The 55,316-nt window shown below is 67.4% G+C and carries 52 protein-coding genes and 4 riboswitches (2 of these 56 only partly in view); of the genes, 35 read left to right on the forward strand and 17 right to left on the reverse strand.

What is annotated here, in order from left to right; genetic code table 11:
- Both BME24068_RS06475 and BME24068_RS06480 read left to right on the forward strand, forming a co-directional pair.
- Window positions 1-773 carry the 3' portion of an endonuclease/exonuclease/phosphatase family protein gene (locus BME24068_RS06475; RefSeq protein ID WP_174925506.1) on the forward strand. The gene continues 58 nt to the left of window position 1, outside the view, so only the last 773 of its 831 coding nucleotides appear in the window; the start codon falls outside the window, past its left edge; the stop codon is at window positions 771-773.
- 65 nt (window positions 774-838) lie between these two features.
- Window positions 839-2,095, forward strand: coding sequence for an MFS transporter (locus BME24068_RS06480; RefSeq protein WP_174925507.1), 1,257 nt, complete (start codon window positions 839-841; stop codon window positions 2,093-2,095).
- A 96-nt stretch (window positions 2,096-2,191) separates the two neighbouring features.
- Here the strand turns inward: BME24068_RS06480 and cfa are convergent, their stop codons facing one another.
- Complete coding sequence (gene cfa / locus BME24068_RS06485) at window positions 2,192-3,391, reverse strand: cyclopropane fatty acyl phospholipid synthase (protein ID WP_174925508.1); 1,200 nt, start codon at window positions 3,389-3,391, stop codon at window positions 2,192-2,194.
- A gap of 219 nt (window positions 3,392-3,610) precedes the next feature.
- Window positions 3,611-4,003: a fluoride efflux transporter CrcB gene (gene crcB, locus BME24068_RS06490; RefSeq protein WP_096502587.1), complete on the reverse strand. Its 393-nt coding sequence runs from the start codon at window positions 4,001-4,003 to the stop codon at window positions 3,611-3,613.
- 63 nt (window positions 4,004-4,066) lie between these two features.
- A riboswitch (Fluoride riboswitch) is annotated at window positions 4,067-4,133 on the reverse strand.
- 170 nt (window positions 4,134-4,303) lie between these two features.
- Window positions 4,304-4,367, forward strand: a riboswitch (Fluoride riboswitch).
- 299 nt (window positions 4,368-4,666) lie between these two features.
- Here crcB and BME24068_RS06495 point away from each other — a divergent pair.
- The 14 genes from BME24068_RS06495 (at window position 4,667) to BME24068_RS06560 (ending at window position 20,674) form a co-directional block, all read left to right on the forward strand.
- Entirely contained in the window at window positions 4,667-4,981 is a 315-nt protein-coding gene (locus tag BME24068_RS06495) for a hypothetical protein (protein WP_174925509.1), read from the forward strand.
- Between the two features lie 44 nt (window positions 4,982-5,025).
- Complete coding sequence (locus tag BME24068_RS06500) at window positions 5,026-5,769, forward strand: 2,3-bisphosphoglycerate-dependent phosphoglycerate mutase (RefSeq protein WP_096502956.1); 744 nt, start codon at window positions 5,026-5,028, stop codon at window positions 5,767-5,769.
- 72 nt (window positions 5,770-5,841) lie between these two features.
- Window positions 5,842-6,459, forward strand: coding sequence for a histidine phosphatase family protein (locus BME24068_RS06505; RefSeq protein WP_174925510.1), 618 nt, complete (start codon window positions 5,842-5,844; stop codon window positions 6,457-6,459).
- Between the two features lie 126 nt (window positions 6,460-6,585).
- Window positions 6,586-6,652, forward strand: a riboswitch (Fluoride riboswitch).
- A 79-nt stretch (window positions 6,653-6,731) separates the two neighbouring features.
- Window positions 6,732-8,042 (forward strand): voltage-gated chloride channel family protein, encoded by a 1,311-nt coding sequence (locus tag BME24068_RS06510; RefSeq protein WP_096502583.1) that lies wholly within the window; start codon window positions 6,732-6,734, stop codon window positions 8,040-8,042.
- 28 nt (window positions 8,043-8,070) lie between these two features.
- On the forward strand, window positions 8,071-8,436 hold the full coding sequence (locus tag BME24068_RS35475; protein ID WP_162826231.1) for a DUF190 domain-containing protein: 366 nt from the start codon (window positions 8,071-8,073) through the stop codon (window positions 8,434-8,436).
- 68 nt (window positions 8,437-8,504) lie between these two features.
- On the forward strand, window positions 8,505-8,855 hold the full coding sequence (locus BME24068_RS06520) for a hypothetical protein (protein WP_143331652.1): 351 nt from the start codon (window positions 8,505-8,507) through the stop codon (window positions 8,853-8,855).
- A 3-nt stretch (window positions 8,856-8,858) separates the two neighbouring features.
- Entirely contained in the window at window positions 8,859-10,061 is a 1,203-nt protein-coding gene (locus BME24068_RS06525; protein ID WP_244110678.1) for an MFS transporter, read from the forward strand.
- 56 nt (window positions 10,062-10,117) lie between these two features.
- Window positions 10,118-10,179: riboswitch (Fluoride riboswitch) on the forward strand.
- The gene (locus tag BME24068_RS06530) at window positions 10,163-11,851 is read left to right on the forward strand and encodes a MutS-related protein (protein WP_203368145.1); all 1,689 of its coding nucleotides are present in this window, start codon (window positions 10,163-10,165) and stop codon (window positions 11,849-11,851) included. (Overlaps the previous riboswitch by 17 nt.)
- On the forward strand, window positions 11,848-13,344 hold the full coding sequence (locus BME24068_RS06535; RefSeq protein WP_174925511.1) for a MutS-related protein: 1,497 nt from the start codon (window positions 11,848-11,850) through the stop codon (window positions 13,342-13,344). The genes BME24068_RS06530 and BME24068_RS06535 overlap by 4 nt, the downstream gene beginning before the upstream one ends.
- A 621-nt stretch (window positions 13,345-13,965) precedes the next feature.
- Window positions 13,966-14,427, forward strand: coding sequence for a (2Fe-2S)-binding protein (locus tag BME24068_RS06540; protein WP_096502571.1), 462 nt, complete (start codon window positions 13,966-13,968; stop codon window positions 14,425-14,427).
- Window positions 14,424-16,748 (forward strand): xanthine dehydrogenase family protein molybdopterin-binding subunit, encoded by a 2,325-nt coding sequence (locus BME24068_RS06545; RefSeq protein ID WP_174925512.1) that lies wholly within the window; start codon window positions 14,424-14,426, stop codon window positions 16,746-16,748. The genes BME24068_RS06540 and BME24068_RS06545 overlap by 4 nt, the downstream gene beginning before the upstream one ends.
- A gap of 461 nt (window positions 16,749-17,209) precedes the next feature.
- Window positions 17,210-19,039 carry an acyl-CoA dehydrogenase gene (locus tag BME24068_RS06550; RefSeq protein WP_174925590.1) on the forward strand — a complete coding sequence of 610 codons (1,830 nt, stop codon included), beginning with the start codon at window positions 17,210-17,212 and terminating at the stop codon, window positions 19,037-19,039.
- 126 nt (window positions 19,040-19,165) lie between these two features.
- Window positions 19,166-20,146, forward strand: a complete 981-nt coding sequence (locus BME24068_RS06555; RefSeq protein ID WP_096502950.1) for an NADPH:quinone oxidoreductase family protein — start codon at window positions 19,166-19,168, stop codon at window positions 20,144-20,146.
- A gap of 90 nt (window positions 20,147-20,236) precedes the next feature.
- The gene (locus tag BME24068_RS06560; protein WP_420887531.1) at window positions 20,237-20,674 is read left to right on the forward strand and encodes a nuclear transport factor 2 family protein; all 438 of its coding nucleotides are present in this window, start codon (window positions 20,237-20,239) and stop codon (window positions 20,672-20,674) included.
- Between the two features lie 40 nt (window positions 20,675-20,714).
- Here BME24068_RS06560 and BME24068_RS06565 read toward each other — a convergent pair whose 3' ends face one another.
- Complete coding sequence (locus tag BME24068_RS06565) at window positions 20,715-20,915, reverse strand: hypothetical protein (RefSeq protein WP_096502565.1); 201 nt, start codon at window positions 20,913-20,915, stop codon at window positions 20,715-20,717.
- A gap of 284 nt (window positions 20,916-21,199) precedes the next feature.
- Complete coding sequence (locus BME24068_RS06570) at window positions 21,200-21,505, reverse strand: DUF3331 domain-containing protein (protein WP_239007725.1); 306 nt, start codon at window positions 21,503-21,505, stop codon at window positions 21,200-21,202.
- Here BME24068_RS06570 and BME24068_RS06575 point away from each other — a divergent pair.
- Entirely contained in the window at window positions 21,442-21,864 is a 423-nt protein-coding gene (locus BME24068_RS06575) for an MFS transporter (RefSeq protein WP_239007751.1), read from the forward strand. The two genes, BME24068_RS06570 and BME24068_RS06575, sit on opposite strands and share 64 nt — an antisense overlap.
- Window positions 21,865-21,874: 10 nt before the next feature.
- On the opposite strand, the gene BME24068_RS06580 is transcribed toward BME24068_RS06575, so the two are convergent.
- The 3 genes from BME24068_RS06580 to BME24068_RS06590 form a co-directional block, all read right to left on the reverse strand.
- Window positions 21,875-22,597: an OmpA family protein gene (locus BME24068_RS06580; RefSeq protein WP_174925514.1), complete on the reverse strand. Its 723-nt coding sequence runs from the start codon at window positions 22,595-22,597 to the stop codon at window positions 21,875-21,877.
- A gap of 633 nt (window positions 22,598-23,230) precedes the next feature.
- Window positions 23,231-24,571 carry an ATP-binding protein gene (locus tag BME24068_RS06585; RefSeq protein ID WP_174925515.1) on the reverse strand — a complete coding sequence of 447 codons (1,341 nt, stop codon included), beginning with the start codon at window positions 24,569-24,571 and terminating at the stop codon, window positions 23,231-23,233.
- The gene (locus BME24068_RS06590) at window positions 24,572-25,297 is read right to left on the reverse strand and encodes a response regulator (protein WP_174925516.1); all 726 of its coding nucleotides are present in this window, start codon (window positions 25,295-25,297) and stop codon (window positions 24,572-24,574) included.
- A gap of 230 nt (window positions 25,298-25,527) precedes the next feature.
- Between BME24068_RS06590 and BME24068_RS06595 the strand changes: the two genes are divergently transcribed.
- Both BME24068_RS06595 and BME24068_RS06600 read left to right on the forward strand, forming a co-directional pair.
- Complete coding sequence (locus BME24068_RS06595) at window positions 25,528-26,274, forward strand: MipA/OmpV family protein (RefSeq protein WP_174925517.1); 747 nt, start codon at window positions 25,528-25,530, stop codon at window positions 26,272-26,274.
- A 272-nt stretch (window positions 26,275-26,546) separates the two neighbouring features.
- Entirely contained in the window at window positions 26,547-26,861 is a 315-nt protein-coding gene (locus BME24068_RS06600) for a hypothetical protein (protein ID WP_174925518.1), read from the forward strand.
- A gap of 198 nt (window positions 26,862-27,059) precedes the next feature.
- Here the strand turns inward: BME24068_RS06600 and BME24068_RS06605 are convergent, their stop codons facing one another.
- The gene (locus BME24068_RS06605; protein ID WP_174925519.1) at window positions 27,060-28,295 is read right to left on the reverse strand and encodes a lytic transglycosylase domain-containing protein; all 1,236 of its coding nucleotides are present in this window, start codon (window positions 28,293-28,295) and stop codon (window positions 27,060-27,062) included.
- 392 nt (window positions 28,296-28,687) lie between these two features.
- Window positions 28,688-29,848 (reverse strand): porin, encoded by a 1,161-nt coding sequence (locus BME24068_RS06610; RefSeq protein ID WP_174925520.1) that lies wholly within the window; start codon window positions 29,846-29,848, stop codon window positions 28,688-28,690.
- A gap of 472 nt (window positions 29,849-30,320) precedes the next feature.
- Here BME24068_RS06610 and BME24068_RS06615 point away from each other — a divergent pair, with 472 nt between their 5' ends.
- The 5 genes from BME24068_RS06615 (at window position 30,321) to BME24068_RS06635 (ending at window position 36,057) form a co-directional block, all read left to right on the forward strand.
- A complete protein-coding gene (locus BME24068_RS06615) occupies window positions 30,321-30,830 on the forward strand; it encodes a sigma-70 family RNA polymerase sigma factor (RefSeq protein ID WP_174925521.1) in 510 nt (169 codons plus the stop codon).
- Window positions 30,831-30,833: 3 nt separating this feature from the next.
- Entirely contained in the window at window positions 30,834-31,820 is a 987-nt protein-coding gene (locus BME24068_RS06620; RefSeq protein WP_174925522.1) for a FecR domain-containing protein, read from the forward strand.
- A 102-nt stretch (window positions 31,821-31,922) separates the two neighbouring features.
- Window positions 31,923-34,460 (forward strand): TonB-dependent siderophore receptor, encoded by a 2,538-nt coding sequence (locus BME24068_RS06625; RefSeq protein ID WP_239007726.1) that lies wholly within the window; start codon window positions 31,923-31,925, stop codon window positions 34,458-34,460.
- 85 nt (window positions 34,461-34,545) lie between these two features.
- Window positions 34,546-35,322, forward strand: a complete 777-nt coding sequence (locus BME24068_RS06630) for a hypothetical protein (protein WP_239007727.1) — start codon at window positions 34,546-34,548, stop codon at window positions 35,320-35,322.
- Window positions 35,323-35,454: 132 nt separating this feature from the next.
- Window positions 35,455-36,057: a flavin reductase family protein gene (locus BME24068_RS06635; protein ID WP_096502541.1), complete on the forward strand. Its 603-nt coding sequence runs from the start codon at window positions 35,455-35,457 to the stop codon at window positions 36,055-36,057.
- 39 nt (window positions 36,058-36,096) lie between these two features.
- On the opposite strand, the gene BME24068_RS06640 is transcribed toward BME24068_RS06635, so the two are convergent.
- A complete protein-coding gene (locus tag BME24068_RS06640; RefSeq protein WP_174925525.1) occupies window positions 36,097-36,993 on the reverse strand; it encodes a LysR family transcriptional regulator in 897 nt (298 codons plus the stop codon).
- 97 nt (window positions 36,994-37,090) lie between these two features.
- On the opposite strand from BME24068_RS06640, the gene BME24068_RS06645 reads away from it, so the two are divergent.
- From BME24068_RS06645 to BME24068_RS06655, 3 genes are read left to right on the forward strand one after another with little or no spacing between them, the layout of a single operon-like run.
- On the forward strand, window positions 37,091-38,389 hold the full coding sequence (locus tag BME24068_RS06645; RefSeq protein WP_174925526.1) for a CitMHS family transporter: 1,299 nt from the start codon (window positions 37,091-37,093) through the stop codon (window positions 38,387-38,389).
- Window positions 38,390-38,427: 38 nt separating this feature from the next.
- Window positions 38,428-39,789, forward strand: a complete 1,362-nt coding sequence (locus BME24068_RS06650) for an acyclic terpene utilization AtuA family protein (protein ID WP_174925527.1) — start codon at window positions 38,428-38,430, stop codon at window positions 39,787-39,789.
- Window positions 39,789-40,100: an AtuA-related protein gene (locus tag BME24068_RS06655; RefSeq protein WP_096502535.1), complete on the forward strand. Its 312-nt coding sequence runs from the start codon at window positions 39,789-39,791 to the stop codon at window positions 40,098-40,100. Before BME24068_RS06650 ends, BME24068_RS06655 begins: the two co-directional genes overlap by 1 nt.
- 25 nt (window positions 40,101-40,125) lie before the next feature.
- Here the strand turns inward: BME24068_RS06655 and BME24068_RS06660 are convergent, their stop codons facing one another.
- Together BME24068_RS06660 and BME24068_RS06665 are read right to left on the reverse strand one after the other, a co-directional pair.
- Window positions 40,126-40,947 carry a carbon-nitrogen hydrolase family protein gene (locus tag BME24068_RS06660; RefSeq protein ID WP_174925528.1) on the reverse strand — a complete coding sequence of 274 codons (822 nt, stop codon included), beginning with the start codon at window positions 40,945-40,947 and terminating at the stop codon, window positions 40,126-40,128.
- 430 nt (window positions 40,948-41,377) lie between these two features.
- Window positions 41,378-42,184 (reverse strand): LuxR C-terminal-related transcriptional regulator, encoded by an 807-nt coding sequence (locus BME24068_RS06665; RefSeq protein ID WP_096502942.1) that lies wholly within the window; start codon window positions 42,182-42,184, stop codon window positions 41,378-41,380.
- A gap of 114 nt (window positions 42,185-42,298) precedes the next feature.
- Between BME24068_RS06665 and BME24068_RS06670 the strand changes: the two genes are divergently transcribed.
- A complete protein-coding gene (locus BME24068_RS06670) occupies window positions 42,299-43,084 on the forward strand; it encodes a hypothetical protein (protein WP_239007728.1) in 786 nt (261 codons plus the stop codon).
- Window positions 43,085-43,127: 43 nt separating this feature from the next.
- Window positions 43,128-43,952, forward strand: coding sequence for a topoisomerase IV (locus BME24068_RS06675; RefSeq protein ID WP_174925529.1), 825 nt, complete (start codon window positions 43,128-43,130; stop codon window positions 43,950-43,952).
- A gap of 54 nt (window positions 43,953-44,006) precedes the next feature.
- On the opposite strand, the gene BME24068_RS06680 is transcribed toward BME24068_RS06675, so the two are convergent.
- Genes BME24068_RS06680 through BME24068_RS34885 form a run of 3 tightly spaced genes read right to left on the reverse strand, consistent with a single transcriptional unit; the run spans window position 44,007 to window position 45,827 of the window.
- Window positions 44,007-44,936, reverse strand: a complete 930-nt coding sequence (locus BME24068_RS06680; protein ID WP_096502529.1) for a phosphatidate cytidylyltransferase — start codon at window positions 44,934-44,936, stop codon at window positions 44,007-44,009.
- A gap of 37 nt (window positions 44,937-44,973) precedes the next feature.
- Window positions 44,974-45,606, reverse strand: a complete 633-nt coding sequence (locus BME24068_RS06685; protein WP_174925530.1) for a lysophospholipid acyltransferase family protein — start codon at window positions 45,604-45,606, stop codon at window positions 44,974-44,976.
- Complete coding sequence (locus BME24068_RS34885) at window positions 45,603-45,827, reverse strand: hypothetical protein (protein ID WP_239007729.1); 225 nt, start codon at window positions 45,825-45,827, stop codon at window positions 45,603-45,605. The genes BME24068_RS06685 and BME24068_RS34885 overlap by 4 nt, the downstream gene beginning before the upstream one ends.
- A 229-nt stretch (window positions 45,828-46,056) precedes the next feature.
- Between BME24068_RS34885 and BME24068_RS06695 the strand changes: the two genes are divergently transcribed.
- The 4 genes from BME24068_RS06695 to BME24068_RS06710 all read left to right on the forward strand — a co-directional run bounded on the left by BME24068_RS06695 (window position 46,057) and on the right by BME24068_RS06710 (window position 50,371).
- Window positions 46,057-46,662 carry a CDP-alcohol phosphatidyltransferase family protein gene (locus tag BME24068_RS06695; protein WP_174925531.1) on the forward strand — a complete coding sequence of 202 codons (606 nt, stop codon included), beginning with the start codon at window positions 46,057-46,059 and terminating at the stop codon, window positions 46,660-46,662.
- A 69-nt stretch (window positions 46,663-46,731) separates the two neighbouring features.
- Window positions 46,732-48,501, forward strand: coding sequence for a bifunctional alpha/beta hydrolase/class I SAM-dependent methyltransferase (locus tag BME24068_RS06700; protein WP_174925532.1), 1,770 nt, complete (start codon window positions 46,732-46,734; stop codon window positions 48,499-48,501).
- On the forward strand, window positions 48,498-49,919 hold the full coding sequence (locus BME24068_RS06705) for a phosphatase PAP2/dual specificity phosphatase family protein (protein ID WP_174925533.1): 1,422 nt from the start codon (window positions 48,498-48,500) through the stop codon (window positions 49,917-49,919). Before BME24068_RS06700 ends, BME24068_RS06705 begins: the two co-directional genes overlap by 4 nt.
- The gene (locus tag BME24068_RS06710; protein ID WP_096509021.1) at window positions 49,919-50,371 is read left to right on the forward strand and encodes a hypothetical protein; all 453 of its coding nucleotides are present in this window, start codon (window positions 49,919-49,921) and stop codon (window positions 50,369-50,371) included. The genes BME24068_RS06705 and BME24068_RS06710 overlap by 1 nt, the downstream gene beginning before the upstream one ends.
- 105 nt (window positions 50,372-50,476) lie before the next feature.
- Here the strand turns inward: BME24068_RS06710 and BME24068_RS34890 are convergent, their stop codons facing one another.
- The gene (locus BME24068_RS34890) at window positions 50,477-51,010 is read right to left on the reverse strand and encodes a GGDEF domain-containing protein (RefSeq protein WP_239007730.1); all 534 of its coding nucleotides are present in this window, start codon (window positions 51,008-51,010) and stop codon (window positions 50,477-50,479) included.
- Between the two features lie 11 nt (window positions 51,011-51,021).
- On the reverse strand, window positions 51,022-51,498 hold the full coding sequence (locus BME24068_RS34895) for a GAF domain-containing protein (RefSeq protein WP_239007731.1): 477 nt from the start codon (window positions 51,496-51,498) through the stop codon (window positions 51,022-51,024).
- A gap of 478 nt (window positions 51,499-51,976) precedes the next feature.
- Between BME24068_RS34895 and bcsB the strand changes: the two genes are divergently transcribed.
- Together bcsB and bcsZ are read left to right on the forward strand one after the other, a co-directional pair.
- A complete protein-coding gene (gene bcsB / locus BME24068_RS06720; protein WP_174925534.1) occupies window positions 51,977-54,298 on the forward strand; it encodes a cellulose biosynthesis cyclic di-GMP-binding regulatory protein BcsB in 2,322 nt (773 codons plus the stop codon).
- 3 nt (window positions 54,299-54,301) lie between these two features.
- On the forward strand, window positions 54,302-55,316 hold the 5' portion of the coding sequence (gene bcsZ, locus BME24068_RS06725; RefSeq protein WP_174925535.1) for a cellulose synthase complex periplasmic endoglucanase BcsZ. 206 nt of this gene lie beyond the right edge of the window; 1,015 of the gene's 1,221 nt are visible here — the first part of the coding sequence; its start codon is at window positions 54,302-54,304; its stop codon lies beyond the right edge, outside the window.

A 55,316-nucleotide genomic window follows, 5' to 3' on the forward strand; every position in this document is an offset into this window, starting at 1 on the left:
ATCGGCGCTTCGAACTGCAGACCGGGTTGATCGACGTACTGCGTCCCGACGTATTTCTGATGCAGGAAGCGAAGGGGCTCGATGCGAACGGGCATGCGCGACTGCATGAGTGGGAACGCCGTATTTCGATGCGCGGCTTTCTTGGCGTGGCACCGCGCACGGGACAGAATGTCGCGATTTTCATTCGCGCGCCGCTGCGCGCATTGTCGTTCGAAGTGGACAACACGCATTTTCATCATGCGACGGCGATGCTGAAGGTCGAGGTACCGGGCAGTGCGGTGCCGATCACGTTCGTATCGACACACTTGTCGCCCAACGGGCCGCAGGTCAGGCGGTTCGAAGCCGCGTATCTGTCGGCGCTCGCGGCGCCGGACGCATTGACGTTGATCGGCGGCGACTTCAACGCGGCTTCGCCTCACGATCCCGAACCTGCCGACTGGAGCACACTCGCGCGGCATCATCGAGCGCGCTATCTGGCGGACGATCTCGCGGGTATCGACCGTAGCGTAATCGCGCGCCTGGAGGCCGCGGGCCTGGTCGATCTAGGACGCCGGCTGCACGGCAACGGCATTCCGACGGTTCCCGCCGCCGGCTATCGCGATACCGAGTTCGCCACCATGCGATGCGATTACCTGTTCGCGTCGCCGGCGCTGGCCGAACGGGCACGACGCTACGAAGTGTTGCGTATGCCGGAAACCGAACACGCATCGGATCACTATCCGGTTCTGCTGCAACTCGATGCGTCCGCGCGGCCGGACGAGCGCTTGTCATGATTCCCCCCACACTGGCAGCACGTTTGCGTTTGCATCCGCGGGATGCGTTTCAGGAGAGAGCGTCCATGTCCGACAATCAGGAAGCTGCAACGCCGGCGTCTCTGGCCGATTCCCGGCACTGGCTGAATCGAACCGTCGCCGGGGCCGGCGTGACGAGCGCGCTGGGCGACTTTTGCTACGAGACGACCACGGTCATCCTGCCGGGGTTTCTCGCCATACTGGGCGTGCCGGCGGCCGCACTGGGTGTCATCGAGGGGTTGGCCGACGCCGTCGCGAGTTTTACCAAGATGGTGTCCGGATACCTCGCGGACAAGCTCGGCCATCGCAAGCGGCTGGTGCTCGCGGGTTATGCGCTGACGCCGGTCGGTCAGATATTCATCGCGCTGGCGACTGGCTGGCCGCTGCTTTTGCTGGGGCGCCTGGTGTCGTGGTTCGGCAAGGGATTGCGCGGGCCGCTGCGAGATGCGATCGTCATTCAGGCCGTCAGTGCCGAAACGCGCGGGCGGGCGTTTGGGTTTCATCGTGCGATGGACACGATCGGCGCGGTGCTCGGGCCGCTTCTCGGCGTCGCCGTGCTGGAGTGGGCGCAGTCCGTTCACCGCAGCGATCCCGCCGGCCCGTTTCGGCTCGTGCTTTGGCTATCGATCTTGCCTGGCGTACTTGCAGTGCTTGCTTTTCTCGCGATGGTGGACGATCCGGAGCAGTCGCCCAATCCCGGTCGACGGTTCTGGGGGGCTCTCCGCGCGCTTCCCGCGCGATTCAAGCAATACCTGGGCGCGGTCGGTGTGTTCGGCCTTGGAGATTTCTCGCACAGCTTGCTCATTCTTGCCGCGACGCAACTGCTCACGCCATCGTTCGGGGTGGTGCGCGCGGCGCAAATTGCCGGGCTGCTGTATGTCGGCAGAAATATCGTTCAGGTTCTGGCCTCCTATCCGGCCGGCGTGTGGGCCGACAGGGTAGGGGCGTTGCGGCTCCTTGCGGGCGGCTATCTGATCGGTGCCGCGACGGCTGCGCTGATCGCCGTCCTGTGGTGGCTCGACGCCGCCAGCGTGCCGCTGCTTGGTGTGGTCTTCCTGCTTGCCGGACTCTACGTCGCCGTGCAGGACACCCTGGAATCGACCGTCACGGCCGACATGGTTTCTTCCGACACGCTGGCGATCAGTTACGGAGCGCTCGGTAGCGTGAACGGCTGCACCAGGTTCCTGTCGAGCGGGATGGTCGGTGTGTTGTGGACTGCGGTGTCGCCGATTGCCGGGTTCGGTGTGGCTGCCGTCCTGATGTTCGTTGGCGTCGTCGCCTTGCGGCGGCTTGTCCGCCGATAGCGAAACCACTGGCATCCGCGGGGCGCGAACCGCCACGCGTGCGGCAGGGCGTTGCCGTCGTCATTGCGGTGTTCGTCGGGTTTCGGTGCGTCGAGGTCAGGCTCGCGAACGGTCGAGGCCGCGACTCGAGTGCGCCGGAACTGGCGGCCGATGATAGCCGCCGTCCACACCATGTTTGGAAAAAACCCACTGCCACAGCTGGGTCTCGCGAGAACGGAACAGCCCCGCGCACGACAGCAGGTAGTAGCGCCACATCCGGTGGAAGCGCTCGCCGAGTCGCGGCTCGAAGCGCGGCCACGCCGCGTCGAAGTTCGCGTGCCATGCCATCAGCGTCCTGTCGTAGTCGGCGCCGAAATTCTGCAGGTCTTCCGTCACGAACAGTCCACCGGCGGCATCGCCGATTTCAGCGAGCGCGGGCAATTCCCCGTTCGGGAAGATATAGCGGTCGATCCACGGATCCGGTGTCGTTCCGCGACGATTCTTCCCGATCGTATGGAGGAGAAACAGGCCGTCGTCCGTCAGGCAGCGATGGGCGACCTCCATGTAGGTCCGGTAGTTTTTCGATCCGACATGCTCGAACATGCCGACGCTGGCGATCCTGTCGAAGCGTTCGTCAATGGCGCGATAGTCCTGCAGCCTGAATTCGAGCGGCAGCTTCCGGTATCGCTCGCTGGCCCACTGAGCCTGCTCTTTCGAGATCGTGACGCCCACGCATGTCACGCCATAATGTTCGGCGGCGAAACCCATCAGGCTGCCCCAGCCGCAGCCGATGTCGAGAAGCCGCATGCCGGGCGTCAATTGAAGCTTGCGGCATATCAGATCGAGCTTGTCTTCCTGGGCCTCGTCGAGCGTCCGGGCGCCGCCGGACCAGAACCCGCAGGTGTACGTCATTCTGCGGTCGAGCATCGCCGCATAGAAGTCGTTGCCGATGTCGTAGTGCCGCTCCCCGACTTGCCACGCACGGCGAATCGTTTGCCGATTCATGATCCGCGCATGCAACGCATGCAGGCCGAGGTGGACGGGATGAATCTTCTCGTCGAGTTTCGCCCTGAGTATCCTCGCGAAGAACTGGTCGAGATGGTCGCAGTCCCAGCGGCCATCCATATACGCTTCGCCCAGACCGAGATTGCCGTGGGCGAGGATGTCGGTGGGTACGTCGTCGTCGTGGAGGCGAATGTCCCACGGACGGGCTCCGCCGATCTTGACATCGGCATGCGTGAGTAACGCTTCGATGAAGCGATACGCCCTGCTGTTGCGGTGCGAATCGGTTCGACCTTCCGAGCGAGCTGTCGACATGACTCATCTCCTCTCATCGGCCTGTCGGGCTTTCCTGTAGCGTGAGCCGGGCGGAAGCGGTGACGGACCGATCGATGAAGTTCCAGGCTGGGCGCGCCGGTGCACGACGCGATTCCTACCGTACTTGAAGACGCAACCAGAAATTCAAACATGCATGAAACGTCGTGGCCGTTCCGGCATGACGCATGATGCAGTTCGATAATGGCCTTTCGGATTTGCTCAGGCGACGGCAACCCGCGCTACGGCGCTGACGGTGGCGATACCCAGTATCGTCATGATCAGCGACGAGGAGACGTGGATGGCGATCTCGCCGGCAGCCCAGCCCAGTCGCCCTTCTTGCAGATGAGCAACGACTTCGGCGGAGAAGGTCGAGAAAGTCGACAGGCCGCCCATCAGGCCGGTGATGACGAACAACCGCCATTCGCTGGGGATCTCGGGGAGTCGCGAGAAGAACGCGATGGCTACGCCGATGACGTAGCCGGCGATGACGTTCGCTGCAAGCGTACCGAGCGGGAGCTCGGGGAACAGACCGTTGAGTCTCAGGCCGAGGACCCAGCGCAGCAAAGAACCCAACGCACCGCCGATCGCAACCGCAAGAACCGATTGAAACATATCGAATGCCCCATTTTTGATTAGACCTCGACGCACGCCGGAAGCAATGGCGCTCTCGTCTGCCGGGTTGTAGGCATCATCGGCTCATCAATCTTGAGCGGTTTTGGAGAATGCCATCTCCATGGCGAGAGTTTATCATCGGCCCTTGCAGCGTCAAGGGAGGCCGGACACTTGCAGTCGATGGCGGTGAATGCGCGGAAGCTTCGCCCGGGGCAAGTGGTGTGGATCGCGAGGTTTTACCGTTCCGTGTCGGGGCGTCGAGGACGCAAGGCTTGCGAGGTGCGGGGCCCGGCAGTATTCTTTGCATCAGGAGATGGCATTCTCCATAACCGCCGAAACACCGGCTGATGATGCCTACTGCGTTTGCGGATGTGACAACACCCTCAATCAACGACAGCAGGATCATCATGAACGCTACCCTCGTACGCTTCCTCCTTCGCCCGTTTCGACTTTTTCGGGCGCCGCACTTCCGATACAGCCTTCCGGTTCGCGGTGAGCGCCGGCTATGCCCCGTTTGCATCCGGGCGACCGAACGTCGTCGGGACAGCTCCGGCCGCGCGCCTTGGTAAGCCGCTCGGAGACGCATCCCCGCGAGAACGGCGCCGGGGCATTGCAATCATCGTCGTATTCCCAAGGTTTGCCGACCTGACGAGAGGAGGCAGCATGCCATTCGACATGAACGCGCATCCGTGCGATGCGGTTTCACTCGATTCGTTTGATTCACCTATTCCCGAGCCGGCTGGCGGAACGAGCGCCGATCGCTTCGATGCGGGGCCCGGTGGACGTCCGGCGGCGAAAGCCGACGGCGAGCTGGCGCGCTGCGAAGCGACGTTGCGACAACTCGGTTACGTCAACATATTTTCCTTTGCCACCGGCGAGTTCCTGATCGTTGCCCGTAATGGCGAACGCGTCCGCGGGAGTTCGCTCGGCGACGCGTTGCAGGAAATGTCGAATCGACTGGGATTGAAGGTCCGGTGACCCGGCGCAGCGTGCTTGCGCAAGGCGAACGGGCGGGAGCGAGCATGGAGAGCAGCCGCGATGCCGGCCGGGACGATGAGCCGTCGCTTTTTCTGGTTCTGGTTCGGCATGGCGAGTCCGAATGGAACCGGGACGGTCGATTTACGGGATGGACGGACATCGACCTGACTATCGGGGGCGAAGGGCAGGCGCGCGAGGCCGGGCGAATGCTCGCACGCGACCGATGGCAGTTCGACCTTGCCTATACGTCGGTGCTCAAGCGGTCGATCCGGACACTGTGGCTCATGCTGGAGGAACTCGATCAATCGTGGGTTCCGGTCGTGCACGACTGGCGGTTGAACGAGCGCCACTATGGAAGCCTGACGGGCATGCGCAAGACGGAGGCCGTCGAGCGTTTCGGGGAGCAGGCCGTGCAGCATTGGCGACGCTCGTACCATGGGCGCCCGCCGCCGATGTCGGTGACGATGGACGATCGGCGCTATCGCCGATTGCCGCCCGGCGAGATCCCTCGTGCCGAGTCCCTGTGCGATACCGAACGTCGAGTCGCGGCTTTCTGGCGCGACACGCTCGCGCCAGCCATCGAATCGGGGTGCCGCGTCATCGTTTGCGGGCACGGGAACGGGCTGCGTGCGCTGGTCAAGATTCTGGACGCGTTGTCCGAGGCCGACGTCATGAGCCTGGATATACCGAACGGCATGCCGCTGGTTTATCGGTTCGACCTCGACATGACCGTGATCGACAGGTTCTATATCGAGGCGCCGGCGATGCGGGAGTCGAACATCCTTTGATTTTTCGCGAACGGCATCGGTTGCGAGAGGCTGGACGCGACGCGCGCTCGCGCATTCTTTGGGAGCATGGCCATGCGAATTGTTTTGACTCGCCACGGACAAGTGGAAGGTATCGATCCACCGCGCTTTCGTGGCCGCGCCGAGCTGGAGCTCACGCCGCTTGGCTGGCGACAGGCGGCGTTGCTGGCCGACACCGTTGCGGCCCGTTTCAAGCCGGTTGCCGTCTATACGAGCCCGATGAAGCGGTGTCGGGACACGGGCCATGCGATCGCGACCGCATGCGCGGTTCCGGAGCACGTTCAACCCGGGATCGACGATTTCGACTATGGGGCGTGGCAGTGGAAGAGTCATGCGGATGCCCTCGCGCAGTTTCCCGACCAGTACGCGTTGTGGAAGACGGCGCCGCAGTGGATGCAGTTCCCGGGCGGAGAGTCGTTGCAGGCTGTCGCACTCCGAACGGCTGACGCGTTGCGCGAGCTGTTGGCCGCCCATGCCGACGAGATCGTTGTCCTGGTCGCCCACGATAGCATCAATCGGGTTCTTCTCCTGCATGCGCTCGACATGCCGCTGTCCGCGTACTGGCGAGTGGCGCAGGATCCGTGCTGCCTGAATGTCATCGACATCGACCGGGCCGGAAACGCGAAAATCCTTCAGATCAATGACACGGCGCATCTGGCACGTGAGGATTGAAACGGGGTTGCATCAAAGTCGAGCGCGCTAGCCGCCCTGCACAATGTCTGGCAGCCCGGTCGGGCCGGGGGGCAGTGCGGCAGGGCGCTCAACGACATTGCACCGCGGAAGATTTCTCGCGTACAATTTCGCGCTGGAGATGGCATTCCTCCTCATAACCGCTGGTCAGCCAGCTGATGATGCCTACGCGTTCCTGGGTACAGGAGGTCGTAGGCCGTCCGTATAGCGGCGTTCTGTCGCCCAGGTTTGATGTCCTGTCAAATCTGGTAAAAATGAAGCGAATCAAAACAATCGAGCAAGTGGCGATGGTGTCCTACCTTTGCCGATGGCTCGTCATTTCTTGCGGCATGGGCGCGTTGGCGGGTTCGGCGTCCGCGCTTTTTCTTGCCGCCCTCGATCTTGCAACCGAGACGCGCCTGGGTCATCCCTGGCTGCTCGCGCTGTTGCCCATTGCCGGTTTCGCGACCGGCTGGGTGTATCACCGCGTCGGGAAGTCCGTCGAAGGCGGGAACAATCTGCTGATCGACGAGATTCACGATCCGCAGAAGATCGTGCCGAAGCGCATGGCGCCGCTCGTTCTCATAGCAACGGTCGTCACGCATCTGTTCGGCGGATCGGCCGGGCGCGAAGGCACCGCCGTGCAGATGGGCGGCGCCATCGCGGATCAGATCACGCGTGCGCTGAAGCTCGATCGCGACGATCGGCGCATTCTGCTGATGGGCGGAATCGCGGCCGGTTTCTCGTCGGTATTCGGCACGCCGCTCGCAGGCGCCATTTTCGGGCTGGAAGTACTGGCGATCGGCCGAATCCGATACGACGCACTCCTGACTTGCGTGATCTCCAGCGTGGTCGCCGACGAAGCCTGCCGGATGTGGGGCATCCATCACACCGTCTACGCGATCCCGTTCGTGCCGCATCTGAATGCGCTGGGACTGGGCTCCGTGCTGATCGCCGGCGTGGCATTCGGTGTCGTCGGCATGTTGTTTGCCGACTCGACTCATGCACTGTCCGCATTCCTGAAGCGCAGGATCGGCTATGCGCCCATGCGTGCGTTCACCGGCGGCGTCATTGTCGTTGTCGCGGCAACCGTGCTGAACGTGCCGCAGTATCTCGGACTGGGGATCCCGACCATCGAGGCGTCGTTTCATGGTTCGCTTCCGTTCTATGACTTCGCGGGCAAGTTCGGCTTTACCGTCGTGACGCTCGCATCCGGCTTCAAGGGCGGAGAGGTCACGCCGCTTTTCTATATCGGTGCGACCCTCGGGAATGCGTTGGGGCATGTGCTGGCGCTGCCTGTCCCGGTTCTCGCCGGCCTCGGGTTTGTCGCGGTGTTTGCCGGCGCGGCCAATACACCCATCGCGTCGACCGTCATGGCGATCGAATTGTTCGGCGCCGATATCGGGGTATATGCGGCGATCGCGTGCGTCGTCGCGTACCTGTTTTCCGGTCACACGGGTATTTATCGCGCGCAGCGTGTCGACCATGCGAAGCACCCGCTCCTGCCGAACGGCATGCGGCTGGCCGACATTCCCGCGCTACGACGCGTTCGCCGCAGCGCGCCGGCGGTTTCACCCGAAGCATGACCGATCACTCTTTCTTGATAGCGCTGAAATGACCAAACTCACGGCACTTCGCTTGTATTTTCACCACTCCGCCAAAGCGCATCCGACACGCCTGTGGCATCGCATTTCGCGCCCGAGTCTTGCGCATCATCTCCTGCGTCATGCGAAACGCGCGGGCATCGAGCAGGCCGTTCTGCATCGCGTCCATGCCGGCTATCTCGGCGGCGATCGGCTTCACCACGGTCACGCCGAACATGTTCATCACAGGTTTCCTCACTGCATCGAACTGATCGATCGGGAGCACAAGCTGAGGGACTTCTGGCAAGCGCACGGGAGCGGTCTGCAAAACGTCAGGGCCATTTTCATGCCATGCGAAGCGGCAGGAAATCATGACCAGTCGTCGTTGATCGCATGAGACCGATACCGGCAGCGGCAGGGGGAACATGCCGCGCCCGGTCGATTCCAGACTGCATGGAGGGGCGCTTGAAAAAAGGAGTCGCAGTCCGCACCAAACTGCAAGCCGAGGCGATCGTGGCACTCATCGCAATCCTGGTTGCCGAGCTGCTGACGATGCTCGTCATGTCGATCATTCCGCGAAGCTATTCACCTTTGGAACTGGCGTCGCTTGCGGCTTTTGGCCTGGTCACCGCCGTCCTGTTTCTCGTCTGGTTCCGAGCCGACATAGCGCGCGCGTACAGGTACGCTGTCGAGCATGAATATCTCAAGTTCGCCGGTCAGCCACCGCGAATCGTCGCGATTCTCGATAGCTGTCCGCGACGCTGGATGGTCATGCTGCATATCAGGATGCATCCGGCTCTGGTGGGCGTGGAGTAGGGCGTGGGCGCGCGGCCGACCGTTTCGGGCAAGGGGACGTCTGCGCGGCAGGCCATGCGCTTTGTCGTTCTCATCGGTATCCTGAGTTTCTTTGCGGACTGCACGTACGAGGGCGCGAGGGGGATACTCGGCCCGTTTCTCGCACAGGCCGGCGCAACCGCCACGATCATCGGCGTGGTCATGGGGCTCGGCGAGCTGCTCGGCTACGGCCTGCGCCTGGTGTCAGGCACGTTGGCCGATGCGTCGCGCCGGTTCTGGACCATCACGATCGTCGGTTATCTGTTGCAGATGTCGGTCGTGCCTGCGCTGGCCTTGACGCACACCTGGCAGCAGGCCGCGGTTCTCGTGGTGCTCGAGCGGGTCGGCAAGGCCATCAGGAACCCGCCGCGGGACGTCATGCTTTCCAATGCGGCTCGGCACGTGGGGGGATACGGTTGGGTATTCGGTGTGCACGAAGCCTTCGACCAGTGTGGCGCGATGATCGGCCCGCTCGTCGTGGCTGCCATGATGGCGCGCGGCGGGAGCTATCGCGAGGCTTTCGCGGTGCTGGCGATCCCGGCGGCCTGCAACCTCGGTTTTCTGGCCGTTGCGAGAGTCGTTTTTCCTGGTTCCGGCGCACCGGTTGCAGACGCAGCGGATGCGATCGCGACGACCGCTTTTCCGCGCCGCTTCTGGACCTATCTGGCCGGGGCGGGGCTGGTTGCGGCGGGCTTTGCCGACTACCCGCTGATTGCCTACCACTTTGCACGGCACGGGACGTTGCCCGTCAACTGGATTCCCGTGTTCTATGCCGTGGCGATGGGCGTGAGCGGCGGTGCGTCGCTCGTACTGGGACGGCTGTTCGATCGATATGGCATGCGCGTCCTGATCGGCTTGACGATGCTATGCGCGGCGTTTTCCCCTTGCGCATTTCTGGCCGATAACTTCGAGCTCGCGCTGGTCGGCGTGGTCCTTTGGGGAATGGGGATGGGGGTGCATGAATCCATCATCCCGGCTGCGGTTGCGCCGATGGTTTCCGCAGCGCGCAGGGCGTCGGCGTTCGGTCTCTTCACGTCGATATACGGCGTCTGCTGGTTCGTCGGCAGCGCGGCAATCGGCTGGCTGTACGATCGCTCGGTGACGTCCACGGTCGTCTTTTGCGTCGCGACGCAGTTGCTCGCGATCCCTTTCCTTGTCGGCGCGTCGAGCAAGGAACCGAAAGCCTGATCGTGGCCGACGGTCGTGCGTGGAAGGTTGTTGGAAGCGGACGCCGGCACTAGAATGAAACGCAGGGAGATGGCATCCTCCCAAACCGCCCGATCGGGCTGATGACGCCTGCGTACACTGGAATGCGTGCTGTAGCGCCGGCTCGTCAGCTTTCCGGCCGCCGTTCCGCGGCCGGGCCATTCCAGTCGAACCTGTACGAACGGCAAGCGAAGCCGCGACGGGTTGTCGCGCGCGTCCGTGGATCGGGAGGCAAGATGGCGGATGTCAGTGTCTTGTACGATGGGCCGGGTGTCGAGGTCGACAGCGGCGAGGCCATGCAACCGGATTGCTTCCGAGACCTGAACCTCGACCAGGTCGTGGCCGCCGTGATCGCCGGCAGGGAAGCCTATGATCTCGAGGCGTTCTTCTATCGGAACGCTCGGGACGAGCGGACGATCCGCTATCGTCAGGACGTGATGCGCGATCTGGAGCGGCCGGCCGTACTGGACCGCGTCAACCGATTTGCGCTGAACATGCGTAGCATGCGTGCCTGCCTGCAAAGCGCGGGGAAGCTGTTCCACACCTGGCAAAAGCGGCGCTGGCAACTCGAAGCCGCGCATCTCTACTGCGACGCCGTCCGGGCGCTCTCCGCCGATCTCGAAATTGTTGATCTCCGTTCAACGGGGCTGCGACGCGTCCGTGACCACGTGCGCCACTATGTGTTGACGGATGCATTCCTGTTGCTTGCAACGAGTGAGGCACGCGTTCGCGCGCTGCTGGACCAGGTGCACTACACGATACATATCGACGGTGACAGCGTGGTCGTCAGTCGATACGACGACGAACCCGACTACAGCGCCGAAGTGCTGAGCGCCTTCGAGAAATTCAGGCAGCGCGAGTTGGTGGAGCGCCGCTTTCGCGCCGACGACTATCCCAACATGAACCATGTGGAAGCGCAGATACTCGATTGCGTCGTCCGCCTGAATATCGACGCCTTCGACGCGCTCACCCGCTTCTGCGGCGAGCATGCGTCATTCTTCGATTCCGCCGTGGTCGCGTTCGATCGCGAGGTTCAGTTCTACATTGCCTATCTCGAGCATATGCGGCGCATCACGGAGCAGGGTGTCACGTTCTGCTATCCGGTGGTGTCGGAAGACAACAAGACCGAATCGGTAGCGGGATCGTTCGACCTGGCGCTCGCCGAAAAGCTCAGGCGCGAAAGGCGTTCGATCGTATGCAACGATTACCGGCTGGAAGGCGCCGAACGCATCATGGTGGTCACGGGCCCGAATCAGGGCGGCAAGACGACCTTCGCCAGGATGTTCGGTCAGTTGCATTTCCTTGCCAGCCTCGGCTTGCCGGTGCCAGGCAGCCATGCGCGGCTCTTCCTGCAAGACCAGGTATATGCCCATTTCGAGCGGGAAGAGGACATGAAGAACCTGCGCGGCAAGCTTCATGACGATCTGCTGAGAATCAGGCGGATCCTGGACGAAGCGACGCCGCGCAGTGTGATCGTCATGAACGAGATATTCAGCTCGACGTCCCTCAAGGACGCGATCTTCCTCAGCAAGAAGGTCATGACGAAGATCATGTCGCTCGACGCGCTGGCCGTGTACGTCACATTCATAGAAGAACTGTCGCGGCTGAGCGGACAGACGCTCAGCATGTTGAGCGAAATAAATGCCGACGACGATACGTCGCGGACTTTCAGGATCCGTCGCCGGCCGGCCGACGGAAGGGCGTATGCCGTTTCGCTGGCACATAGATATCGGCTGACCTACGAGCAGATCGCGGAGCGGCTGGGCCTATGAAAGTCCATCTCATGTATCGCGAGGCGGACTTCCTCGTCGGGAAGGACCGCGATGCCTGCGTCGACGCGATTTTCCGCGATCTTGAATTGCGCACGCTTTGTTCCGCGATGTCGGACGGCGACGCGTATCTGTTCGACGTGGCGCAGGCGGCGCTCGGCAATCCGCTTGCGGATCGGGATGCCATCGGCTTTCGGCAGGACGTGCTGCGCGACTGTCTGTCCGGTCACGTGGTGGTCCGATCGCTCTACGGCCATGCCGTCGAGGCTATCGAGCTCGGCAAGAAGAGCTATTTCGGTTTCTACTCGAAGTATCCATCGGCGATGCTCGGCAGTGCGCGCGAGTTGATGGAATCGTTCGTCGAGACGTTGCGAAAGATGCGCGAAATCGCCGACAGGCATTCGGCGGATTTCCGGTCGGCCGGGTTTGTCCGGTTCTTCGAGATGATCGAAGCCGAGCTGACGGACGACTACTTCGAGCTGGTCGCTCGACATCTGAAGACGCTGAAGTTCCGCAGGGGACTGCTGATCAGCGCTCGCCTCGGGCCGGGAAACAAGGGCCGGGCCTACACGCTCAGGAAGTCGGCCGATGACGATCTGGGTTTTACCCGGCGCATGTTCAGGCAACGTCGGGAATCGTATGGCTTCCAGATCCCGGAGCGCGACGAGGCCGGCGCACAGGCGCTGTCGGAACTGGAAGCAAAGGGCATGGATCTGGTTGCGCGCGCATTGAATCAATCGGCGGAGCATGTGCTCGATTTCTTCAACATGCTGCGTTGCGAGCTGGCGTTTTACATCGGGTGCATCAACCTGCATGACCAGTTGCTGGAGCGGGGGTATTCGATGTGCATGCCGGACGTGGCGCCGGCCGATACGCATCGTCTCGACGCCCGGGGATTGCGTGAGGTGTGCCTGGCGCTGCGGGCCGACCGCGATGTCGTTCCCAATGACCTGCACGCAAACGATCGCGACCTGGTGGTTGTCACGGGCGCAAACGAAGGCGGAAAGTCGACGTTCCTGCGCAGTATCGCGACGGCGCAGTTGATGATGCAGGCGGGGATGATGGTGCTCGCCGAACAATTCTCGTCCAGCGTTGCCAGACGCGTCTTCACGCATTTCAAGCGCGAGGAGGACGAGTCGATGACGAGCGGGAAATTCGACGAGGAACTGCGCAGGATCAGCGCGATTATCGATCAGGTGGAGACGGACAGCATCGTGTTTTTCAACGAATCCTTTGCCTCCACGAACGAGCGCGAGGGGGCGGAAGTCGCTGGGCAGATTGTCGGAGCACTGCTCGATAAGCGCATCAGGGTGCTGTTCGTCACGCATATGTACGCGCTATCGAACGGGCTGTATGAATCGCGCGGCGCACGTGCATTATTTTTACGTGCGGAACGGACTGACGAGGGCGGTCGGACCTATCGCATCGTTGACGGCGAACCGCTTGATACAAGCTTTGGCGAGGACCTGTACCGGATTGTGTTTCCGAGCGGCTGACGCGAGGTTTGGGGTCTGCTCGAAACCTTGTGTTTGAAGCATACGCTGATAGCCAAGGAACCAGGTTCGTTCGCGATTCTTCGTAGCGTTGCCCGGCGACCGGCGCTGCTACGGGCTGCGCATCCGGGCAACGGTTCCTGTTCTCGCTGCCCGCACTGTCCTCACGCTGCGGTCGGTGTATTCCGGTCAGTAGCTGCTGCGTGCGCGGCGGCGTGGGCGTGCTGCAGTGCAGAACGCGGTTCGCGACGCGACCCGGGACAAGAAGCGTGTTCTTGGTCTTGGGCGATGGGACGCACTGTCCGGAGAACGAGACGGACGGGCGCGAGGCTGATCGCCCACCCCCGAATCCTCCCGACCGGACGACAAACCTGAATTCGTCTGATAATGCGATCGGCGATCCACGCGAACGCGCCGCGCAATCTGCCGGCATTGCGCCGAACCGTTGCACCGGCAACCGGATGGCGGAATCCGTTCACGGCATCGCCCCGATCGGGTCGTCAGCCTTCACGATCGAGAAACGAAACGGCGTCAGGCCCCCCTGGTCGTTCGGAATGTGCCCGGCGCCGTTCAAATCCCCACCCGACGCCCGCGCGACGCGGCGCCGCAAACAGGAGGTGAACGATGATCACGCTGACCGTCAACGGTAGCGAACAGCATTTCGACGGCAATCCCGACATGCCGTTGCTCTGGTATCTGCGCGACGTGCTCGGCCACACGGGCACCAAGTTCGGCTGCGGGATGGCGCTGTGCGGCGCGTGTACGGTGCACCTCGACGGCGTGGCGATCCGCTCGTGCATCACGCCGGTCGCGGCCGCGTCCGGCAAGCGCGTGACGACGATCGAAGGATTGTCGACCGATCTCACCCATCCGGTGCAGCAAGCGTGGCAGGAACTGAACGTCGCGCAATGCGGCTACTGTCAGTCCGGCCAGATCATGCAGGCCGCGTCGCTGCTGAAAGCGAATCCTCATCCGAGCGACGCCGACATCGACGACGCGATGTCCGGCAACATCTGCCGCTGCGGCACCTATACGCGGATCCGCGCGGCGATCCGGCTGGCGGTGCGCCGTGGAGGTGCCGCATGAACGCGCCGGAACTCTCGGTTCACAACGAAAGCCGCCGCGCGTTGCTGCTCGGCTTCGCATCCGGCGGGCTGCTGCTCGCATTCGGCGTGCCGTCGCTCGCGCATGCGGCCGCGCCGGTTCAGCCGCCGGTCAGCCCGAATCCGCAGTACGGCGGCGCGGGCATGCCGCACGGATTGCGCGACGATCCGCACCTGTTCGTTGCGATCGCACCGGACGGCACGGTGACGGTAGCCTGCATCCGCTCCGAGATGGGGCAGGGCGTGCGCACGAGCGTCGCGCTCGTGGTCGCCGATGAACTGGGTGCCGACTGGGCGCGCGTGAAGGTCGCGCAGGCAGTCGGCGACGAGCCGCGCTACGGCAATCAGAACACCGACGGTTCGCGCAGCCTGCGTCAGAGTTTCGCCGCGCTGCGCCGCGCGGGCGCGGCGGCGCGTGCGATGCTCGAGCAGGCTGCCGCGGCGACGTGGGGCGTCGACGCGCGTCAGGTGAAGGCGACGGTGCACGAGGTCGTCGATACGAAGAGCGGGCGCAAACTGGGTTTCGGCGAACTGGCCGCGAAAGCCGCCGCGCTGCCGGTGCCCGATCCGAAAATCGTGCCGTTGAAGGCACCGGCCGAATTCCGCTACATCGGCAAGGGCGAGACGGCATTGATCGACGGCCGCGACATCGTCGGCGGCCGCGCGCACTACGGCATCGACACGCGGCTCGACGGCATGCTGTACGCGGTCGTTGCGCGCCCGCCGGCGTATGGCGATACGGTTGCGTCGTTCGATGCGTCGGCCGCCGAGAAGCTGCCGGGCGTCGTCAAGGTCGTGCAGCTTGCGTCGACGCCGCTGCCGTCCGGCTTCCAGCCGCTCGGCGGCGTGGCTGTGGTCGCGCGCGACACGTGGACGGCCATTCAGGCGCGCGCGCAACTGAAGATCGACTGGAAGCGCGGACCGAACGCGGGCTACGACTCGGCCGCATACCGCAAGACGCTCGAAGCGGCCGCCGCGCAGCCGGGCGACGTGATCCGCAACGACGGCGATGCCGCCACGGCGCTCGCGGGCGCCGCAAAACGGATACGCGCAACGTACTACATTCCGCATCTCGCCCACGCGACGATGGAGCCGCCGGCCGCCGTCGCGCGCGTGGCCGACGGGCGCTGCGAAGTATGGACCTGCACGCAGGCGCCGCAGACCACACGCGACGAGATCGCGAAGGCGCTTGGCCTGTCGACCGAGCACGTGACGGTCAACGTGACGCTGCTCGGCGGCGGCTTCGGTCGCAAGTCGAAGCCGGACTACGTGGTGGAAGCGGCGTTGCTGTCGAAGGCGGCGGGCGCGCCGGTCAAGCTGACGTTCACGCGCGAGGACGACATCGCGCACGACTACTTCCATGCGGTGTCGCTGGAGGCGTTCGACGGCGGCCTCGATGCGGCGGGGAAGGTGGTCGCGTGGCAGCATCGCACGGTCGCGCCGTCGATCCAGTCGACGTTCAAGGCCGGCGTCGTGCACGAGCAGCCGGGCGAACTCGCGCAAGGCATCGCGGATCTGCCGTTTGCCATCCCGAACGTGCGGATCGAGAACCCGGCCGCGCAAGCGCATACGCGGATCGGCTGGTTTCGTTCGGTGTACAACATTCCGCACGCATTCGGGATTCAGAGCTTCGTATCGGAGCTCGCGCACGCGGCCGGTCGCGATCCGAAGGATTTTCTGCTCGAGCTGATCGGCCCCGCACGACGTTTCGAGCCGCACATCACGGTGAAGAACGTGAACTACGGCGAGGACCCGGCGCTGTATCCGGTCGACACCGGGCGGTTGCGGCGCGTGGTCGAGACGGTCGCGCGCGAAGCCGGCTGGGGACGCAAGTTGCCCAAAGGGCACGGGCTCGGGATCGCCGCGCACCGCAGCTTCGTGTCGTACACGGCGGCCGTGTGCGAAGTGCAGGTCGGCGCGGACGGCGCGATTGTCGTGCCGCGCGTCGACATCGCGATCGATTGCGGGCCGCAGGTCAACCCGGAACGCGTGCGCTCGCAGCTCGAAGGTGCGGTGGTGATGGGGCTCGGCCTCGCGCTGCATGGCGAGATCACGTTCAAGGACGGGCAGCCGGAGCAGAGCAATTTCAACGGCTTCCAGGTGCTCCGGATGAACGAGGCGCCGCGTGAAATACGCGTGCACCTGGTCGCGCCGGACGACTACGCCACGCCGCTCGGCGGCGTGGGCGAGCCGGGCCTGCCGCCGATCGCGCCGGCGCTGACCAACGCGATCTTCGCGGCGACCGGCACGCGCATCCGCAGCCTGCCGGTCGCGGACCAGCTTTCGAAGTCGAAAGCGGGTTGAGGCGCGAGCGTGCGCCGGACGGCAACGGTCCGGCGCGCGCAATGGATTCCGGCGCGCGCGCGGCGCGCCGGTCGATGCGCGGGTTCACGCATTGTTGTTTTAGAACGACCGTGCTAAATTCCTGCCAGCACTTGCAGTCACCGACCCAATCATCCGGTTCCGGCAACCGGAGCCAACGGGGGGCGCCGGCGCGCCGCCCGAGCGCGAAGCATGGGACCAAAGCAAGCGCTATAGCGCCAACTCTGGTCGACCGCGAAGCATGGGACCAGAGTAAGCGCTAAAGCGCCAACTCTGGTCGACCGCGAAGCATGGGACCAGAGTAAGCGCTAAAGCGCCAACTCTGGTCGACAGGAGACAGACGTGATGGAGCATGTATCGATCGAGCGCACGCGGATCGACCGGGCGGCGCATGGGTGGCCGCTGGCGACGCGGGCGATGCGGGTTACGCGGAGGGCGTCGCGATGAGCCTGTTGATGTCGCGACGCGATCTCGCGTTCCTGCTGTACGACTGGCTCGATGCCGGCGCGCTCGCCGCGCTGCCGCGCTATGCGGAACACAGCCGCGAGACGTTCGATGCGGTGCTCGACACGAGCGAGCGAATCGCCGCCGACCTGTTCGCGCCGCATGCGGCGCGCGGCGATCGCGAGGAGCCGCGGTTCGACGGCGAGCGCGTGACCCTGATTCCCGAAGTCGCGCCGGCCGTGCGGGCCTTCGCGGATGCCGGCCTGATCGCGGCCGGCCACGACGAAGCGTTCGGCGGGATGCGCTTGCCGAAGCTCGTCGAAGCCGCGTCGTTCCTGTTCTTCCAGGCCGCGAACATCGCGACCGCCGCGTATCCGTTTCTCACCGTCGCGAACGCGAACCTGCTGCTCGCGCACGGCAGCGCCGAGCAGATCGATGCGTTCGCGCGTCCCGAGCTGGAAGGGCGCTTCTTCGGCACGATGTGCCTGTCCGAACCGCAAGCCGGCTCGTCGCTGTCCGACATCGTCACGCGCGCGGATTTCGAATGCGACGCGCCGCTCGGCCCACGCTACCGGATCACCGGCAACAAGATGTGGATTTCCGGCGGCGAGCATGAACTGGCGGAGAACATCGTTCACCTCGTGCTCGCGAAGATTCCCGACGAGCACGGCAAACTGCAGCCCGGCACGCGCGGCATTTCGCTGTTCATCGTCCCCAAGTATCTGCCGGGCGACGACGGCGCCGCTCGCGGCGAGCACAACGACGTGGTGCTCGCCGGGTTGAACCACAAGATGGGTTATCGCGGCACGACCAACTGTCTGCTGAACTTCGGCGAAGGCACGCGCCATCGTCCGCAGGGGCGCGCCGGTGCGATCGGCTATCTGGTCGGCCAGCCGAATCACGGTCTCGCCTACATGTTCCACATGATGAACGAGGCGCGCATCGGCGTCGGCGCGGGCGCGGTGGCGCTCGGCTACACCGGCTACCTGCACGCGCTCGACTATGCGCGCAACCGGCCGCAGGGCCGTCCGCTCGGCCCGTCCGGCAAGGACGCGGCCGCGCCGCAGGCGCCGATCGTCGCGCATCCGGACGTGCGGCGCATGCTGCTCGCGCAGAAGGCGTACGTCGAGGGCGGGCTCGCGCTGATCCTGTACTGCGCGCGACTGGTCGACGAAGCGCGTGCACACGGCGATGCGGCCGTGCGTGCCGAGGCTGCGCAACTGCTCGACATCCTGACGCCGATCGCGAAAAGCTGGCCGTCGCAGTGGTGTCTTGCTGCCAACGATCTCGCGATCCAGGTGCATGGCGGCTACGGCTACACGCGCGACTATCCGGTCGAGCGGCTCTATCGCGACAATCGTCTCAACCCGATCCACGAAGGCACGCACGGCATCCAGGCGCTCGACCTGCTGGGCCGCAAGGTCGTGCAGGACGACGGGGCGCTGCTGCATGCGCTCGACGAGCGCATCGGTGTGACTGTCGAACGTGCGCGCACGGCAGGCGGCGAGATGCGTACGCAGGCCGACGCACTTGCGCAGCGCTGGGCGCGGCTCGTCGACGTCACGCGTGCATTGGCCGCGCTCGGCGATCCGCAGGTGCGGCTGGCGAACGCGAGCGTCTATCTCGAGGCGTTCGGTCATCTCGTCGTCGCGTGGCTGTGGCTCGACGTGACGCTTGCCGCGCACGGGCGCGACGACGATTTTCACGACGGCAAGCGTGCGGCCGCGCGCTATTTCTTTCGCTGGGAGCTGCCGAAGGTGGATGCGCAGCTCGATCTGCTGGCGAGTGTCGATACGACGACGCTCGACATGCGCGACGCGTGGTTCTGAGCGTCGCGATGCATGGATGACGGTGCCGCGATGCAGGCCGCTGTGTCCGCGTCGCGCGCCGATCGCGCGGGCGCGTCCCGCTGCCGTATCGATGCGCGGCTACGCCGCGCGAGGAGAGACGAGAACATGAAAGCCCTGTTGTGTAGCGCATTCGGCCCGATCGACCACCTGCGTATCGACGATGTCGCGATGCCCGAACCGGCCGCGGGCCAGGTGCGGATTCGCGTGAAGGCGGCGTCGCTGAATTTTCCCGATGCGCTGATCGTGCAGGGGCTGTATCAGGTGAAGCCGGCGCTGCCGTTTTCGCCCGGTGCGGAATTCGCGGGCGTGATCGACGCGGTCGGCGACGGTGTGAGCCAGTGGCGGCCCGGCGACGAAGTGGTTGCATTCACGGGCCACGGCGGCTTCGCCGAGCAATGCGTGGCCGACGTGCACCAGATCGCGGCGCTGCCGCCGGGGATGACGTTCGAGCAGGGCGCGGCACTCGTGCTGGCTTACGGCACGTCGCTGCATGCGCTGCAGCAGCGTGCGCGTCTGCAACAGGGCGAGACGCTGCTCGTGCTGGGCGCGGCGGGCGGCGTCGGGCTGGCCGCGATCGAGATCGCGAAGGCGCTGGGTGCGCGCGTGATCGCGGCCGCGTCGAGCGCGGAGAAACGCGCGTTGTGCCGCGAAGCCGGCGCCGACGACACGATCGACTATGCGACCGAAGACTTGCGGCGCCGCGTCGACGAACTGACCGGCGGGCGCGGCGCGGATGTCGTCTACGACCCGGTCGGCGGCGCGTACAGCGAGGCGGCGCTGCGCGCGACCGCATGGCGCGGCCGGTTCCTCGTGGTCGGCTTTGCTGCCGGCGAGATTCCGAAGATCGCGCTGAACCTCGCGCTGCTCAAGGAGCGCGACATTCTCGGCGTGTTCTGGGGTGACGCGGTGCGGCGCGACCCGGCGCAGCACGCGGCGAACATGCGGCAGCTCGCGCAATGGTTCGCGGCCGGCAAGGTACGGCCCGCGATCACCGAGCGCGTGCCGCTCGACGGCGCGGCCGACGCGATCGCGCGGATCGCGAACCGGCAGGTCAAGGGCAAGGTGGTGATCCTGCCGGACGCGTGATTCGCGCCGGATCAGGCGCGCGGCGGCACGCTGATGGCGTGCCGCCGTCATTCGATATTTTTTTGCGTGACGTTACCGGAGTCGTTGAGCATGCAACCCCTATCGCATCTGCAACCCGCTGTCGCGAAATCGCTCGATGCGTGGCACGCGATGATCGAACACAAGGACTTCGGCGCGCTGCACACGATCGTTCATCCGGACGCCGTGTTCCGCTCGCCGATGGCATTCAAGCCGTATGGGCCGGCGCCCGCGCTGCTGTTGGCGCTGCGCACGGTGATCACGATCCTCGAGAACTTCGAATACCATCGCCAGTTCGCCGCCGACGACGGCACGAGCGTCGTGCTCGAATTCAGCGCGACGGTCGGCGACAGGCGGCTGAAGGGCATCGACATGATCCGCTTCGACGACGACGGCCGGATCGTCGAGTTCGAGGTGATGATTCGCCCGTTCAATGCGCTGCAGGCGCTTGGCGCCGAAATGGGCGCGCGGCTCGGGCAGCAGCTTCCGGCGTTCAAGGGCGGCGAGTGAGTGCCGGTTGCCGGCATGCGTTCATGCCGGCCCGTGCGCGTCAGTGATTTTTGATCCTGACGCTGTAGCCTGCGTCCTCGAACGCGACGACGAATTCCTCGGGGAACAGCCACGATTCGACCTTCACGTGCGACGTGGCGCGATCGATCTCGACCTTTGCGTCAGGGTCGACGCGCCAGATTTCATGTTCGACCGCGCGGGCGGTCTCGTCGTCGAGCGAGTGGTCGAGTACGAATTCCATGATCGGTTTCCTTTTGGGGCGGCGGCGATCGTGACAGCACGAACGGCCGGTTGATACGCGATGCCGATGAAGCCGCCGGGATCGGGCAGCATGGGTTGAAGATACCCGCGATTGCACCGGATGATAAGCCGGTGCGCGCGTGACGGACTGTCGCCTGCCGGATGACGAATCCGGTGACGATGCGTGCGGACTACGAACGACCTGTCGGAGGGCGCCGGGTGTTCGTCGTGCAAACGGGTTCATGAAGCAAGCGCCGTTCCGCCAGGCCGAACCCGCGCCGCACGTCACGCATCGAGAGCCGCGATCGCATCGGCCGCGATCATCGCGAGGTGGTTCGCAGGTCGCGGTCGCCCGGTCGGACGAAACACGGCTTCGCCCTGAACGATTGTGCGACCCGAATAAGCGCAGCGGCCGTCGCGCCGCGCGAGCGCACGCCGCCATTTCTGTTCGCCGTAGTGCAGGCGGCCGCTTTCGACCCAGCGTACGAGCAGCGACCGGCATCGGCGGCACGCTCGGCGGGATCGCGATGCCCGCGCTGTCCGACCGGATCGGACGCCGGCCCGTGATGGTGCTGTCGGTGGTCGGCGCATTCGTGTCGTTGTGGGCGTTCTCGCGCACGGGCGCCGATCCGGTCGCGCTGTTCGCGGGGCTGCTGGCGACGATCTTCTTCGTGTTCGCGATGATCACGCTGACGGTCGGCCCGATCAGCGCGGGAGCCGTGCCCGCGCAGTGGATGACCACCGCGTCAGGGCTCGTGATCGGCGTCGGCGAGATCTTCGGCGGCGGTATTGCGCCGTCGGTTGCAGGCTACGTCGCGAAGCATTTCGGCATCCAGTACATCATGCAGCTCGGCATGGGAGCGCTGGTGCCCGGCCTGATCGTCGCGCTGTCGCTGAAGGAAACCGCGCCGGCGCGACTCGCGCGCACGGTCGCGCTGGCGGATTCGTGAGCGTCGGCCGTTACTGCTGGTATGGCTGATACGGCCGCTGCGGCGGGCCGTAGCGATCGTCCGTGCGTGCGAAGGTCACGATCTCGACGCGGCGATCGGGCTGCAGGCACGCAACGAGACTGTCGTGCGACTGGTTGTCGCTGCAATGCGTGATCGGATCCTGCTCGCCGAGCCCGCGTGCGTCGATGCGATCGGCGGGGATACCGTGCTGTACCAGCAGCGCCTTCACCGCGTTCGCGCGACGCTGCGACAGTTGCTGGTTGTACGAAGCCGAACCGAGCCGGTCCGTATAGCCGCGCACTTCGATGCGGGCGAAGCGCGATGCGCTCAGCTTTGCCGCGATGTTGCGGATGTCGGCGCGGCCGCCGGGTAGGATGTCGGCGAGGTCGCCGCGATCGAAGGCGAACAGCGCGTCGGCCGACACGCGCATCACCTGCGCGACGGGCGGGGCCGGCGGTGCGACCGCCATGCGCCGTTCGACTTCGGTCCAGTGGCCGGGCACCCATACGTAGCGGCCGTACTGCCAGGCCCAGTAGCCACGCTCCCACGCATAGCCGACGCGCGGCGCCGGCGCGGCTTCATAGACCGGCGCCGGCGGCGCCAGCACCATGACCTGCGCGGAAGCCGGCGCGATGTTGCCGAACCAGGCGGCGGCGAGTACGCCGCAGGCCGCGGCGGCGGCGGCGATGCGGCGGCGGTGGCCGGCGGCGGGGTGGAGAGCGGGCTGTTTCATGATGAGCGTCCGGCGTATCGAAGGTTGAACGGGTCGCATGCCAATGCGGGTACGAGCGGTGATCCAAGGCTAACGGGTTGGATCATGAAAAGCCTTTGCGGTGTGTAAGCAAACCTAGCGGACGGCAGGGACGGCAGACGGGCACATTCGTCGCGCGAACCAAGGCACGCGGTGCGGGTAGCGGCATGTCGACGCGTTCGGCGGGGTAACGATACGTAATGGCTCGCGCATGCCGGGCAGGTGCCGGCACATCGCGCATCGCTGCGAAATCACTCGTCGGGACGGTTGCGCCTGCATCGAGCCTGATGCAATCGTGAGCTATTGCAGCGGGTCAGCCGCGGACGGGCTTGACCATATTCAGAATAAGTGTGCTGGAGTACTGAGCGATCTGCTCGGATCTGATCGATCGTGCGATGCATCACGGCTGGATGCAGGCTGCTGCCGCCCGCGCGGCCGGCACGCCTGGTTGAAATCCGGATATCGTCTGACCTTTTCGCCGGGAGGCCGTACCGGGTGCGCCGGCCGGCCGCATGCGGCGAAGCGGCCAGACGATCGATACGACGTGACGAGAACCGGGATCAGACCGGTGCGACGCGAGCGGCGCTATCCGGCATCGGGTCGCGACGACGGGCGTTACCGCGTATGGGCCGCGCGGGGCGGCGGTGCGTCGCCCGGGAACGCCGGCAAGGTCCGCGCCGGCAGCGTGATCACGAAGCGCGCGCCACCCAGCGGCGAATCCTCGAGCCGCACGTCGCCGCCGTGCACGAGCGCGACGCGCCGCACGATCGCGAGGCCGAGACCGAACCCGCCCGTCTGACGGTCGCGGCTCGAATCGAGTCGCTGGAACGGCTCGAACACGCGTGCGCGATCGGCAACCGGAATGCCGGGGCCGTCGTCGTCAACGCTCAGGATCAGCGCACCGGATGCATCGCTCGCCGCGGACAGCCGCACCGTGCGCGACGCGTAGCGCGCGCCGTTGCGGATCAGGTTCAGCAGCGCGCGCGCGACGAGCTTCGGATCGCACACGTGGGCGGCAGGCGTGCCCGCGGTCGACACGTCGAGCACGAGGCCGCGATCGGCGACATCGTTCGCGACATTGCCGGCGACGCTGTCGATCAGTGCATCGACGACGACTTCCATCGGCGCGAGTTCGCTCGCGCCTTGTTCCAGCCGTCCGATCGTGAGCAGCTCGGTGACGAGCTCGTCGAGCTCGCGCACGTCGCGTCGCAGTTCGTCGCGGCGCTCGCGCGTGCGGCCGTCCTCGTCCGTCTCGGCAAGCAGCGCGAGCCCGAATTCGAGGCGCGCGAGCGGCGTCTTCAGCTCGTGCGAGATCCCGTGCATCATCTCGCGCTGCTGTTTGATCGATGCCTCGATGCGCTGAGCCATGTCGTTGAACTGCTGCGACAGCTCGTAGATGTTCGACCGGCCCGACAGCTTCACGCGCGTGGACAGGTAGCCCGCGCCGAACGCGCGTGCGGCCTCCTGCAGCTTGCGCAGGTCGCGCCAGTGATACGAAATCCACAGCACGACCGCCAGCAGCGCGGCGAGCGCGAGCAGCAGGTACGCGTAGATCTTGATGTCGAGATCGAACGGCTGGATCGGGCGCGCGTGCAGCACGGAACCGTCCGCGAGCGGCATGTAGTAATCCTTGCCGTCGTAGCTGATGGTGATCCTGCCGCCATCGAGGTCGCGCAGCGGCGCGCCGCTCAGTTGAGCGCGCGCGTCGGCCATCGTCATGAAGTCGAATCCATCGGTGCCGTGCATCGCGAGTTCGCGCAGCGCGAGCATCCGCTGCGCACCGGGATGGCGTTCCAGATAATCGTTCAGCACGAACGCGTAGGTCGTCAGCGAGTCACGCTGCGCCTGCGCCGCGCGTTCGTAGAAAATCCGGTCGAACGAGATCTGAATGAACGCGATCGATACTGCGCCGCACAGGATCACGATGAGGTACAGCCTGATCAACGGGCGCAGCATTTATTCGTCCCACGCGGAAGGGCTGAACAGGTAGCCGCGTCCCCAGATCGTCTTGATCTTGTGCGGCTCCGACGATGCATCCTCGAAGCGGCGGCGCAGCTTCGAGATGCCCGAGTCGACCGAGCGGTCGAGCCCGTCGAATTCGATCCCGCGCAACTGCTTCAGGATGTCGTCGCGGCTCAGCACGGTACCGGCCGCACGCGCGAGGATCAGCAGCAGGTTGAATTCGGCCGTCTTCAGGTCGACGGGTTCGCCGTGCCACGTGACCGTGCGGTTCGGCGGCGAGATCGTCAGTTCGCCGAACACGAGCGCTTCGGGCGCGGCGGCCGGCGTGTCGGCGACGGGCGGCTGCGCGCGGCGCAGCAGCGCGCGGGCGCGCGCCACCAGCACGCGCGGCTCGATCGGCTTCGTCACGTAGTCGTCGGCGCCGGTTTCGAGGCCCGCGACCTGGTCGTAGACGTCCGCGCGCGCGGTGAGTATCAGCACCGGCACGTTGGTGAACGCGCGAATGCGCCGGCACACTTCCATCCCGTCGAGATTCGGCAGCATCAGGTCGAGTATCACCAGCGCCGGCTGGTGCTCGCGCACGGCGGCGACGGCCAGGTCGCCGCGCCGCACGACCGTCACCGAGAATTCATAGCCGTCGAGGTACTCGCGCACGAGTTGCGCGAGACGGTCGTCGTCCTCGATCAGCAGCACACGGTATTTGAGCGGATTGTCGGTCATGGTCTCCTCGAAACGCGCGTCGTCCCACACCCGGGTCGCGGCACGCGAATTCTATCCGGCGCTCCGGCACCCGGGGCCGCGACACGACAATCGCGAACAATCCGACACAATTGAGCACAGATTCCCCGCAGATTCCGGACAGTTCGGGCGCACGGCGGCACCTAGACTTCGGGCTCCGTCACTTTCATCTGAATATTGTGCGCCCACCCCTTCGACGCTACCGCTATTGCATGCCGCTGGCCGGCCTGACCCTTGCCGCCGCCGCCCACGCGGAAAACCAATATTCGCTCTCGCTCGGCGGCGGCGCCGCGCCGCGCTACGCGGGGAGCAACCAGTATCGCGGCGTCGTCGCGCCGTCGTTTTCGGCGAGGTTCGGCAACGGCTTCTTCATCGACAGCACGTCGGGCGCCGGCTACCGGCTGGACCTGCCGCACGGCGCGTTCGTGTCGGCGGCGGTGAACTACGATCCGGGCCGGGCGGACGAGAATCGCTTCGACCTGCCGGGTTCGGACTACCTGAAGGGGATGGGGCGGATTCCGGGCTCGGTGCTCGTCGGCGTGCGGGCAGGCGTGACGCTGTTCAACGCGGCCGAACTGAGCGTGACGGTCGACACGCCCGTCACGCACACGTCGCGCGGCGTGTCGGGGCACGTCGATCTTGCGGTGCCGGTGTTGAAGACCGCGCAGCACCAGATCATCGTGACGGGCAGCGTGCATGCCGGCACCGGACGCTATACGCAGACGTTCTACGGCGTGACCGATGCGCAGTCGATGACGAGCCGGTTCAGGCCGTATTCGACGAGCGGCGGGATCGACAGCGCGACGATGTCGGTTGCGTGGAACTGGGACGTGTCGCGGCACTGGTCGATACTCGCGACCGGCGGCGTGACGCGACTGCTCGGCCGCTACGGCGACAGCCCGATCGTCCAGTCGCGCAGCAACTACTACGGTATCGCCGGCGCGACGTACAAGTTCTGAACGGGTTGCCGGGGTGCTTCGCTGCGGGCACGGATGCGCGCGGGGCGGTCACGCGCGATGTGTCGGCGCCGCGCCGTCGCTGCGAATCGCGTGCGGTAACATGCAGGCGAGCCCGGTGCGCCGAATCGGCTCGTCCGCGCAACGCCGCACGCCGCTTTGCCGGCATCCGTGAGGAGACGGCCTGCGGTGTGCGGAACCGGTTACGCATGCAAGGCCCGGCCGCGCACGCTTGCCGCACAGATTCCGCCGGGCTGCGACACGGAGAAGAATCGATGAAGAACACGATCGCGATGATCGTTGCACTCGTTGCGAGCGCAACATTTGCGGGATGTGCGGACATGAACACGACCCATGCCGATACGAACGCCGGACAGCCGGGCACCGCGCACGCGTGCAAGGCGGATGCCGCGCCGGACGACGCGCTGATCGGCAAGACCGAGGCCGATGCGGCCGCGCTGCTCGACGGTTGCCTGTGGCGCGTGCTCGAGCGCGACGGCAAGTCGTTGCCCGGCACGATGGATTATCGGCAGGAACGCCGCGATCTCGGCATTCGCGACGGGAAGGTGATCTGGGTGCGGCGCGGGTAACGGACGGCGCGGCCGTCACGGGCGGCATTGTCGACGGCGCCGGACGGCACAGCCGGGCGGTAGCCGGGCGACGACATGAACGCGCCGGAACTCGAGCCGACGCAGGCGAAGCGAGCATCATCGCCGAACCAGTCCTGGCGCGACGGTGGGTGGTCGTCCGGTAGTCTGCGCCGGCATGATGCATGCCGGTTGAGCCCGTTACTTCGAGATATACCAGAGCGCGTCGGTACTGACGCGTGCGGCCGGCGCTTTCGGCGTTGCAGCAGGCGTCGCAACCGGTGTGGCAACCGGCGGCGGCGTGCTCGACGTCACCGCGGTGGGCCACGTCGCCGGCGTGGTCGACGGCGTCGATGCCGTCGGGGTGTTCGCCGTGCTGGCGGTCGCTGTCGAACCCGACGTCGACGCCGTGTCGATATACCAGAGCGCATCGGACGACGCGGCGCGCTTGGCCGCGGCACCGGCGGCGTGTTTCGACGCGGGCGGCGTGGCAGCCGCGGCCGCCGCCGCGCCCGGACGTGGCGTTGCCGCACCTGCCTGCGTGGTCGCACCGGCCCCGCCGCGCTGCGCGCGCGCCTCGAACGGCCCGAGCTGGAAGATTAACGTTTGCGCGGGACGCGTCAAAACGGCATACGGGAATTGCAGCTCCCACGACATCAGTACGCGGCCCGACGACGTTTCGGTGAAGATCGCCGGCACGTGCTTCATGTCGCTGAACTGCACGTAGATCCTCGACCCGTCGTCGAACACCTGGGTCGGCTTGGCCTGGTCGGCGCCCGTGACGGTCCAGCCGAAGTTGTACGTGCCGGCCGGGCCGGCGGGCCCGCCTTGCGGCTGCGGCGGCGGGGCGGCCGGCGCGAGCGTGCGCGGCCGCGTGACCGCCGGCGCCGACACGCTCAGGCTCGCGAACGGGTTGTACGGCTGCACCTGTTGCGGCGGCGTAAAGGACGATGGAAGGATGGGCATGGGAGTATCCGGCGAATCCGGCATGGTCCGGATTGCATCATAGACCTTGCGCGCATACGCGAGGCGCTTGTCGGGCGACGCGGCGTTGTACGCGCCGATCGCGTTCCAGTTCGCACCGAGCTGGCGAATGTTCTGCGACAGGATCCATGCGCCGACATACGCATTGGTGCACGCATCGAACAGGCTCTGCTGCGTGATGCCCTCACGCGCGAGGGTCGGCAGCCATGTGCTGTTGATCTGCATCAGGCCGATGTCGAGGGTGCCGTTCGTGTTGGTGTTGACGGCGCTCGGATTCATCCCTGATTCGACTTGCGCGATGCCGCGCAGCAGGCTCACGCTCACGTGCTGGAACGTGGCCGCGTCGTCGAGGCAGTCGGCGCGCGCGATGCCGTGCAGCGCGCACGACATCGCGATCGTCGCGGCGATCTTCGGCGTGGCGTGGCTGATCGAACGGGCAGTCTGACGCGGCATGGCAGGATGGGGCGGAATCCGGCCGCCCGGTGCAAGGAAATTACGCAGACGCGAAGTGTGCCATAGCGAGCAGACAAATGGCTCGCATCACACTTTCCTTTGCATTTGGCGGCCATCTGGCGCGTGTTTTCAAGGCTGCCGGCATCGGTGCGGCCCGGTGCAACCGGTAAAAAGGACGTCTTGCCGGGCGCAAGTCGATCCACGCGATGGTCGTCACGAAAATGACGCCGTGCGTCAGTTTTGCCGTGAGCCCAGCCACGGGCGACGCGCATCGAGCGCCGAGGGCCTATCGATGCGCGGGCCGGAAACGACGACGGCGGCCGAAGCCGCCGTGTCGGTCGATCGTCGATCGGGTGCCGGCGGCCGTGCAGTGTGCAGCCGGCCGCCGTCGATCAGAAGCGGTGACGCAGCCCGAGGTTGACGAGGGTCTGCGAACTCGTGCCCGCATAGCCGTACGACCCGATCGACGCCTGGGCGGCCATCGACCCGCCGTTGCCGTCGCCCGTGCGGCCGCTCGCGTGCTGGTACGCGGCGGTCAGATACACGTCGGTGCGCTTCGACAGGTTGTAGTCCGCGCCGGCCGACACCTGGTGATAGGTCGCCGACGTGTCGCCGCCCGAGCGCGTGTAGCTGTAGCCGACGCCCACGAGCAGCGCATTCGTCGCCTGGTAGTTCACGAAGCCTTGCCCGGTGTTGTAGTGCTCGTTCGAGTTGAACACGGAGCTCGCGTCGCGGCGGTATTGCGCGTTGCTGTAGCCGAGACCGAACGTGAACGGGCCGGCGACGTACTGGCCCGCGATCCGCGCGATGCCGATCGAGTGCGCGCTCGCATAGCCGCTGTTGATCGGGCCGTCGAACGTGCCGTCCGACGAGCTGTTCCAGCCGTCGCGGATCGTGTTCGATGCGGGGCTGTTGGTCGCGTGGAAGTAGCCGCCCGCGACGCTGAACGGCCCGTTGTTGTACGACACGGCGGCCGAATACGACTGCGCGGCGCCGGTGCTGCCGGCGATCCCGCCGAACGAATACATCGCCGAGAACTGCAGGCCCGAATACACGGCGGACGTGTACTTCACGGCGTTGTCGACGCGGAAGCTGTTGTCGTAGTTGTCGACGTCGCCCGCCGTCGCGAACACGCTGCCGAGATAGTTGTCGGCGGTGATGCCCTGCACGAGGTCGACGAGCGGATCGTACTGGCGGCCGAACGTGAGCGTGCCGTAACGGTCGCTCGTCAGGCCGACGAACGCCTGCCGGCCGAACAGGCGGCCGCCCTGGCCCAGTCGGCCGTTGCTCGGGTCGAAGCCGTTCTCGAGCTGGAACAGCGCCTTCAGCCCGCCGCCGAGATCCTCGGTGCCTTTCACGCCCCAGCGGCTGCCGGCGAGGTTGCCCGCGCTGCTGTTGCCCAGCATCCACGCGCTGTCCTTGCCCTGCGCATGATTCACGTACGTGATCGACGTGTCGATCACGCCGTACAGCGTGACGCTCGTCTGTGCATGCGCGGCGGGTATTGCCGCGAACGACGCGATCGAAAGCAGCGAGAGGGTCGTGCGTTTCATTTCATCTCCTTGCGTATTGATTTGCATCGGTCAACCGGAATGCCTGGAGACTACAGAGCCGCACGCGAACGACAAAAATGAAATTCTCCAATGTGACCTAAAGCAGACAGATGCATTCTGCGGAATGGTCTATTGAGGGATTGACATTATTGATGAATATGCATCAATCGATTTGGCATTCGAGATTGCTGGATGAGCGTATTGCCGGATTCGTGATAATTCCGCACGATTTTCGGCCGAATTTCGGAGGCGCGGCATTCGCCGTCGATTGATCAATTGATTATTTAATGAATCGAATCGCGCGATACGGGGCCGGCATGTTATCGCGCGCGTCGCGCGAGTCACGCCGGCGTGGGCGAGCGGGTTCCGACAGCATCGCGGCGCGTCGATAGCGCGGGTTGCGTGCCCAGTTTTGTATATAATAATCATTCTCATTTACAGAATTGCCGCCTGCGCGCCCCGGAACCCGGCCATGTCCGCTGACAAGCTGTCCCTCCATCGAGAAATCGACGCCCTCTATGCCGGCCATCATGCGTGGCTGCGCGGCTGGCTGAGCCGGAAGCTCGGTTGCGCGCATCGCGCGGCCGATCTGGCGCACGACACCTTCGTGCGGCTGCTGGCTCGCGACGAGCCGATCGGCGCCGACGAGCCGCGCGCGTTCCTGACGACGGTCGCGCAGCGCGTGCTGTCGAATCACTGGCGGCGCGAGCAGATCGAGCGCGCGTATCTCGACGTGCTCGCGCAACGCCCCGAAGCGTATGCGCCGTCGCCGGAGGAGCGGGCGGTCGTATTCGAGACGCTCGTCGAGATCGACCGGTTGCTCGACGGGCTGCCGATCGCCGCGAAGCGCGCGTTCCTGCTCGCGCAGCTCGACGGGCTCACACAGGTGGAGATCGCGCGCGAACTCGGCGTGTCGCTCGCGACGGTGAAGCGTTATCTCGTGAAGGCCGGCACGCAGTGCTTCTTCGCGATGGCGGCCTGACCGATGGCCGCCCCGGGAGCGCCGGCGGTGCCGCCGCAGGTCGCGCGTCGCGCGGTCGAATGGTGGGTCGAGCGGCAGGCCGGCCGCACCGACGATACGTTCGCGCGCGCACTCGCGCGCTGGCGCGCCGAGGATCCGGCGCATGACGCGGCGTGGCGTCATATTGAAACGATGGAAGCGCGCATCGGCCGGCTTGCGGCCGGGCTCGACTCACAGGCCGCGCATGCGGCGCTGCTGCCGCGTCGCTCGGCACGCCGTCGCGCGGCGGTGAAGGCGCTGGCCGTGCTGCTGTTCGCGGGCGGCGCCGCATGGATGGCCGATCCCGCGCGGCGCGCGGCGATCTGGCCGGCGGACCTGCGCACCGCGGTCGGCGAGCGGCGCACGGTGACGCTCGCGGATCGCACGGTCGTCGTGCTCGATACCGATACCGCGCTCGACGTGCACTTCGACGCCACGACCCGCCGCCTGCACCTGCTGCGCGGCACGATCATGGTGACGAGCGGCCACGACGACCGCACGCCGGCAAGGCCGCTGGCGGTCGCGACCGCGCAAGGCGAGCTGCGGCCGCTGGGCACGCGCTTCGCGGTGCGGCAGCGCGACGGCGCGACGCGCATCGAGGTATTCGCGGGCGCCGTGCGCGTGCAGCCGGTCGACGCGACGGCCGGTACGCGCGTGATCGCGGCGGGCGAGGGCGCCGATTTCACGCGCGACGCGATCGGCGCGCCGGCGCCGCTCGATGCGTTTGCATCGGCATGGACGACCGGGATGCTCGTCGCGTCGCGCATGCGGCTCGCGGATCTCGTCGCCGAACTCGACCGCTACCGGCGCGGCACGCTGCGTTGCGATGCGGCCGTGGCCGACCTGCGCGTGTCGGGCACCTATCCGCTCGACGATTCCGCGCGCGTGCTCGATACGCTGAAGGCGACGCTGCCGATCGACGTCGAGTACGTGACGCGCTACTGGGCGACGGTCGTGCCGGCCCGTTCGTGAGCGCTTCACGCATTTTTTTCGTTTCCCTGAGCTGTTTCCGGATGTTCGCGTGACATGGGTAGTGAAAGCAGCACTGGCCCATCGTCCACCGACACCTCGATCATGGTTTCCATTCGTCTCACGTATCGGCGCCGCCCGGCGCCTGCCCGTCATCTGTCGTGCGCGCCGCGCGCGGCCGAACCTGCCACGCCGCGCCACCTGGCTCGCCGCCTGGCCGGTGCCGTCCTGTTGTCGGCGCTGTTGCCGCTGCCCGCGCTGGCGGACACCGATACCGACGCAGACACGGCGCCAGCCGCGCAACGCGCATCGCGCCGCGCGTTCGACATTCCGGCCGGCCCGCTCGAAGCGACGTTGAACCGGTTCGGCCGCGAGGCCGGCATCCTGCTCGCGTTTCCCGCCGAACTGGCCGCCGGCCGCACGAGCGGCGGCGTACATGGCCGGTTCGACATCGACGGCGCATTCGATCGCGTGCTGGCGGGCACGGGGCTCGTCGCGCTGCGCCAGCCCGGCGGCGGCTATACGCTGATGCGCGCGAACGGTTCGGGCGTGCCGGCCGCGGCAGCCGGCGCCGAGGCGGCCACCGAGCTGCCGGCCATCACGGTGCGCGACAGCGCGCTGCGCGCGCAAAGCTACCGGCCGCAGAAGGAAGCGGGCGTGCTGCGCACCGAGATTCCGCTTCTCGACACCGCGCAGGCCGTCAACGTGGTGCCGGCGCAGGTGCTGCGCGACCAGCGCCCGCGCAACCTCGACGACGCGCTCGGCAACGTGAGCGGCATCACGCAGGGCAACACGCTCGCGGGCACGCAGGACACGATCATGAAGCGCGGCTTCGGCGACAACCGCGACGGCTCGATCATGCACAACGGGATGCCGATCGTGCAGGGGCGTTCGTTCAACGCGGCGGTCGATACCGTGGAGGTGCTGAAGGGGCCGACGTCGCTGCTGTACGGGCTGATGGATCCGGGCGGGGTGGTAAACGTCGTCAGCAAGCAGCCGCAGATGACGCGCTACAACGCGATCTCGCTCGGCGCGTCGACCTTCGGGCACGGCCGGAACGGCGGCAGCGCGACCTTCGACTCGACCGGCCGGATCGGCGATTCGCGGCTTGCGTACCGGCTGATCGTCGACCAGTCGAACGAGCAGTACTGGCGCAACTTCGGCGAATACCGGCAGACCTTCGTCGCGCCGTCGCTCGCGTGGTACGGCCGCGACACGCAGGTCGTCGTGTCCTACGAATACCGCAAGTTCCATTCCCAGTTCGATCGCGGCACCGCGCTCGATCCGCGCACCAACGCGCCGCTCGACATTCCGGCGCGCCGGCGCATCGACGAGCCGTTCAACAACATGGACGGCGAATCGCACCTCGCGCAGCTGAGCGTCGATCACCAGTTCAACGCGGACTGGAGCGCGCATGTCGGCTACAGCTACAACCGCGAGACTTACGACGCGAACCAGCTGCGCACGACCGGCGTCGATCCGGTGACGGGCACGCTGTCGCGCAGCAACGACGCGACGCACGGCTCGCTCAGCACCGACAGCTACGGCATCGGCTACGTGAACGGCAAGCTGACGCTCGCGGGGATGCGTCACGACGTGCAACTCGGCGTCGACACCGAGTATCGCCGCATCTATCGCAAGGATCTGCTGCGCCAGGCCGTGAAGACGCCGTTCAGCTACATCGATCCGGTGTACGGGCTGCTGCCGCCGTCGAGCACGGTATCCGCGAGCGACAGCGACCAGACCGATACGCTGCACGATACGTCGGTGTTCTTCCAGGACAGCATCCATCTGACCGACAAGTGGATCGTTTCCGGCGGGCTGCGCTACATCACGTACAACCAGGTCGCCGGGCGTGGCCGGCCGTTCAAGGCGAACACCGATCTCAGCGGCTCGAAGTGGCTGCCGCGCGCGGGCGTCGTCTACAAGTGGACCGATGCGTTCTCGCTGTACGGCAGCTATTCGCAGTCGCTGAAACCGTCGTCGTCGATCGCGCCGATGACGTCGGGCTACGTGATCGATGCCGCGACGCCGCCGGAGGAAGCGACCGCATGGGAAGTCGGCGGCAAGCTCGACCTGCCGGGCGGGATGACCGGCACGCTGGCGCTGTTCAACATCGACAAGAAGAACGTGCTCGTGTCGCAGTTCAACGACACGACGAAGCTGACCGACTGGCGCACGTCGGGCAAGGCGCGTTCGCGCGGCGTCGAGCTCGACCTGTCGGGCAGGATCGGCGAGCGCGTGAACGTGATCGCGAGCTATGCGTACATCGACGCGAAGACGGTCGAGGATCCGCAGTACGCGGGCAACCGGCTGTGGAACGTCGCGCGCCACACGGCGTCGCTCGCGGCCGTCTACGACGTCGGCACGCTGGCCGGCGGCGACGACCTGCGCATCGGCGCGGCCGCGCGCTACGTCGGCGCGCGGCCCGGCGATTCGGCGAACAGCTTCACGCTGCCGTCGTACGTGCTCGCCGATGCGTTCGCGACGTACGACACGCGGCTCGGCAAGCAGAAGCTGTCGTTCCAGCTGAACGTGAAGAACCTGTTCAACCGCACGTACTACCCGTCGAGCGCGAACCGCTATTTCGTCGCGGTCGGCGATGCGCGGCAGGTGTCGTTGCTGACCACGCTGCAGTTCTGAGCGGGCGTTCACGCTGACTCGCACAATTGCCGCGCGTCGCGCATCACGGCGCGCGGCTTCGGAGAACAACGAGATGAACCGGAACATGAACATGAAGACCGGCGCCGCGCGCGCCGTGGCCGCCGGCACGCGGCGTCGCGCATTGCGCTCGCTTGCCGGCGCGGCGCTCGCGTTGTGCGCGGGCCTGTCCCTGTCGGCAAGCGTCCCGGCCTTCGCCGCCGATGCCACCATTGCAGCGCCGGCCGTCACGCGCGTCGCGATGCTCGTGCAGCTGCACGGCCCGAACCTGAAGGTCGACGAACGGATCGGCCGGCATCTCGGCGAGCGCGGTTACGCGGTGCGCCTGATCGACGAGAGCGCGACACCCGACGTGGCGCGCGATGCCGACCTCGTCGTGATCTCGTCGACGGTATCGTCGAAGAACGTGCGGCCCGGCTGGCGCGCGCTCGACAAGCCGCTCGTCACGTGGGAGAACGACCTGCTCGACGATCTCGCGATGACGGGCAAGCGTCACGACGTCGATTTCGGCGAAACGGGCAAGGAACGCTATCTGTGGCTCGTCAACGCGCCGCATCCGGTCTCGGCCGGACTGCCGGCGGGCGCGGCCGACGTGTACGGCAAGCAGGCGCCGATGAGCTGGGGCAAGCCGGGGCTCGGCGCGATCACGATCGCGACCGTGTACGGGCAGCCGGACAAGGCCGCGATCTTCGCGTACGAGAAGGGCGCGACGATGGACTACGAAGCGCTCGCGCCGGCGCGCCGCGTGATGTTCTTCCTCGACAACGACACGTTCGCGAACCTGTCGCCGGCCGGTATCGCGTTGTTCGATGCGGCGATCGACTGGGCGGCGGGGCGGCGCTGACGGTGTGCGGCACGCGCCCGCGTGCACGGCCAGCGAAGACCGGCGTTGAATGCGAGAATGCGGCCTTCGACCGGCGCGCTTTGCGCCATTCGCTTTGCGCCGCTTCTTCGCGCCGCTTTCCAGGGAATTCGTATGGACAGTCATATCGCTCCGGTGGAGCTGAAGAAAGCCTACCGCCTCCTCAACCACGGCCCGACCGTGCTCGTGTCGGCCCGCCACGACGGCGTCGACAACGTGATGGCCGCCGCGTGGGCATGCGCGCTCGATTTCCTGCCGCCGAAGCTCACCGTCGTGCTCGACAAGTCCGCGAAGACGCGCGAGCTCGTCGAGCGCAGCGGCACGTTCGTGATCCAGGTGCCGACGGCCGCGCAACTGAAGCTCACGCACGCGGTCGGCAGCCACAGCCTCGCCGAGCGGCCCGACAAGCTGCGTGAAGCGGGCGTCACGCTGTTCGACGTCGAGGGCCACGACCTGCCGTTCGTTGCCGGCTGCTCGGGCTGGCTCGCGTGCAGGCTGATTCCGGAGCCGCACAACCAGCAGACCTACGACCTGTTCATCGGCGAAGTGGTGGGGGCGTGGTCGGACACGCGCGTGTTCCGCGACGGCCACTGGTATTTCGAATCGGCCGATCCGGCATTGCGCAGCCTGCACTACATCGCGGGCGGCAACTTCTATGCGATCGGCGAATCGCTGCACGTCGATCCGGACCAGACGGATCTGCCGGACCCGCAGTAAGCGTCGCGGCAGTACCGTTCCGTCTCCGAAGCGCGCGGTTCACGCGCGCTTTTTCAATTCCGCCAGCATGACTTCCGCGAACGCCTGCGCGACGCGCGGCAGCGTGCGCCCGCGCTTCGCGACGAGCGCGATCGGCCGCACGAACGCCGGGTCGTCGATCGGCTTCACGACGAGGTCGGGTTCGGCCCGCACCTCGCGCGCGGTCGCCGGCAGGATCGTCACGCCGAGGCCGCCGCGCACCATCGCGACGGCCGTCATCATGTAGGTCGGCTCGCACGCGATGTCGGGCGTGCAGCCGGCCGCGTCCAGCGCGGCATCGACGACGCTGCGCACGCTCGTGCCTTGCGCGGTCAGCACGAGCGGCACGGCGGCGACGTCGGCGGTGCGCACGCGCCGCTTGCGCGCGAGCGGATGATCCTTCGGGCACACGGCGACGAGCTGGTCGGCGCCCGCATACAGCACGTCGAGCGACGCGTCGAACGCATCGCCGCCGGTCAACCCGAGATCGGCTTCCTCGTTGCGTACCAGCGCGGTGACGAGGCTCGCGACGCCGTCGCGGATCTCGAAGCCCGCGCGCGGCACGTCGCGCCGGAACGACTGGATCAGCTCCGGCAGCAGGCTCGACGCGAACGTCGGCAGGCAGGCGAGCCGCACCGTGCCGCTCGCGCCTTCGCCGAGCGCGCGCGCATCGCGCAGCACGCGCTCCATGTCGTCGAGCGAGCGTTGCAGCAGCGGCAGCAGTTCGCGCCCGGTCTGCGTGAGCGCGACGCTGCGGCTGTTGCGGTCGAACAGCCGCGCGCCGACGATTTCCTCGAGCCGCCTGATCTGCACGGTCAGCGCCGGCTGCGACAGATGCAGCCGCGCGGCCGCGCGCGTGAAGTTGCCGGCGTGCGCGACGGTGACGAAGGCGCGGATGTCGCGAAGGTTCAGATCCATAACGATTCGTGATTGCTGCGATCAAATCATTTCAATTGTGCTATCGCTGCGCCGACCTTACGCTCGTCTCCAACAAAAGACAAGGTAGGAGACACCGATGCTGCCGTTACTCGGGCTGGGCACGATCGTCGTGCTGCTGGCCGCGATTCTGTCCAAACGCATGTCGCCGCTCGTCGCGCTGATCGTCGTGCCGATCGCGGCGTCGCTCATCGGCGGCTTCGGGCTGCATACGAGCACGTTCGTGATCGACGGGCTGAAGGGTCTCGCGCCCGTCGTCGGGATGTTCGTGTTCGCAATCCTTTATTTCGGGACGATCACCGACGCCGGCACGCTCGACCCGATCATCGACCGCATCCTGCGCGCGGTCGGCACGCGGCCCACGCGCATCGTGATGGGAACGACGCTGCTCGCGCTGCTGATTCACCTCGACGGCTCGGGCGCCGTCTGCTTTCTCGTGACGATTCCGGCGGTGCTGCCGCTGTACGACCGGCTGAAGATGGACCGCCGCGTGCTGGCCGCAGCCGTGTCGATGGCCGCGGGGATCAACTTCCTGCCGTGGACGGGGCCGATGATCCGCGCGTCGGCGTCGCTGCACCTGCCGGTGTCGGCGTTGTTCAATCCGCTGATTCCGGTGCAGGCGATCGGGCTCGTGTTCGTGTTCGGCGTCGCGTACTGGCTCGGGCGGCGCGAGGAGAAGCGGCTCGGCCTGTCGCGCAACGACGCGTCGATTCCGCTGCCGAAACGCGAGCTGACGCCCGACGAGCAGGCGCTGCGCCGCCCGCGCCTGTTCTGGTTCAACCTGGTGCTGACGCTCGTGGTGCTCGGCACGATGGTCGTGATGGGCGAGAAGATTCCGCCGGCGATCATGTTCATGGTCGGGCTGTGCGTCGCGCTGATGGTGAACTACCCGGACGTCGACATGCAGCGCAAGCGCATCGACGCGCATGCGCGGGCGGCGCTGATGATGGCCGGCATCCTGCTCGCGGCCGGCGTGTTTACCGGGATCATGCAGGGCAGCGGAATGCTGAAGGCGATGGCGCAGGCGGCGGTCGGCTTCGTGCCGCCGTCGATGGCGGGCCACATTCCGGTCGCGCTCGGCCTCGTGTCGATGCCGCTCAGCATGCTGTTCGACCCGGACTCGTTCTATTTCGGCGTGCTGCCGGTGATCGCCGAAGTGGCCGGCCAGCTCGGCGTGCCGGCCGTGCATGTCGGCCAGGCCGCGCTGCTCGGCCAGATGACGACCGGGTTTCCTGTCAGCCCGCTGACGCCCGCGACGTTCCTCGTCGTCGGCCTGTGCGGGATCGAGCTGGCCGAGCACCAGAAGTTCACGTTCCCGCTGCTGTTCGGCGCCTCGATCGTGATGACGATCGCGTGCGTCGTGCTGGGCATCTTTTGATTTTTGCCGGCGCGTGTGCGCCGGACGACGGTACGAACATGACAGCAAAGCCTTCACCTCAACCGTGCGTGCGCATCGGCGCGGGCGCCGGCTACTCGGGCGACCGGATCGAGCCCGCGGTCGAACTGGCCGAACACGGTCGGCTCGACTACCTCGTCTTCGAATGCCTGGCCGAGCGCACGATCGCGATCGCGCAGCAGGCGCGCCGCAAGGACCCGGCGCTCGGCTACGACCCGCTGCTCGACGCGCGCATGCGCGCCGTGCTGCCGGTGGCCGCGGCCAGGGGCGTGCGCATCGTGTCGAACATGGGCGCGGCGAATCCGCGCGCGGCGGCGCGGCGCACCGCGCAGATCGCGCAGTCGCTCGGCCTCGAGGGGCTGAAGGTCGCGGCGGTCGAGGGCGACGACGTGCTCGACGTCGTGCTGCGCGGCGCGTTCCGTTTCGAGGAGTCGGGCGACGAGGTTGCCGCGTATCGCGAGCGCATCGTGTCCGCGAACGCGTATCTCGGCGCGGCGCCGATCGTCGACGCGCTCGCGGCCGGCGCGGACGTCGTGCTGACCGGACGCGTCGCCGATCCGTCGCTGTTCGTCGCGCCGCTGATCCATGCGTTCGGATGGCGAATGGACGACTGGGACACGCTCGGACAGGCGACGGTCGTCGGCCATCTGCTCGAATGCGCGGGGCAGGTGACGGGCGGCTATTTCGCGGACCCCGGTTACAAGGACGTGCCGAATCTCGCGCGCCTCGGGTTTCCGATCGGCGAGGTCGAGGCCGACGGCTCGGTCACGATCACGAAGGTGCCGCACGCGGGCGGCCGCGTGAGCGCGGCGACCTGCAAGGAGCAGTTGCTGTACGAGATCCACGATCCGGCGCGCTACCTGCAGCCCGACGTGGTCGCGGATTTCATGCGGGTGGCCGTCGAGGAGGCGGCGGTCGACCGCGTACGCGTGACGGGCGGACGTGGCACGGCGCGCACCGACACGCTGAAGGTATCGGTCGCGTACGTCGACGGTCATATCGGTGAAGGGCAGATCTCGTACGGTGGGCCCGGTGCGCTGGCACGCGCGCGTCTCGCGCTCGAGATCGTGCGCGAACGGCTCGCGCTGACCGGCGTGGCCGCGACCGAATTGCGTTTCGACCTGATCGGCGTCGATTCGCTGTACGGCACGGCGACGCCTGCGGTGCGCGGCGAGCCGGCCGAGGTTCGCATCCGGGTGGCCGGCCGCGCGGAGAGTGCGGCGGAGGCCGCACGGATCGGCAACGAAGTCGAGACGCTTTATACGAACGGGCCGGCCGGCGGCGGCGGCGCGTTCAAGTCGACGCGCGAGGTGATCGCCGTCCAGTCGGTGCTGTTGCCGCGCGCGGCCGTGACGCCGTCGTTTTCATTCGTGGAGGCATGATGCAACTGCGTGAACTCGCGCATGCGCGCACTGGCGACAAGGGCAATACGCTGAACGTGTCGATCATCTGCCACGATCCGCGTCATTACGACCATCTGCGCGCGCATCTCGATGCGCAGGCCGTGAAGGCGTGGCTCGCGGGCATCGTGCATGGCGAGGTCGTGCGCCATGAGTTGCCGGCGCTCGCCGCCTTCAATTTCGTGCTGCGCGATGCGCTCGGCGGCGGCGTCACGCGTTCGCTCGCGCTCGATGCGCACGGCAAGTCGGTCAGCTCGGCGCTGCTGGCGATCGACGTGCCGGCGCCGGTGTGACGATGCGGCGCGGCCGTGCCGGCGTTCACGGAATCAACAGCTCACGCCGTCCGTCCGCGTTCTCGATGCGCTCGCCGCCGATGTGCAGGCGCTGGTCGGCGCGATAGTCATACACGGCGCGCGACGCGGCGACCTGCTCGAGATCGAGTTCGACCGTGTGGCGCGATTCGCCGTTGCCGGCTTCGAAAATCAGGTTTCCGAACGGATCGGCCGCGAGGCTGCCGCCCGCGAACACGACGTCGTGCGCGCTGCCGCCGACGCGGTTCGCGACGACCGCGAACACCTGGTTTTCCATCGCGCGCGCCGAGACCGACGTGCGGTGGACCTGGCGATACGGCTCCATGTTGCCGTCGGTGACGAGGATCAACTGCGCGCCGAGCGCCGCGAGCGCGCGGCCGCTTTCCGGGAATTCGCTGTCATAGCAGATCAGCAGGCCGATCCGCGCGCCGCGCCATTCGACGGTCGCGTAGCGGTCGCCGGGCAGGACGACGCCGCGCTCCGACACCCACAGATGCGTCTTGCGATAGTGCAGCGCGATGCCGTCCGGCGTGACGAACACGGTCGTGTTGTAGAAGCGCCCGCCGTCGTTCTCGATCAGCCCGACCACCACCGCGACGTCGCGCGCCCGCGCGGCCGCGATCACCGCGCCGACGCTCGGGCCGTCGAGCGGCTCGGCCACGCGCTCGAGCTCCGATGGATCGAGAAAGCCGGTGAGCTGCGCTTCCGGAAACATCACGATGTCGGTGCCGCTCGCGCAGGTCGCGATCGCTTCGAGCGTGCGTTGCAGGTTGTAGCGCGTGTCGCCGTCGCGGCCGGCGAGCTGGACGATGTCGAGCTTCAGTTTCATGGGCGGGTTCGGTAGCGGTGGTCCGTCGCGATGGCGGCGGAACGGATGGGAATGAGCGCCAGTATGCGCCGAACGCGCCGGGTTCCCCATCCCGACGACGCGTTAACCCGTCAGGGGTATTGATCTCTGCACCGGCCGCCGGTCGTGCGCCGGGGGCGCCCGGCTTCGCGATGTCCCGCTGCGGGGATCAACGGCAAGGTCGGGAAAAGCGCCGGCCCCTCTGCAAGGGCCGGCGAAGAGGTTCTGATGGACGAGGATAGTGCTATCAGAACCCAGGCCACCCTCTACCGCCCGTGTCGAACGGACGGACAGCATCGAACGACGCAAGGATAGAGAGGATGGCGGCGCTTGCACAGACGATGCATCCGATAGCGCGTATCGGCTGGACGGCGTGTGACGGGGCGGGCCGCTGCGGTCGCTGCGCCGAGCGTCACGTCCCGGCCTGCGCGTGCAGGAACAACGAGAACAGCTCCGACTGCGAATTGATGCCGAGCTTCGCGTAGATGTTGCGCCGGTGCACCTTGACCGTTTCGGCCGAAATCGCCAGCTTGTTGGCGACTTCCTTGTTCGAGCGGCCGCTCAGGATCAGCCGGATCACGTCGAGTTCGCGCGCGGTGAGCGGCGTGCCGAGCCGCGCCATCGCGTGCTCGAAGCCCCCGTGCACGGCGCTGCCGGCCCGGCGCGGCGCAGCGGGCTCGATGGGCTCGGCGGGTGCCGGTTCGAATGCGAGCCGTTGACGCATCAGGCCGGCGACCCACGGGCGGATCAGGTCGAGCAGCGCGACCTGCTCGGGGCTGAAGCGCCGCTTGCTGCCGAGCGACACGCACAGCGTGCGCGTGTCGTCGAGCACGACGTTGAACTGCACCTCGTCCTCGACGACGTTGTGCGTGAAATACAGCGTGTAGTACTCGGTATCGCGAAAACACTCGGGCGCGACGTCGGACAGCCGGAACAGGCCGCTTGTCGGGGCATCGCGGTTCGCGATGTAGAACGGATCGAGCTGGTACAGCCCCTGCACGTAGTCGCGAAAGAGCGGGTCGGGGCCGCCGCCTTCGTACGGACATTCGGCGAACACCTGCGGGCGGTCGTCGCCGAACATCAGCACGACCCAGCTGTCGATCGCGACGTATTCCTCGATCAGCCGGATCAGCGCGAGCCAGAAACCCGGCTGGTCGAGCGACTCGACGAGTCGGCCGACCGACCGGTGCCAGGCGACGTCCTGCAAGCTCAGGTTCATGCGTGTGTCCATGTCGGGCCGGACCGGCGCGCCGTGCGCTTGCGATGCCGCGCCGAGCGTGTACGCTACGGGCTCGCGGGCGGCACGGGCCGCGCGCATCGACCGGATCCTGGAATGAAGAACGAGATCGTAACGCCGGCCGGCGCGAATGGCGAGGCCGTGCGCGGCCGCCGGTTCGCGGCGCTCGTCGTGCGCGTCGCGCTGGCGGGTGTCGGGGTGGCCGCCGTGCACGCGGCTCTTGCGGCATCGCCCGCGTCGTGCGACGAACGGCTCACGCAACTGGTCGTGCCGGCGCTGCGGCACACCGCGTTCGAACGGCGGGCGATCCATGCCGAGCCCGCGGCGCTGACCGGTCAACCGGAAGGCGTGCAGGGCGTCCGGCTGTTCGTGACGCCCGACCATCCGGGCACGCCAAACCGCGACGCGACGATCGGCTGGGTCACGCTCGACACGCATGCGCTGCGCGCGCTCGACATCACGCGCGATCCTGAACAGCCGGACGTGCTGAAGATCGACCGGCACGCGCTGTCGCGCTACGTGTCGACGTGCGTCGCGCCGCCGGCCGCACCCGCCAATGCCGACGCGGCCACGCCCGGCGCCGTCGATTGCGACGCGCTGAACCGCCGCGCGCGGGCGCAGGGCGACTACGTGACGGGCAGCGACGCCGGGCGCGTCGTCACGGGCAAGGGCCGGCTGCCGTTCTTTTCCGCGCCGGACGACGCGTGCCGGATCGACGGCCTGTTCATCGTCGAGCACGATCACGTCGACGCGCGGGCCGAGTACGGCCGCTTCACGTCGGTCACGTATCTGAATCCGCGCACGCACGGCACGGCGGACGGTTGGGTGCGGAGCGCGCGGCTGAAACCCGACGGCACCGGCATCGCGCCGCGGCAACCCTGATCGCTCGCCCGCATCGACCTTTTCCCTCGAATCGAACGCCTTCATGAACGTCCAGAACCCGAAAACACGCGTCAGGCCATTCGCGGCCACGCTCGCCGTGCTGTCCGCGCTCGCGGTGTTCACTGCGCTCGCCGCGGTGTCGCCTGTCCATGCGGTCGAGCCGGTCCATCCCGAGCGTCAGCTGCAACAATTCATCCGCGACACGTACGGCACGTGGCGCGCCGATCGCAAGGGCTGGCAGTCGGACGCGGGCGACTTCATCCATGCGTCGTGCGGCTCGCTGCGCGTCGCGACGGCCGACGGCCCGCGCACGCTGCTCGCGATGTGCGGCGAGACCGAGGCGGCCGTCCAGCACGGGATGCCGGGCATGGATTCGGACGGCACGACGGGCACGATCGACCTGTACGTGCTGAAACCGACCGAGGACGGCGCCACGCTCGAGCCCGTCGTGAAGAAGACGGACATCGCGTCCGGCAAGGGCGGCGAGCCCGGCACCGTGCGCATCGAGCGGCTCGGTCCTCACCTGTTCGGCTTCGTGATCGCCGACGGCATCACGCTGCAGGGCTATACGCAGGCGAGCCGGTCGATCTGGCTGCCGCTCGGCAATGCGATCGTCGAAGCCGCGCCGCGCATCAACGAAACGATGGACAACAGCGGGTCGCTCGATTGCGGCAACGCGAAGTCGCATTGCGAGAGCCGCACGTTCGCGATCGTGCCGGACACGACGGGCACGGGCGACGTCTATCCGCTGACGGTCACGGAGACGGGCGTGCGCGGCGGCAAGGATATCCATGCGCGCTACACGGTGAAGTTCGACGCGGCGCGCGGGCGTTACGGGGTGCCGAAGGCGCTGCGGGAAGGGTATTGAGCGGGGCGTGCACGCAATGGGCTGCAGGCGCTGCCCGCGGCACTCGCCCGCGCGTCACACGTACAGATAGCGCACGAGGTGGAAGAACACCGGCGCGGCGAAGCAGATCGAGTCGACGCGATCGAGCATTCCGCCGTGGCCCGCGATCATCGAGCCCCAGTCCTTGGTGCCGAGCGAGCGCTTCACGGCCGACAGCACGAGCCCGCCGACGAAGCCCGCGATCACGATCGCGAGCGAGATCCCGAACGCCGCGCCGAAGCTGAACGGCGTCACGCGATACAGCGATGCGCCGCACAGCGTCGCGAGCAGGCCGCCGCCGATGAAGCCCTCGACCGTCTTCGACGGCGACAGGCGCGGCGCGATCTTGCGCCGTCCGAACAGTTTGCCGACCACGTACTGCAGCACGTCGCTGATCTGCACGACGAACAGGAAGAAGAACAGCAGCAGCGCGTTCTGCCCGGCGTAGTGCGGGATGTCGAGGATCAGCACGGCCGGCGCGTGGCTCAGCCCGTATACGCACACCATCAGCGCCCAGTTGATCTTCGCGTTGCGGCTCAGGAATTCGCGCGTGTCCTGCGTGAGCGCCGATACCAGCGACATCGCGAAGAACAGGTGCACCGGCACGAAGATCGAGTACATCCCGTACCAGTTGATCCCGAGCAGCAGATACTGCACCGGAATCGCGATGAAGAATGCGATGAAGAGCGTCGTATGGTCGCTCGCGGTGGTCGGCGTGAGCGTGATGAATTCGCGTAGCGTCAGGTACGACAGCAGCGCGAACACCAGATACGTGACGTTGTTGCCGAGGCCGATCGCGATGACCATGATCGCGATCATCGCCCACCACGCGCGGATGCGCTGGTTCAGGTTGACGATCGTTGCGCTGGTGCCGCCGCTGCGCGCGCCGAGGATCGCGCCGATCAGGGTCGCGATCACCAGCACGCCGGTGACGCCCGCGACCAGTTCCCAGAAGAGCGTTCGCATGGGGATATCCGGAAAAAGAGGGGAGGAGGGCGCGCGTTCAGCCGGCCGGCCGCTGCGGCGGCGCGAGCGCGACGATCGCGTCGTGCATGCGGGCGAGGAAGGTCGGCTTGTCTTCGCCGGCACCGAGCGCGTCGTTCGCGCCGAAGTGCACCTTGCAGATCAGCGGCACGGGCCAGATCGCGCCCTTCGGCATGATGCGCTGCAGGTTCTCGAGATAGACGGGTGCCAGCGCAACGTTCGGAAACTCGGTCGCGAGATGGAACAGCCCGCTCTTGAACGGCTGCGGCAACACGTCGGCGCCGCGCGTGCCTTCCGGAAAGATGATGATCGAGTGCCCTTGCCGCAGCGCATCGCGCACCGGCTCCAGTGGGTCGCCGCCGTTTTCGCGGTGACGGTCGATCAGCACGACGTTCAGCAGCTTTTGTGCGATATGGCGCTTCAGATCGCTGCTGTCCCAGTAGTCGCGCGCCGCGACGGGCCGCACGACGGCGCGCACGTCGCGCGGCAGCGCGGCGAGGATCGCGAGCGTGTCGATGTGGCTCGTATGGTTCGAGAAGTAGATCTTCTGCGTCGGCGACGGCGGCGCCTGGTGCCAGATCGGATACGCGCCGGCGACGAGTCGCACGATGGACAGCAGGAAATCGCGCTGCCAGACGTTCAGGATGTTCATCGGCGCGGCGCCTCCTGCGTGCATGCCCGCGCGGCCGCGCAGGCGCGGCAGGCGGAATCCCGGAATGCCGGCGCGGCAGGATGCGCGCCGGACGGCCATTGTTGTTTACGTTTTTTCAAATTCGTGGCTGCCTGTCGCAGGGCCGCGACGATCGGACGATTCGCGCGACGTTGCTTCGCGGCGAATGCGCCGGTCGACGGCGTGAAAATCGGCTGTTGCACGAGCGCCCGTCTGCAGTTCGAACGGATGACTGCGCTCACGGGCCAGCGGATTATCGCGAGTTTCCGCCGAAAACGCCAGATTGCCCGGCGCGGCACGGCCGGCGTGCGGCTTGACGCGTCGGGGCCGCTCGGCGACGATACGGCCACCTGTCGACAGCCGCCGCCGGCGGTTGCGCCGCCCGGGGCAGGGCGGTTGCAAACGTGTCCGGCGTGCAGAACCAATAAAACGATGAGCCTCTACGCACTCAAACCGAAATTCCAGAATCGTCTTCGTCCGTTCGCGGATTCGCTCGCCGAGCGCGGCGTCACCGCCAACCAGGTCACGCTGTTCGCGGCCGGCGGCTCGATCGTCGTCGGCGCGCTGGCGGGGCTCGGCGTGTTCGCGCGCGTGCTGTTCCTGCTGATTCCGGTCTGGCTGTTCGCACGGATGGCGCTGAACGCGATCGACGGCATGCTCGCGCGCGAACACGGACAGAAGAGCACGCTGGGCGCGTACCTGAACGAGCTCGGCGACATCGTGTCCGATATCGCGCTCGTGCTGCCGTTCCTCGCGATTCCCGCGTTCGCTCCGGCGGACGTCTGGCTGTTCGCGCTGACGGCGGTCATCGTCGAATGCGCGGGCCTGATCGGGCCGCTCGTCGGCGCGACGCGCCGCTACGACGGCCCGTTCGGCAAGAGCGACCGCGCGCTGGCGCTCGGCGCATTCGCGCTGTGGATCGGTCTCGGTTTGCCGGTCGGCAGCATCGCCGCGTGGCTGTGGCGGCTGCTGATCGTGCTGTCGATCGTGACGGCGGTGCGGCGCGTGCGGGCCGGCATCGCCGAAGCGGGCGGCTGACGGCAGCAGATTGGCCGGCACCGGAGGGCGGCGCCGCATGATTCGAATAACGAAACGAGAGAGAAACGCATGAGCGCACGCATGGCCCGCGAGGCCGACTTCATCACGCACGACGGCGAAACGCTGTTCTATCGTCACTGGCCCGCGACGGGCCCGCGCTGCCGCGGCGCGATCGTGCTGCTGCATCGCGGCCACGAACATTCGGCGCGCGTCGCGCACCTCGTCGACGAGCTCGACCTGCCGGATTTCGCTTTCTTCGCATGGGATGCGCGCGGCCACGGCCGCTCGCCCGGCGCGCGCGGCTACAGCCCGAGCGCGGCCGCATCGGTGCGCGACCTGCAGACCTTCGTCGAGCATATCCGCGACACGCACGGCATCGCGATCGAAAACACGGCCGTGATCGGCCAGAGCGTCGGCGCGGTGCTCGCGGCCACCTGGGTGCACGATTACGCACCGCCGATCCGCTGCCTCGTCGTCGCATCGCCGGCGTTCCACATCAAGCTGTACGTACCGTTCGCGCGGCCGGGGCTGCGGCTGATGCACAAGCTGCGCGGGCTTTTCTACGTGAACAGCTACGTGAAGCCGAAATTCCTCACGCACGACCCGGAACGGATCGCGAGCTATGCGGCCGATCCGCTGATCACGCGGCCGATCGCCGTGAACATGCTGCTCGACCTGCACGACACCGCGCGGCGGATCGTCGCCGATGCGGCCGCGATCACCGTGCCGACGCAGTTGCTGATCTCGGGCGCCGACTGGGTCGTGCATCGCGGCCCGCAGGACCGTTTCTTCGAGCGGCTCGGCGCCGCCCGCAAGGAGCGCATCGTGCTGCCGGGCTTCTATCACGACACGCTGGGCGAGCGCGATCGCGCGCAGGCGCTCGCGCCGCTGCGCACCTTCGTGCTGCGCGAGTTCGATACGCCGAGCCCGCGCGTGTCGCTCGCCGATGCCGACCGGCGCGGCGCATTCCACGACGAATACGCGACGCTCGGCCGGCCGCCCGCGAACCCGTTCGCGCGTGCGTACTGGGCGATCACGCGGGCGGGGCTGAAGCTCGGCGGCGCGCTGTCCGACGGCATCGCGCTCGGGCTGCGGCTCGGCTTCGATTCGGGCTCGACGCTCGATTACGTGTACCGCAACCGCGCGCAGGGGCGGTTCGGCGTCGGCGCGCTGATCGACCGCACGTATCTCGATTCGCCGGGCTGGGTCGGCATCCGCCAGCGCAAGGTGCATCTGCAGGAGCTGATCGGCGCGGCGATCGGCCGGCTGCGCGGCCAGGGCGAGCCGGTGCGGATCGTCGACATCGCGGCAGGCCACGGGCGCTACGTGCTGGACGCGATCGCGACGGCTGCCGAGCGCGACGGCGCGGCGCCCGACGACATCACGCTGCGCGACTACAGCCCGCCGAACGTCGAGGCCGGACGCGTGCTGATCGCGCAGCGCGGCCTCGATCCGATCGCGCGTTTCGAGCGCGGCGACGCATTCGACGAAGCGTCGCTCGCAACACTTGAGCCGCGCCCGACGCTCGCGATCGTGTCCGGGCTGTATGAACTGTTCGGCGAGAACGCGCTGATCGAACGCTCGCTGCGCGGGCTCGCGCACGCGGTGCCGCCCGGCGGCTATCTCGTCTATACCGGGCAGCCGTGGCATCCGCAGCTCGAATTCATCGCGCGGGCGCTGAACAACCACCGCGGCGACGCGACGTGGGTGATGCGCCGCCGGTCGCAGGCCGAGATGGACGAACTCGTCGCGCGCGCCGGGTTCCGCAAGCTCGACCAGCGGATCGACGAGATGGGCATTTTCACGGTGAGCCTCGCGCAGCGGGTCGACGCAGCATGAGCGCGCTCGGCGGCGGTGCGGGTGGCGCGGGCGGCGCGGGCAGCGGTCTGGCCGAGCCGGCGGCCGGCCCGCGCGACGCGCCGCTCGCGCTGCGCGTCGGCTGGCTCGCGGCGATGGGCGCGGTGTTCTTCTCCACGTACGGCTTCGCGAACTGGCTCGCCGCGCACCGCGCCGCGGTGCCGACGTTCGCATTCGGCTGGGAGCATGCGATTCCGTTCGTGCCGTGGACTATCGTGCCGTACTGGTCGATCGATCTGCTGTACGCGCTGTCGTTCCTGTTCTGGACGCGACGCGACGATTTGCTCGATCACGTGAAGCGGCTGCTGACCGTGCAGCTCGTGTCGGTCGCGTGCTTCATCGCGTGGCCGTTGCGCTTCGGCTTCGAGCGGCCCGACGCGGGCGGTGTGGCCGGTGCGCTGTTCACGCTGCTGATGGGCTTCGACAAGCCGTACAACCAGGCGCCGTCGCTGCATATCGGGCTGCTCGTCGTGCTGTGGGCCGTCTACGCGAAGCATCTGCGCGGCACGGCCGCGCGCGCCGTGCTGCATCTGTGGTTCGCGGCGATCGGCGTGTCGGTGCTCACGACCTATCAGCATCATGCGATCGACGTGCCGACCGGCGCGGCCGTCGGCTGCTTCGCGCTGTTCCTGTTCCCGTTGCGCGATGCCGCGGGCCGTCTGCCAGGCGCGGAAGGCTCGCCGTCCGGCGCCGCTCGCGCGCTCGCGCGCCGCTATGCGCTCGGTGCGGCACTGGCCGCGCTCGTCGCGCTTTACTGCGTGTCGCATGCGCCGGGCTGGGCGCTGGCGGCGGGATGGGGCGCGCTGGCGCTCGCATGTGTCGCGTGGATCTACCGGCGCGGGGCGCCCGGTGCGTTCCAGAAGGACGACGCCGGCCGCTTCCCGGTGTTCATCCGCTGGCTGTTGGCGCCGACGATTGCGGGCGCGTTCGTCAATTCGCGGCTGTGGACGTTCCGGCAGCCGGCGCCGGTGCGGATCGACGAGCGCGTGTCGATCGGCCGTACGCCGACGACGCGCGACATGCGGCGCTACGGTTTCACCGCGCTCGTCGACCTCACGGCGGAGATGCCGCGCCGGGTCGCGGCCGACGCGTCGCTGGCGTATGCGGCCGTGCCGCAACTCGACCTCGTCGCGCCGAGCGCGGCGCAGCTCGCGGCGGCCGTCGCGGCGCTCGAACGGCTGCATCGCGAAGGGCGCGACGTGCTGGTCTGCTGCGCGCTCGGCTACGGGCGCAGCGTGCTGTGCGCGGCCGCGTGGCTCGCGGCACGGCGCGGGTTCGGCGACGCGCGCGAAGCGCTTGCGGCGGTGCGCGCGGTGCGGCCGCATGCGGTCTGGTCGGACGACGGCGTGGCCGTGCTGCAGGACTGGATCGATCGCCGCCGCGTCACGGGAGGCGCGTGATGCGCGATCCGTCCGCACCCTTCAGGATTGCCGCTGCGCGCGGCGCGCTCGATGCGGGCGCGTGGGCGATCGCGGCCGCGCTGGCCGCGGCGGGCGCCGGCTGGTGGATCGCGTCGGGCTGGGCGCCGGCGACGATCGCGCGCGTGTTGCTGGCCGTGATCAGTACCGGGTCGGGGGTTGCCGCGCTGTGGTACGCGGTGCGCATCGAGATCGACCGGCGGCTGTTCGCCGCGCTGGCACGCGCGGCGTCGGGCGACGCGCCGGTCGACGACGGGCTGGCCGCGCTCGACCGTGCGCTCGCCGATCTCGGCTGGATCGACGAAGGGAAGGTCGGGCGGGCGCTGGACGCGCGCGTGCGCGGCGCGGTCGGGTTGTGCCGGGCCGGCGTGCTGGTCGCGATCGTGCAGTGGATCGTGGTCGGGATCGCGATCGCGCTGCCGCAAGTCGGTTAGCGGTGCAGGCACGGGGCGCGCGGCTGCGGCGCCGGGCCGCTATCCGCGTGTCGTGCGTCTGCGTCATAGGTCATAGGTCATAGGTCATGGGTCATGGGTCATGGGTCATGCGCGACCCGCGCGCGGCCCCCGCATCCGCTTCGCCTCGTACATCGCCTGGTCCGCATGCTCGATCAGCGCGTTCATGTCGGTGCCGTCGTCGGGCAGCAGCGCGGCGCCGACACTGACGCCGAGCGCAAGCGGACGTCCTTCGAATTCGAACGGTTCGCCGACCTGCTGCGCGAGCCGCATGCGCTGCGCGTCGACATCGTCGCGGCCGCCGACGTTCGGCAGGATCACCGCGAATTCGTCGCCGCCGACGCGCGCGACCGTGTCGGAGCGCCGCACGGCGCCCAGCATCCGCGTGGCGATCTCGCGCAGCGCGGCGTCGCCCGCGCGGTGGCCGTGACCGTCGTTGATCGGCTTGAGCCCGTCCATGTCGATGTTGAGGATGCCGAGCCGGCCGTTCGCGCGCAGCGCGGTGTGCATCGACTGGCGCAGACGATCGTAGAACAGCGCGCGGTTCGGCAGGCCGGTGAGCGCGTCGTGGGTCGCGCGCAGATAGAGTTCGTTGGCCTCGTTGCGTGCCGCGTGGAACATCGCGGCGGCGATCAGCTCGGCCGTGAGCCGCAGCGCGCCGGCATCGGCGGCCGAGAACCCGTCGACGTCCGGCGCATCACCTTCAGCACGCCGACCGTCGTATCGGCGTGCATGAGCGGCATCACGAGCATCGAGCGCAGCCCGACGCGGCGGCACGCGTCGCGGTCGACGCGCGGGTCGGTTTCCGAATCCGTGCAGTGCAGCAATTCGCCGCGCGTCACGCACAGGCCCGACAGGCTGCCCGAGCGGCGCAACCGTAGCCCGAGCATCCCCGCGGCGGAGCCCGACGCGGCGCGGTACACCATGTCGTCGCCTTCGGCGAACTCGACCACCGCACCGCTCGCGCCCGTCAGGTGCGGCACCTGCTCCGTCACATAGGCCATCACGCTGCCGAGGTCGAGGCCGAGTTTCGCGATCTCCGTCTGCGTGGCGATGATGCGCAGCAGCGTGGCGGGGGACGGAGTGACGGTATCGACGAATTGATCCAAGTCAGTTTTCCATGAATAAAGGACGGCGCGATGCGTGCGCTTGCGGTAGCATACGCGCCGCTCACGCGGCAGCGCGTTTCGGGCAGCCCGCAACGGGCCGCCGGTGCCCCGCCAGCCCCGTCCGCGCCGGCAGTATGCCGGCCGGTCCGGCCGCCAGCAACGACGCAATTCTTGCCACTCATTCGTGGCGTTCAGTATTTCCGACCGGGCTGGGTTTTTTTCGCTTCGTCGTTGTGAATCGGGGCAAGTTTCGTCCTATTTTTGAGATAGTGTGACGAATGAGCGAGCGCCAGTGCCAGGCGCACCACGTAGAGCGAATCGGCAATCGAACAATTCGCCGCGTCGTTTCGATAAATGCATTCAGGCCAGACAATTGAGGGGAAGCAGTGGGGATCTGCATTCAGGGGCATGGCTGCTTTGCGCGCGCGGGTTGCGACGCGCTTGATGACCGGATGATCGAGACGATGGGGAGCGGCGCATGAAACCCGCCGCGTCGTTGTTCGTCCTGTCGGCCGCCACGTTTGGCGCGTTCCATGCGGCTGCGTTGTCGGCCGCGCCGATGCCGGCGGTGCCTGCCGCCGGGGCGTCTGCCGCCGCAGCGGATACACCGGTGCGCGTGGCCGCGCCGGCGGCGGCCGGTGCAGCCGGTGCGGCCAGTGCCGCGTCGGCCGGCTTGCCGGCGACGACCGTGCATCTGCCGTTCGCGTCGCTCGGCGCATTCGATCCGTTGCGCCTGCGCGGCGCCGACGACGCGCGCACGATCAACGCCGGCGTGCGGCTCGATCGCGTGGTCACCGGCGCGCGGCTGCGCCTGACCTACGCATACTCGCCGTCGCTCGTGTTCCCGATGTCGCATCTGAAGGTGTCGGTGAACGGCGAGGTGGTCGCGACCGTGCCGTTCGACGCGCCGCACGCGGGCCGCACGGTCACCCAGGACATCCCGATCGATCCGCGCTACTTCTCCGATTTCAACCAGATCGGCCTGCGCCTGATCGCGCATTACACGCTCGATCATTGCGAGGATCCGTCGAACTCGGCGTTGTGGGCCGATGTGAGCCCGACGAGCGAACTGCTGCTCGACGAATCGCCGGTGCGTCTGCCGAACGATCTCGCGCTGCTGCCCGCGCCGTTTTTCGACCGGCGCGACAACGGGTTGTTGCGGCTGCCGTTCGTGCTGCCGGCGTCGCCCGACTCGGCGACGCTGCGCAGCGCCGGCGTGCTCGCGTCGTGGTTCGGCGCGCAGGCCGACTACCGGCAGGCGCGCTTCCCGGTCGGATCGACGCTGCCGGCCGACGACCAGGCGGTGGTGGTCGGCACGGCCGCGACGTTGCCGGCCGGCCTCGCGCTGCCGCCCGTCAACGGCCCGATGCTCGCCGTCGCCGACAACCCGGCCGCGCCGGGCCGCAAGCTGCTGGTGCTGACGGGCCGCACGGCGGCCGAAGTCGACGATGCGGTCGCGACGCTCGTGCTCGGCCGCGCGGCGCTGTCGGGGCCGTCGGCGACGGTCGCGCACGTCGATCTCGGCGCGCCGCGCAAGCCGTACGACGCGCCGCGCTGGCTGCCGGTGAACCGGCCGATTACGTTCCGCGAACTCGTGTCGGACCCGCGCGACCTCGAAGTGCGCGGCACGACGCCCGACGCGATCCGCCTGAACCTGCGCGTGCCGGCCGATCTCCATTCGTGGAACGGCTCGGGCGTGCCGATTACGCTGCGTTACCGCTATACGGCGCCGACCGTGCAGGACGACTCGACGCTCGCCGTCGAGATCAACGATCAGCTCGTGAAGTCGTACCGGCTCGGGCCGGCCCATGCGGAAGATGCGCGCGGACGCATGCAGCTGCCGCTGCTGTCGGTGCCGGAAGGGCGCGTGACGAGCGATGTCGACATTCCGGCGTTCCGCGTCGGCAGCGGCAACCAGCTGCAGTTCCGCTTCACGCTCGATTCGCAGAAGACGGGGCTTTGCTCGAGCTCCGCGAGCGAGCCGCAGCGCGCGGCGATCGATCCCGATTCGACGATCGACTTCTCGCACTTCGTCCATTACGCGCAATTGCCGAACCTCGCGTTCTTCGCGAACAGCGGCTTTCCGTTCACGCGCTTCGCCGACCTGTCGCAGACGGCCGTCGTGATACCGGAGCGCCCGTCGCCGCAGGAGCTCGAAGCCTATCTGACGATGCTCGGCCACATGGGGCAGTGGACGGGCTTCCCGGCGCTGCGCGTGCAGGTCGCGCGACCCGGCGACGTCGCCGCGCTGGCCGGCCGCAAGGATTTGCTCGTGATCGACGGCTCGCCCGCGTCGCCGCTGCTGTCGCAGTGGCGCGCGTCGCTGCCGCTCGCGATCGACGTGCAGGCCGGTGCGGGCGCGACGCGTGTCGCATTCTCGGTGAAGGAGCGCTGGCGCAACGGTGTCGGCCTGGCCGACGGCGGCGCGCACATCGAACAGTCGGGCCCGCTCGCGGCGCTCGCCGGTTTCGAACTGCCGGGCAGCCACGGCCGCAGCGTCGTCGCGTTGACGGCGACGGACCAGTCGCACCTGGGCGATCTGCTCGACGTGTTCCAGAAACCCGGCCTCGTGTCGCAGCTGCAGGGCGACCTCGCGCTGGTGCGACCGGGGCAGGTCGACAGCCTGCGCGTCGGCGAACCGTACGTGGTCGGCTTCGTGCCGTGGTATGCGCGCGTCTGGACGCAGGCGGCGCGGCACCCGGTCGTGCTCGGCGCGGTCGGCGTCGTCGCGGGGCTGCTGCTCGCGCTCGGCGTGTTCAGCGTGCTGCAGAGAATCGCCGCGCGTCGACGGGGGATGTAACGGATGGCGCGGGCAATCGCAAGGCGACGGGCCGCGCAGCCGGCGCGCCGCGTCGGCACGGCGTTCCTGCTGGCCGTCGCGGCCGCCTGCGCGGCGGCCGGCGCGTCCGGTGACGCGCAGGCGGCGCAAAGCGTCGCGGCCGACGCGCAATGCGGCGCGGCGTGGCCGCGCTGGGATGCGTTCAAGCGCGACTTCGTGTCGACCGACGGCCGCGTGATCGACGTCGGCTCGGCCGATTCGCGCACGGTATCGGAGGGGCAGGCGTATGGACTCTTCTTCGCGCTCGTCGCGAACGACCGGCGCGCGTTCGACACGATCCTCGCATGGACCGAGAACAACCTCGCGCAAGGCGACCTGAGCGCCCGTCTGCCGGCGTGGCTGTGGGGCCGCGCGCCGGACGGCACGTGGCGCGTGCTCGACGCGAACGCGGCGTCGGATGCCGACCTGTGGATCGCGTATACGCTCCTGGAAGCCGGGCGGCTGTGGTACGAGCGCAGCTACACCGCGCGCGGCGCGCTGCTGGCGAAGCGGGTGCTCGACGACGAGACGGCGAGCGTGCCGGGCCTCGGTCTCACGCTGCTGCCCGGGCCGGTCGGCTTCAGGCTGGCCGGCGGCCAGTACCGCGTGAACCCGAGCTATTCGCCGCCGCAAGTGATCCGCGGGCTTGCCGCGCGGCTGCCCGACGACCGCCGCTGGGCGGCGCTCGCGACCAGCACCGGGCGCGTGCTGCTCGACACCGCGCCGAAGGGTTTTTCGCCGGACTGGGCGCTGTATCGGCCGGGTACGGGCTTCGGGCCCGATCCGCAGACGCATGCGGAAAGCGCGTACAACGCGATCCGCGTGTACCTGTGGGCCGGCATGCTCGACCGCGCCGATCCGCTCGCCGCGCCGATGCTCGCGCGGTTCGCGCCGTTCGCCGATTACATCGCCGCCCATGGCGCGCCGCCCGAGAAGGTCGACACGACGACCGGCGCCGCGGGGCCGAACGACGGCAACGGCGGATTCTCCGCGGCGGCCG

Source organism: Burkholderia anthina (assembly GCF_902498995.1).
Taxonomy (GTDB): Bacteria; Pseudomonadota; Gammaproteobacteria; order Burkholderiales; family Burkholderiaceae; genus Burkholderia; species Burkholderia anthina.

What these genes read in the sequence shown, in the direction of transcription:
- BME24068_RS06545 (WP_174925512.1), top strand. Translation starts at nt 14,424, where the DNA reads ATGAACGCGCCGGAACTCTCGGTTCACAACGAAAGCCGCCGCGCGTTG.
- BME24068_RS06555 (WP_096502950.1), top strand. Translation starts at nt 19,166, where the DNA reads ATGAAAGCCCTGTTGTGTAGCGCATTCGGCCCGATCGACCACCTGCGT.
- crcB (WP_096502587.1), bottom strand. Translation starts at nt 4,003, where the DNA reads ATGTTTCAATCGGTTCTTGCGGTTGCGATCGGCGGTGCGTTGGGTTCT.
- BME24068_RS06595 (WP_174925517.1), top strand. Translation starts at nt 25,528, where the DNA reads ATGCCGCTGGCCGGCCTGACCCTTGCCGCCGCCGCCCACGCGGAAAAC.
- BME24068_RS06640 (WP_174925525.1), bottom strand. Translation starts at nt 36,993, where the DNA reads ATGGATCTGAACCTTCGCGACATCCGCGCCTTCGTCACCGTCGCGCAC.
- BME24068_RS06480 (WP_174925507.1), top strand. Translation starts at nt 839, where the DNA reads ATGTCCGACAATCAGGAAGCTGCAACGCCGGCGTCTCTGGCCGATTCC.
- BME24068_RS06585 (WP_174925515.1), bottom strand. Translation starts at nt 24,571, where the DNA reads ATGCTGCGCCCGTTGATCAGGCTGTACCTCATCGTGATCCTGTGCGGC.
- BME24068_RS06675 (WP_174925529.1), top strand. Translation starts at nt 43,128, where the DNA reads ATGAACGTCCAGAACCCGAAAACACGCGTCAGGCCATTCGCGGCCACG.
- BME24068_RS06565 (WP_096502565.1), bottom strand. Translation starts at nt 20,915, where the DNA reads ATGGAATTCGTACTCGACCACTCGCTCGACGACGAGACCGCCCGCGCG.
- BME24068_RS06655 (WP_096502535.1), top strand. Translation starts at nt 39,789, where the DNA reads ATGCAACTGCGTGAACTCGCGCATGCGCGCACTGGCGACAAGGGCAAT.
- BME24068_RS06590 (WP_174925516.1), bottom strand. Translation starts at nt 25,297, where the DNA reads ATGACCGACAATCCGCTCAAATACCGTGTGCTGCTGATCGAGGACGAC.
- BME24068_RS06650 (WP_174925527.1), top strand. Translation starts at nt 38,428, where the DNA reads ATGACAGCAAAGCCTTCACCTCAACCGTGCGTGCGCATCGGCGCGGGC.
- BME24068_RS06680 (WP_096502529.1), bottom strand. Translation starts at nt 44,936, where the DNA reads ATGCGAACGCTCTTCTGGGAACTGGTCGCGGGCGTCACCGGCGTGCTG.
- BME24068_RS34890 (WP_239007730.1), bottom strand. Translation starts at nt 51,010, where the DNA reads ATGTTCCACGCGGCACGCAACGAGGCCAACGAACTCTATCTGCGCGCG.
- BME24068_RS06510 (WP_096502583.1), top strand. Translation starts at nt 6,732, where the DNA reads ATGAAGCGAATCAAAACAATCGAGCAAGTGGCGATGGTGTCCTACCTT.
- BME24068_RS06660 (WP_174925528.1), bottom strand. Translation starts at nt 40,947, where the DNA reads ATGAAACTGAAGCTCGACATCGTCCAGCTCGCCGGCCGCGACGGCGAC.
- BME24068_RS06620 (WP_174925522.1), top strand. Translation starts at nt 30,834, where the DNA reads ATGGCCGCCCCGGGAGCGCCGGCGGTGCCGCCGCAGGTCGCGCGTCGC.
- BME24068_RS06610 (WP_174925520.1), bottom strand. Translation starts at nt 29,848, where the DNA reads ATGAAACGCACGACCCTCTCGCTGCTTTCGATCGCGTCGTTCGCGGCA.
- BME24068_RS06710 (WP_096509021.1), top strand. Translation starts at nt 49,919, where the DNA reads ATGCGCGATCCGTCCGCACCCTTCAGGATTGCCGCTGCGCGCGGCGCG.
- cfa (WP_174925508.1), bottom strand. Translation starts at nt 3,391, where the DNA reads ATGTCGACAGCTCGCTCGGAAGGTCGAACCGATTCGCACCGCAACAGC.
- BME24068_RS06500 (WP_096502956.1), top strand. Translation starts at nt 5,026, where the DNA reads ATGGAGAGCAGCCGCGATGCCGGCCGGGACGATGAGCCGTCGCTTTTT.
- bcsB (WP_174925534.1), top strand. Translation starts at nt 51,977, where the DNA reads ATGAAACCCGCCGCGTCGTTGTTCGTCCTGTCGGCCGCCACGTTTGGC.
- BME24068_RS06560 (WP_420887531.1), top strand. Translation starts at nt 20,237, where the DNA reads ATGCAACCCCTATCGCATCTGCAACCCGCTGTCGCGAAATCGCTCGAT.
- BME24068_RS06630 (WP_239007727.1), top strand. Translation starts at nt 34,546, where the DNA reads ATGAACATGAAGACCGGCGCCGCGCGCGCCGTGGCCGCCGGCACGCGG.
- BME24068_RS06615 (WP_174925521.1), top strand. Translation starts at nt 30,321, where the DNA reads ATGTCCGCTGACAAGCTGTCCCTCCATCGAGAAATCGACGCCCTCTAT.
- BME24068_RS06505 (WP_174925510.1), top strand. Translation starts at nt 5,842, where the DNA reads ATGCGAATTGTTTTGACTCGCCACGGACAAGTGGAAGGTATCGATCCA.
- BME24068_RS35475 (WP_162826231.1), top strand. Translation starts at nt 8,071, where the DNA reads ATGACCAAACTCACGGCACTTCGCTTGTATTTTCACCACTCCGCCAAA.
- BME24068_RS06495 (WP_174925509.1), top strand. Translation starts at nt 4,667, where the DNA reads ATGCCATTCGACATGAACGCGCATCCGTGCGATGCGGTTTCACTCGAT.
- BME24068_RS06580 (WP_174925514.1), bottom strand. Translation starts at nt 22,597, where the DNA reads ATGAAACAGCCCGCTCTCCACCCCGCCGCCGGCCACCGCCGCCGCATC.
- BME24068_RS06530 (WP_203368145.1), top strand. Translation starts at nt 10,163, where the DNA reads ATGACGCCTGCGTACACTGGAATGCGTGCTGTAGCGCCGGCTCGTCAG.
- BME24068_RS06685 (WP_174925530.1), bottom strand. Translation starts at nt 45,606, where the DNA reads ATGAACATCCTGAACGTCTGGCAGCGCGATTTCCTGCTGTCCATCGTG.
- BME24068_RS06540 (WP_096502571.1), top strand. Translation starts at nt 13,966, where the DNA reads ATGATCACGCTGACCGTCAACGGTAGCGAACAGCATTTCGACGGCAAT.
- BME24068_RS06570 (WP_239007725.1), bottom strand. Translation starts at nt 21,505, where the DNA reads ATGCGCCGACCACCGACAGCACCATCACGGGCCGGCGTCCGATCCGGT.
- BME24068_RS06705 (WP_174925533.1), top strand. Translation starts at nt 48,498, where the DNA reads ATGAGCGCGCTCGGCGGCGGTGCGGGTGGCGCGGGCGGCGCGGGCAGC.
- BME24068_RS06575 (WP_239007751.1), top strand. Translation starts at nt 21,442, where the DNA reads ATGCCCGCGCTGTCCGACCGGATCGGACGCCGGCCCGTGATGGTGCTG.
- BME24068_RS06550 (WP_174925590.1), top strand. Translation starts at nt 17,210, where the DNA reads ATGAGCCTGTTGATGTCGCGACGCGATCTCGCGTTCCTGCTGTACGAC.
- BME24068_RS06625 (WP_239007726.1), top strand. Translation starts at nt 31,923, where the DNA reads ATGGTTTCCATTCGTCTCACGTATCGGCGCCGCCCGGCGCCTGCCCGT.
- BME24068_RS06695 (WP_174925531.1), top strand. Translation starts at nt 46,057, where the DNA reads ATGAGCCTCTACGCACTCAAACCGAAATTCCAGAATCGTCTTCGTCCG.
- BME24068_RS06700 (WP_174925532.1), top strand. Translation starts at nt 46,732, where the DNA reads ATGAGCGCACGCATGGCCCGCGAGGCCGACTTCATCACGCACGACGGC.
- BME24068_RS06645 (WP_174925526.1), top strand. Translation starts at nt 37,091, where the DNA reads ATGCTGCCGTTACTCGGGCTGGGCACGATCGTCGTGCTGCTGGCCGCG.
- BME24068_RS06670 (WP_239007728.1), top strand. Translation starts at nt 42,299, where the DNA reads ATGAAGAACGAGATCGTAACGCCGGCCGGCGCGAATGGCGAGGCCGTG.
- BME24068_RS06635 (WP_096502541.1), top strand. Translation starts at nt 35,455, where the DNA reads ATGGACAGTCATATCGCTCCGGTGGAGCTGAAGAAAGCCTACCGCCTC.
- BME24068_RS06600 (WP_174925518.1), top strand. Translation starts at nt 26,547, where the DNA reads ATGAAGAACACGATCGCGATGATCGTTGCACTCGTTGCGAGCGCAACA.
- BME24068_RS06665 (WP_096502942.1), bottom strand. Translation starts at nt 42,184, where the DNA reads ATGAACCTGAGCTTGCAGGACGTCGCCTGGCACCGGTCGGTCGGCCGA.
- BME24068_RS06605 (WP_174925519.1), bottom strand. Translation starts at nt 28,295, where the DNA reads ATGCCGCGTCAGACTGCCCGTTCGATCAGCCACGCCACGCCGAAGATC.
- BME24068_RS06535 (WP_174925511.1), top strand. Translation starts at nt 11,848, where the DNA reads ATGAAAGTCCATCTCATGTATCGCGAGGCGGACTTCCTCGTCGGGAAG.